Raw genomic sequence first — 57,324 nt, 5'->3', positions numbered from 1 at the left:
GGAACTGCGGACGATGGGAGGGGTCTTCCTCCCGTTTACCCCACAGTGAGATTTAGGTCATTGCCCGATCAAACGACGCAAAAATTCATACAGTCGTTTGAATCTCGAAGGCACACGATGTGAAAAAACCAATCGTTTGTCAATTTGTTTCTGCCGACCGGGCGCCCCCCTGTGAGAATTCGGCCCCCTAAAAGGCTGGCCACATACGCAATTAACTCTTTTATTTCAGATAGATAAGCTACCAACTTCATGTGACTTGCATCAATCGCGACCCACCTGTAACCTTTAACTACACTGCTGGGCCGCGGTCCGCAAACAACGACTTGCACGGCAGCGACGCATCCCTTACCCTCAGACTGCCAATTCAGTCTGCGGAACCTCAAGGGTAAGTTCGCACACCGTCAATAAATATAATAATAAATCCGAAAAACGGAGAGCCCACTCAATGAAAGACGCGCATGTCAAAGCGGGTTGGATGCTTGCAGCCTTACTACTGCTCTTTGCGATCTCTGTTACGACCAGGGCAGACCAGCAACACGCACCAAGATTCCTGGAAAACCTGCACCAATTCCGCATCAACAGTTTCATCGCCCTCGAAAGTTATTACCGGTACAGTGCCAGCGCGGATCAGAGCATTCATTTTGAGATCATCGCGGCCATCAATTCCGCCAGCTCCGCCATCAACGCGCTCACGCTGCCAGACCTGGACCTGACCGGTAATCAGTCGTTGGCCGACCTAAGAAGCAATTTTGAAATCTTCAAAGAGTTGATGCGCAGAAATGTCGACGAAGTCATGCAGCATGGGTATCCGGACCTTCGCCTGGCGGCAGAAATGGCCGAACACACCAACATCCTCAACGCCACCGCCCTTGAACTCCACAGCCTGGCCCTCGACAAAATCGGCAGCGCGGTTCACCCGCGTATTGAAGCGGCCCGCTCGGCGGCGGTGACCATGGCGCAGATGATGGCCATTTACTCAGTGCGCTCGAACATGGCGGTAACACAGACCTTTCAGGGTGACGCCACGGACGACCCGCTGGACGTCAAGGCCCACACTTTTGAGTCCTACCTGGCGGCAGTGGCAGCCGGCGATACCAGCGGCGCTATCGGCGCGGACATGGAAGACATCAGTTCCAAGTGGCAGTTTATTCGCGACTCGTACATCCACTACAACGAAAACAACGTATCCTTCGTCATAGAGCGTTATTCACGGGCCATTATTGAAAAACTGAACAACACCATATCCATATTGCAGAGTAACGCCTGATACCACCATAAATGCGCCAGAGTCCGTGCTTGTTGACGAGCTATGTCCTAACTTAATAGTCAGAAACCGGGTGTTGGTGCACGGATTGAAAAGAGGAACCGGCTATGTACAAAAAAATTCTGGTGGCGATCGACCTTACCGAAGAAGCCCCGCAGGTGCTGGAAAAAGCAGCCCGGTTGCGCGAGGCCCACGAGTCAACCCTGGTTCTTACCCATGTGGTCGAACCGGTGGGTTACGCCTACGGGGGCGACATTCCCATGGACCTGACCGAGCTTCAGGATCAACTGGGCAAGGCCGCCAAGGACCAGTTGGCGGCCTACGGCAATCAGTACAACGTGGCCGCCGATCAACAGATTGTCACCGTTGGCCGGCCCGAGTCGGAAATACACCGATTGGCCAAAGAGCTCGACATCGACCTGATTGTGGTTGGCAGCCACGGCCGCAGCGGCTTCCAGCTATTGCTGGGGTCGACGGCAAATGGCGTATTGCACGGCGCGGTGTGCGACGTTTTGGCGGCACGCATTACCTGACACTCTGTGTCGGGCGCACCGCTGCCCACCCGGCCGCTTCCTCCGCAGCGCCGGATGGAGTCTTCGTGTCAGCTATTGGCCGGCAAGCTCTTCCAGTTCCATCCAGCGCGCTATCGCTTCCTCCAGTTCCTGCTCGCACGCGCTCAAACGCGCCAGCACCCGGGCGACCTCGTCCGCAGGCTGGCTGTAAAAGTCCGGCCCTGACACGGTTTCCTGAACAGCGGCAACCTCGCCCTCTAACTCCTCAATACGGGCCGGCAGCTTCTCCAGCTCGAGCCTGAACTTATAGCTCAGCTTGGCAGCTTTTGGCTTGGCAACCTCGACCGGCTTCTGCACGGCTTTGGGCTTGTCGGTCTTGGCGGGCTCCGCGTCGGCCGGCTTTTCAGACGGGAACATGCCGCCCTGATCGCGCCAGTCGCTGTAGCCCCCCACAAATTCCTGCACCCGGCCCGAACCGTCGAGCACCAGGGTATCGGTGACCACGTTATCCAGAAATTCACGGTCATGACTGATGACGATGACGGTGCCACCAAAATTCACCAGCTGGGACTCCAGCAGCTCCAGAGTCTCTACATCCAGGTCGTTGGTAGGCTCATCAAGCACCAGGATATTGGCAGGCTTGCTGAACAGCTTGGCCAACATGAGCCGGGCCCGCTCCCCGCCGGAAAACACACTGACCGGCGAGCGTGCACGGGCGGGTGAAAACAGAAATTCCTGCAAATACCCCAGCACATGCTTTTGCTGACCGTTAATCTCGATGTACTCCCGGCCCTGAGCCAGATTGTCCAGCGCCGTAGCGGACAGATCCAACTCTCCCCGCAACTGATCGAAATAGGCAACCTCCCGGTTGGTACCCAGACGAATTTTACCTTCGGTGGCCTCAAGGTCACCCAACAGCAGCTTCACCAACGTGGTTTTACCGGTGCCATTCTCGCCCACCAGGCCGATTTTATCCCCCCGCATGATGGTCAGATTCATTTCGTCAATGATAGTCTTACCGTTCGGGTAGGCAAACCCGGCATCCACCGCCTCGACGACCAGACGCCCCGATCGTGCCGCATCCTCCACCGCAAAGCTGGCGGTCCCGCCTCGTTCGCGGCGCATCCGGCGCTCTTCCCGCATGGCTTTTAAGGCGCGTACACGCCCCATGTTGCGGGTTCGGCGGGCCTTGATGCCCTGCCGGATCCAGGCTTCTTCCTGTTTGAGGCGCTTGTCGAACAGCGCGTTCTGACGCTCTTCTTCTTCCAGGGCCTTTTCTTTCAACTCGAGGTATTTATCGTAACTGGCCGCAAAGCTGATCAGCTGCCCCCGGTCGAGCTCCACCACCCGGGTGGCCATTCGCCGGACAAACGCCCGATCGTGGCTGACAAACAGGATGGCGCCGCGAAATTGCCCCAGTGCCTCTTCCAGCCACGCAATAGCGGGTACATCCAGATGGTTGGTCGGCTCATCCAGCATCAATACATCAGGCTCTGCCACCAACGCCTTAGCCAGCAACACCCGCCGCTGCCAGCCGCCGGACAAAGTGTTCAACCGCTGGTCCGGATCCACCCGGTATTGAGCCAGAATACCGCTGACCTTTTGATCCAGACGCCAGCCGTCTACTGCTTCGAGACGCTCCTGCACCTTCATCAGTTTGTTCAGACTGGCTTCATCGGTATGCTGAGACAATTCGTGAAACTCGGCCAGTAATCTGGCGGCTTCTGGGAAGGCTTCCGCCACTACTTCGTAAGCCGTGCGCGTGTCATCACTCGGCAGATTCTGCGGCAGCACGGCGAGGCGGGCACCGTCCTCTAATTGCACCTGACCGCCATCCGGGGTGACGTCACCGCTGATCACCTTCAACAGGGTCGACTTGCCCTCGCCGTTCCGGCCCAACAAACACACCCGTTCGCCCCGTTCGATAATCAGCGAGGCCTTATCCAACAGAGGGTGTACCCCGAACGCCAGGGAAATTTCGTCCAACGATAGCAGTGCCATCTATTCTCAACTCCTTCCAACAACGACGACCTGGTCGCCTGACGCCAGTGACCCTTCTCCCCGGTGAACGGCGTTCATACCGAAAATCACACCGTCCAGAGTACGTCGGAACTGGCCTAATGTTCGCAACGGCTGAGCCCCTGCGCTGTTGATACCGGTATCGGGATCAACCGTTGTCATGATGCAGCGCGAGCAAGGTTTCACCAGATCGAAGGCCAGTCCGCCGATTTGCAGCTCCCGCCACTCATCCTCGTCCCATGCCGGCGCGCCACTCACGACAATATTGGGGCGAAACCGGCGTATGTCCACCGGGTGGTCCAGACGCCGGTTCAGGTCGTCAAGGGATTGCTGGTTCACCACCAGAAACGGAAATCCGTCGGCAAACCCGACTCTGCGGTCGTCCCGCACCCGCCCGGGGTCCACCCGTCGAAACGTCGTGTCCGGCATATACACCAGCTGCAAGGGCGCACCACAATGTTGACTGATGGCCTCGGCCGGACCGGATTCGGCGACCACTGCGTCAACCCAATCTCCCCACACCTTGACCCGGCGCACGCGCTGACCGGGGACCAGCGTCATGGACGGGTGACCGGGAACCTCGATCGCAACAGTTCCCTGCGTCACGGTGGTGGCAATCAACGCCAGCTCGGGTCGGGAGCGCTGGGTAACAAAATGGCCTTCTTCGTCGACGATCATCCAGCGCCGGTCGCCCGACGGCCCAAAATCGTCAAGCGCCAGGGTCGTGACCGGTAACCCCGCCAAGGATTTTACCGGGTAGGTGAACAGCGCCTCGATTCGCAGAACTTGCATAGGGAATACCTGCCTCACTGGACTCAACAGTTGAACAATGCCTGTATTATGATACGCGCACAACGAAAAAACCCAGCCACAGAGGGCTGGGTTTCTAACCGGATACGAGGTGGGTACGAGACAAGCACTGAAACTCTAACCCGTTGATCTAAGTGCTTCTTTTGGCTTCGCGACCGCAATTATTGGACCGGATACTAGCCTTGTTCCCGACCTCTGTCAAGCCACCGCGACCGACGCGGCGCCCTCATTCCTGCTTGATCACGCCACGCTGGATCTGATCCCGCTCGATAGATTCAAACAACGCCTTGAAATTACCTTCGCCGAAACCTTCGTCCTTCTTGCGCTGAATGAATTCGAAGAACACCGGCCCCAGCAGGGTGTTGGAAAATATTTGCAGCAGCAACTTGGGAGACTCTCCTTCGGTGGTGCCGTCCAGCAGAATGCCCCGCGATTGCAGTTCCGCAACCGGCTCGCCGTGCCCCGGCAGGCGCTCTTCAAGCATGTCATAGTATGTCTCGGGGGGCGCCGCCATCAGCGGCACACCGTTAGCGCGCAACCGGTCCACGCAGGCCAGCAGATCGTCGCAACGCAGTGCGATGTGCTGCACCCCTTCACCGTTGAACTGCATCAGAAACTCCTCAATCTGGCCGGTGCCGCTGGACGCCTCTTCATTCAGAGGGATGCGAATCTTGCCGTCCGGCGCGGTCATCGCTTTCGAGGTCAGGCCGGTGTATTCGCCCTTGATGTCAAAGTAACGCAGTTCGCGGAAGTTAAACAATCTCTGGTAATAATCGGCCCAGTACGCCATGCGGCCGCGGTAAACGTTGTGAGTCAGGTGATCGATTTCGTAAAAGCCGCACCCCTGGGGGTGTGGATCAACCCCAGGAATAAATTCAAAATCGATGTCGTAAATCGACGAGCCTTCCTCGAAGCGGTCAATCAGATAGATGGGCGCACCACCAATGCCTTTGATGGCCGGCAATCGCAATTCCATAGGCCCTGTCGGAATATCAATTGGCTGCGCACCCTGATCGAGCACATACTGGTACGCCTGATGGGCGTTGCGGACGCGAAACGCCAGACCACAGGCGGACGGGCCATGCTCCTGAGCGAAGTAGTCCGCCAGGGTTTTCTTTTCGCGGTTGAGGATAAAGTTGATGCCACCCTGCCGGTACAGTTCCACATCTTTGGAACGGTGGCGCGCGACCAGAGTGAAGCCGAGCAGCCGGAACACGTCCGCGACCTTGTCCGGCTCGGGGCCGGCAAACTCGACAAATTCGAAGCCACAGAGGCCGGCGGGGTTTTCAAACAGATCAGTCATATAAAGCCTCCAGAATGAGGATGCCAAGCGGCAATCCAGAGACCCGGCCACCGCCCATGCGCCCTTAACTCACTAATAGAACTGTTGGCATTTGACTGTATCAGGTTATCGAACCCGAAAAGAAGCTGTCAATCCAGCGTGTGAGCCAGGCCACACCTCGTCATGGAAATTAACGATGCGCATTGCCAATGCGTGCATGCCCACGTCTGTAGTACCTGATCTTCGGGGTGATATGATCCGGACTCAGCAGAGACGGGGTTCGCGGAAGAGAAATCCTGGGGGAGCGAATCAATGACTGGAGACTTAAAAAAATGGAGCGGGAAACGAGATTCGAACTCGCGACCCCAACCTTGGCAAGGTTGTGCTCTACCAACTGAGCTATTCCCGCATTTGTTATGAGAGATTGCCTCTCCAACGGCTGCGTATTCTACTGATTTCACGAGGGTCGTCAACTCTTTTCTTGAATTTATCGTCAGTTTGTCCGGCCGACGCTGTTTTCGCCTCTTCCCCCCGCGGCGTCGACCCGGGAGGGAGTGCTACTGCCCGTAGCGTCTCGCCCCATTCGCCAGATAGTTTTGCTCCCGGGGTGTGGATGCCCGCTTCAGGATGTCATTCCGATGGGGGAAACGGCCAAATTCCTGCACCACCGAACAGTGTTCACGGGCCGAATTGAGAAAACTCTGCAGAAAGTCCCGCAACATGCCCTGCGTAGACGCCACCAGCTGCTCATAACACTCCACGGCGAGCTCCTGATCCTCGATGTTTTCTGAATGGGTCAGCGGCAGATACAGAAACGCACGCTGCACCGGCGGCAACCGCATGTCATGCCCCAGGCGCATGGCGTCACCGCACAATTTTCTGGCCAGCCGATCATTACTGAAGGCCAGCTCCGTACCCCGATAGGCGTTGCGGCTGAACTGATCCAACAAAATTATCTCGGCCAGCCGCCCGCCAGGCTCCTGCCGCCAGGTCGTCAATCCGTTTTCGGCGGCAAACAGGATCAACGACAGAAACCGGCGCCGGATCTCCCGATCAAAACCCCGGGTTGCCCGGAACCAGCGATTACGATGATAAGCATCCGGCAGTCCCTCTGCGTCCAATGTGCCGAACCAGTACTCCAGAATGTCCTCCCATCCGAACATAAACGTTAACCCTCTGCTGAGTCGATTAAAGTAGCTGAGACACTGCTAGACTACATGATAGAAGATTCCACCCCTATTAACCGAGGTACAAGCATGCCCTCCCGCAGCCAAGTCATTCTGCTGGCCCATGGCAGCCGCGACAGGCGCTGGTGTGACACCATCGAATGCCTTTCCGCGCAGACCCTGAATGCCATTCCGGGCGCCGCGGTCGCCTATATGGAATTAAGCACTCCCAGTCTGGAGCAAGTTGTAACAGACGCCGCTGCCGCCGGCTGTGAACACGTCATCGTCCTCCCCCTGTTTCTCGCCGCCGGGCGCCACCTGCGGGTGGATGTACCGGCGCAGATCGCCTCCTTGCAGGCGCAACTGAACCTGCGCATTGAGCTGCTACCCGCCGTGGGCGAAAACCCGGTGCTGGGCGACGCCATCTGCGAGGTCGCCCGGCAATCTCTGGAGCGCTGTCATGAGTAAATCCATTTTCGTTACCGGCGGCACCGGCTTTATCGGTCAGAAACTCTGCCACCAACTTACCCAAAATGGCCACAAGGTCGCCGTACTCAGCCGCCAACAGCCCGGCGATGTACAAGCCCTCTGCGGACCGGTGACCCCCTATTCGGAACTGGCCGCCACCAGAAACGGGGAAGGTTTTGATGCGGTCATCAATCTGGCCGGGGAGGGCATAGCCGACAAGCGCTGGAGCGAACAACGCAAGAAGTTGTTGCGCACGAGCCGGATCGATCTCACCGAGGAACTGGTTGCGACCATGGCCACCTGGCAACACCAGCCTTCGGTACTGGTCTCCGGCTCTGCGGTCGGTTTCTATGGTGCCCAAGGCGACACCACCGTAACCGAACAGACACCGCCAGAGGACGAATTTACCCATCACCTGTGTCACGACTGGGAGCAGGCTGCCCTGGCGGCGGAACAGCACGGGGTGCGCGTGTGCTTGTCCCGTACAGGCCTGGTAGTCGGCCCGGGGGGTGGGTTTTTGCAGAAAATGGCCCCCCTGTTCCGGCTCGGCCTGGGCGGCAGGCTTGGCAGCGGTCAGCAATTCATGCCCTGGGTCCACCGGGACGATATGCTGCGGGCGCTGATTTGGATGATGGACACCGACACCGCAGCCGGCCCTTACAACGTGGTCAGCCCGAACCCGGTGACCAACGCTGAGTTCAGCAAACAACTGGGGCAGGCCGTGCGCCGCCCTGCCCTTATTCCCGCCCCGGGCTACGCGTTGAAGTTCGCCCTGGGCGAGATGTCGAGACTGTTGCTCACTGGTCAGCGAGCGGTACCCGCGCGCCTGAGCGAGGCCTCCTTTCGGTTCACCTACCCCGACCTGCTGCCGGCACTGAAGGACGCCCTGCGCGCATGAGCGGTCAATTTTTCATCAGTTTTCAGCAGGTTTGGGGATTTTTAATTTTTTTAAAGAAAATGTTTGACAGTGCGGCCGGGCTTTCTTAATATACGCGCCACCTCGACGAGGCAATGTTTTGAAACGATGCGTCCCCTTCGTCTAGTGGCCTAGGACTCCGCCCTTTCACGGCGGCAACAGGGGTTCGAACCCCCTAGGGGACGCCAATTTCAATCGACCCTCGCAGGTTCTCTTTCAGCCAGCCGGACTCTCAGGTCCGCGCAGGCAAACCTGTCAAGACACACCCTGTCTGCACTTCCCCCAAGCCAGTCTGAACGACGACCCAAGTCCGCATGGCCCACCGCCCCACCGCCGGTTATTACCCCGGATATGCACCAATGGCGATGAGCGCAGGAGGGCGGGATTTTTCCGCAGTCGCTGACTGGTCGACCGACCCATGTGCGGGCTGGCCTCCGGAAGCACCGTTGTTACCGCTTGGTACTTTTCATCCGCTTCTTTTTGGGGCGCGGGCCTTTTTTCAGCTCGTTGTCTTTTTTGACTTTCTGGCGGGGCGTCAAGCGGTCTACCTTGTGGGCATAGGGGTTGTCGCTGGACTTGAACTCAAAGCGTATGGGCGAGCCGGTCACCTTCAGAACCCGGCGGAAGGTGTTTTCCAGATAGCGCTTGTAGTCACCGGGCAATGCGGCGGTCTGATTGCCATGGACCACCACAACCGGCGGGTTGGAGCCACCCTGGTGGGCGTACCTCAGCTTGATGCGGCGACCGTTCACCATCGGCGGCTGATGCTGGGAAATGGCGTCTTCAAGAATTGTGGTTAACCGGTTGGTTTGCCACTTGGCCATTGCAGACTCGTAACAGGCCTCCACCGAGTCATACAGCACCCCCACGCCAGAGCCGTGCAATGCGGATATATAGTGTTTGTCGGCGTAATCAAGAAAATCCAGCCGGCGCTTGACCTGCTCCTTGACGCTGGCCCGGTCTTCAGGGTTCATCCCGTCCCATTTGTTCACCGCAATGATCAGGGAACGCCCCGCATCCAGCACGAAGCCGATCAGGTGCAGATCCTGGTCCACCAACCCGTCACGGGCGTCGATCACCAGAATCACTACGTGGGCGTCTTCGATGGCCTGCAAGGTTTTGATGATCGAAAACTTCTCGACGGCTTCGTTCACGTTCTTGCGACGGCGGATACCTGCAGTATCAATCAGGGTGTATTGCTGGTCTTGCCGCTCGTAGGGGATGTAAATGCTGTCGCGGGTGGTTCCGGGCATGTCGTAGACCACCACCCGCTCTTCCCCGAGCATACGGTTCACCAGGGTGGATTTACCGACGTTTGGACGCCCGACTATGCCAATGCGGATGCCCGGGTAGCGGTCAGCACGGTCCAGCTCATCCAGCTCCTCAACCGATGGCAGCAGCTCTTCCAGCATCGAGCGGATACCCCGGTTGTGGGACGCGGCCGTCAGATAGACGGAATCGAACCCCAGCCTGTAAAAGTCACTGGCGGCCACCTGAGCGTCCTGGCCATCGGTTTTATTGACCACCAGATGCACCTTCTTGCCCATGCGCCGAAGCTGGTTGGCAATTACCTCATCAGCCCCGGTCAAACCGGCGCGGCCGTCGACCACAAACAGAACAATACTGGCCTCTTCAACCGCCAACAAAGACTGACTGGCCATCTCTGCATCGATGCCCTGCTCTCCACCGGTCAGCCCGCCGGTGTCTATGGCGATGAAGCGGCGACCTTCGTAGACGCCTTCCCCGTATTTTCTGTCCCTGGTCAGCCCCGGATAGTCGGCAACTAGGGCATCCCGGGAACGGGTCATCTGATTGAACAATGTGGATTTACCCACATTCGGGCGGCCAACAAGGGCAATTACAGGGGTCATATTAATTCGCTATTAAAAGGCGGCGCACCGTCATTGGCCACCGCCAGGCGCTTAACTGCGCGTTTCAAGTTTAAAAAGGGTCAGTTTGCCGCTGTTGCCATACACCAATACACCGTCATGCAAAGGCTGCATGGGCACACGTAACCCATCGCTGTCGTACTTCAGCTGGCCTTGCAGTGAGCCGTCAGTTAACGACAGAACATGCACAAAACCTTCAAAATCACCCACCAGCAAGTGGTCATCAACCACCAGTGGCTGGGTGGTCTGGCGCCAGGCCAGTTTGTCCTGAGTCCAGACTTTCTCCCGACTTCTGCCGTCGTAGGCCACAATGTCGCCGTTGGCTTCAGACACAAATATGTGCCCCTGACCGATCATTGGCGTGTGCAGACTCGATGACGGCCGGCTCCAGATTTCCCGGCCGCCGCGCAAATCGACCAACGCCAGTTTACCCTGATACCCGGTCACCAAGGCGGCGCCTTCCAGGATCAGCGGCTGACTGGTGACATCCACCAGCCTTTCCAACTCGGTCCGCCCTTTGGGCTCGCCAATACGGTACTGCCACAGGGGTTGCCCGGTTTCGGTTGACAAGGCCAGCAGCCGACCATTGGCGAAGGACGCCAACGTCAGTTCCCGCCCTACCAGAGGAGGGGCGGCGGCCCGCAAGGTGAGCACCGGCACTACCCCGTCATACTGCCAGCGTTTTTCGCCCGTTTGCGCATCAAAACCGAGCACCTTGCCATCGATGGTCTGCGCCACCACGATCGAACCATTGGACTGGGGCGCAACAATGCTTTCATTGGGCAATGCTGCTTCCCACAGCCGTTCGCCAGCGTCCCGGGAGAGCGCCATAAGCCTGGCGTTTTCAGACACCAGGTAGAGTCGCGCCTGATCACCCGAGACACCGGATAAAATACGGGTCTCCAGCTGTTCGCGCCACTTCCGGGTGCCATCGGCGGCGTTCAGGGCGAACAGGACCCCTCGCGACGACACCGCGTAGATGGTATCGTCCGCGACCCAGGGCGCGAGTTGCAGCAAACGGTCGTCGTGACCATCAGCGACAGACGTCGCCCATACTTTTTTCAGCAGGACAGTGCTGACCACCTCAGGCACAGGCGCCGGCTGCTCAAACGTATCCGTTGCGCTACATCCCGCCAGCAGCCACACCAGCAACCCGGCCAGGAACGGGTATCGACTGAGCGGCCAGCGGTGGCAACGCATCAAGCATCCTCCCCGACGCCGAGATCGGCCAGTTTGATCTCCAACAGACCGTTGCCACCGGCCAGACTGTGCTGCCGCGCGACCAGATACGCATCCCGGGCCTGATCCGGCTCACCCTTTGCCAGCAGAATGTCGCCTTTCAATTCTTCAAACAGCGCTCGGAACGCCTCGCTGACCTCTGCTTCACCCAGCGTTGCCAGGGCCTCGTCGAGACGGCCGCCGGCCAGTTGCGCGGTCGCCAGGCGGTGCAGCACAATCAGGTTCAGCGCACTTTTCTTGTCCACGTGACTCCGGGCCCACTGCAGCGATTCAATCGCCGCCGCCACATCGTTCTGCTCAAGCAATTGCTGCTGCGCCAGAATAAGCATTCCGTAAGTTGCGTAGGCGCTGCCGGCAAACTCGGCACGCAGTTCGTCGGCCACGTAGGCCACGGTGTCGGTGCGATTCTCGTCGCTGGTATCGCCGTAGGCGTTCAGTAAGGTCGCAAACTGCGACGCTGCCGCCGCGCGCTGCTGGGACTGATGGTTTTGCCAGGCCTGCCAGCCAAAGATAATGGCGAGCGCCGCCCCGATCCCGATCAACAATGAACTGCCGTTTTTCTTCCACCAGTCTTTGATCGCCTGTATTTGTTCTTCTTCAGTACGCAACTCAGCCATGGTAACTCCCGCAATAAACTTTTATAGAATCTGGTTCAACCGCCCGCAAGATCACTGGCCCATCAAACCGTCCAGTGCGCCCAGCAACTCGTTCTGATTCACCGTCTGCTGTGCACTGTCCGATCGCAGTGGTTTGATGGTTACCAGCCCGGCGTTCACTTCGTTCTCTCCCAACAGCAGCGCCACCTCGGCACCGCTGCGGTCCGCTCTCTTCATCTGGCTTTTAAAACTGCCGCCCCCGCAATGCGTTACGATTGAGCGTCCAGGCAAGTCGGTCCGCAGCTGCTCACTCAGGGTCAGCGCGGTGGTTACGGCCGCATCGCCAAGGGCGGCGACATAAATATCAATATCGCTGTTGACCTTTTGGGGCACCAGCTCAAGGGCCTGCAGCAACAGCACCAGCCGTTCCAGCCCCATTGCAAAGCCCACCGCATAGGTGGGTTTACCTCCCAGCTGTTCCACCAGACCATCGTAGCGGCCACCGGCACAGACGGTGCCCTGTGCCCCCAGGCTGTCGGTGATCCACTCGAACACGGTTTTGCTGTAGTAGTCCAGGCCGCGGACCAGGCGCGGGTTGACCGTATAGGCCACTCCGGCAGCGTCCAGCAGCTCCCGCAAGCGAGCGAAATGTTCGCGGGATTCCGCATCCAGATAATCGTCCAGACAGGGGGCACCATCCAGAATTTTCTGCGTCTGGGCGTTTTTGCTGTCGAGAATACGCAGCGGATTGGTGTCCAGACGGCGCTGACTGTCACTGTCCAGCTGATCCTTATGGCCGGACAAATAGGTGACCAGGGCCGCGCGGTATTCCTGTCGCGCCGCTGCCGTACCGATGGAGTTGATTTCCAGCCGGGTGTGCTCCGCCAAACCCAGCTCACGCCACAACCGGGCGGAGAGCACCAGCAGTTCGGCGTCAATATCCGGCCCGTTCATGCCAAAACACTCTACACCCACCTGATTGAACTGCCGATAACGGCCCTTTTGGGGCCGCTCATGGCGGAACATAGGCCCCATGTACCAGAGACGCTGGGTCTGGTTGAACAACAACCCGTGCTCCTCGGCAGCGCGTACACAGCTGGCCGTCCCTTCAGGGCGCAGCGTGAGGCTGTCCCCGTTCCGGTCGTCGAAGGTGTACATTTCTTTTTCAACGATGTCGGTGACTTCACCAATAGAGCGCCTGAACAGATCGGTCTGTTCAACAATCGGCATGCGGATTTCCTGGTAGCCATAGCTGGCCACGACTTTCCGCACCGTATCTTCAACAAATTGCCATACCGGGGTTTGATCGGGGAGTATGTCGTTCATGCCCCGGATTGCCTGAATTTTAGCCAAACCTTACGCCTTACCTGTTAACCGGCTGCCCATCGAGGTCCAGCCTGATACGTTAATGTTTTTTCCTGATAAATCAGCAACTTTATGGACAAAGTTACTGGTCAGAGCGAGCAATAACGGCCGCTTCCTGCGCTTTGCGGCGGGCAACTTCCTCGCGGATGAGTCGCTCCAGATCGTCGGTGAGGTTGGCGTTGTCCAGCTTCTGGTCAGGCCGCCCTCCCGCGTAGAACAAATTCTTCGGGCTGCCCCCGGTCAACCCCAGATCCGCCACTTTGGCCTCTCCGGGTCCGTTTACGATGCAACCGATGATTGCCACATCCAGCGACGTGTTGACGTCCTCAAGGCGCACCTCAAGATCGTTCATGGTCTGGATGACATCGAAATTCTGGCGGGAGCAACTGGGGCACGCGATGAAGTTGATCCCCCGGCTACGCAGCCGGAGACTCTTGAGGATGTCGTACCCCACCTTGATTTCCTGCACCGGATCCGCAGCCAGGGACACCCGGATGGTGTCGCCGATGCCATCCATCAACAGCAACCCTAACCCCACGGAGGACTTCACCGTGCCGGAGCGGAACCCGCCCGCCTCGGTAATGCCCAAGTGCAAGGGCTGCTCTATCTGGCCGGCGATCTGCCGATAGGCCGCGACGGTCATGAACACTTCGGACGCCTTCAGACTGACCTTGAAGTCCTGGAAGTCGTGCCGGTCGAGAATATCGATGTGCCGCATGGCGGATTCCACCAGCGCCTCGGCGGTGGGTTCGCTGTACTTGCGCAGCAACTCCTTGCCCAGAGAGCCGGCGTTGACGCCGATGCGAATCGGAATGTTGCGGTCGCGGGCCGCGCTGATGACGGCACTTACCCGGTCTTCGCGGCCGATATTACCCGGGTTGATGCGCAGGCAATCCACCCCCAATTCCGCCACCCGGAGGGCGATCTTGTGATCGAAATGAATATCCGCCACCAACGGCACCCCGGACTGTGCGCGGATTTTACCGAAAGCTTCGGCCGCGTCCATACTGGGAACCGACACCCGCACTATATCCGCTCCTGCCTCTTCCAGACTTCTGATCTGGGCAACCGTGGCTTCGACGTCACAGGTATTGGTGTTGGTCATACTCTGCACGGCGATCGGTGCATCGCCGCCGACCGGCACGTCACCTATCATGATTTGCCGTGAAGGTCGTCTTTTAATCGGGGATTCCTGTTTCATAAGCCGGTAACCAATGTTATCTGAATATCTCGTCTGAACCTGCAACTCCGAGCAATCATGCCGGTTAGATGTCCAGGGTAAACTGAGCGCGGTTATTTCTCACCCGGAACGCTGACAGATCAACGACTTCGCCCTGAAAGCTCAGACTGTCCAGAGCGCTCATGGCCCCCACCACAACCTTCAGCGGCGGTGCCCCGGACACCTCAACCGTGTCGCCGGACCGCTTCAGGGACGCCACCAGCCGGCGTCCGTCGGCGTCGGTAATCTGTACCCAGCAGTCCCCCGAAAAAGACGCCCGAAGGCTGGCCGTACCGGCCAGCGATTCGCCGTTGCCCACAACCGCCGGGCGCAGGGGCTCCGGCGGCGGCGCGACCGTCTCGGCCGCGGTTACCTCGGCAGCAACCTCCGCTCCCGGCGCGAAGACGTCAGCCGCGCCAGCCCCGGCGGTTTCTGTCGCTGAAAGCTCCGGATCGACGGTGGTCGCGGGTGACTCCGGATCGGCGGTGGTCACCACCGGTTCTGGTTCCTGTCCCTGTTCCGGCACCGGTTCCGGATCTTCGGCTGAGATGCTGCTTTCCTCCGCAGGCTCGGGTGCGGGTGCCGGAGAGGAATCCTGCTGCACCTGTGGCTCAGGTACGGGTTGCTCGGACTCGTCTTCAGAAAAAACCAGCTCCAGCCCAATCACCACCGCCGCCACCAGGGCGATCAGGATCAACGACATCCGGGCGATACGGCGTTTCCTGCGCTTGCGGCGCTCAATGGTCACCAGTGGGTTGGTTTCCTGTTCTTCTTCCTTTTCTTTGCGCAGAGGTACCAGTTCGCGGTCCAGTGAGCGGATAATGGCGTCGCCATCCAGCCCGACATGAGTCGCGTAAGCGCGTATGTAACCCTTTAAAAAGAGCTCACTGCCGATGACATCGTAGCGCCCTTCTTCAATAGCGGTGATAATCGACGGCCGGAGATACTGAGCGTCGGCGACCTGCTTGACGGTCAGGCCGCGCTGCTGCCGGGCCGCCTGCAACATCACGCCAACCGTCTGTGCCCGTTCAGGTCCCTGAGTCGATTCATTGGCCATGGGAGGTCAGCACCTTATACTGTTTATACTGATCGGAATCGGGGAACCGGTCCCGCAGAAGCAAGGCCAGACTGGATACCCGGTTATAATCGTCGTAGTGGCGGGCTATTTTGATGCCGACCAGCAGACTGTCAGCGCTGTGGCTCATACTGGGGTCACGTTGCATCCTGTCCAGCAACCGCTGATAGTAGCGGGCTGCCAGTTCATATTCTTCGTTGTCAATTGAGACGCGCGCCAGCGCCAGCAGGGAAGCCGGATCGCCACGACTCAGCTCCACCGAACGGCGATAGGCCACCGCCGCCGCGGGGCTGTTGTGCAGCTGTTCTTCGGTCAGGCCGAGGTTATAAAACACGGAGGCCCGATCTTTGTAACCGGTATCCCGGGCAGCAACGGCAAACGCATCCCGAGCTTCAGCAAAGCGACCCTGTCCGTACAGCAAGGCACCGTAAAACACCCGCCCACGGGTGTAGCCGGGGTCCAGCCTCAGGGATCTCGCTAACGCGGCTTCCGCCAGTTCCGGCTCACGTTCGTACTGATAAATAAGCCCCATGGCGGCGTGGGCGCCGGCGTTGCGCGGATCCAGCTCCATCGCCCGGTCGAGGTGATCCCGGGCGCGCTCGACATTACCCTGACCGACATAAGCGGTGGCCAGCTGCACATAGTTGGCCACCGCCTTGTCTTTGTCCGCCTCTTTGGCAAAGCGACTGTTTGTGGTGGTTACACACCCGGCCAGTATCGCGACTACCAGATACCCGAACAGCAATCGTACAACGTTATTGACCAGTGTTCTCTTCAAAGCGATGTTTCCTTGTTGATCAGTATGTGAGCCTCAAGGGGTGACCTGATGAACAGGGATATACCTCTGACTGCGGCGGGTCCGATCTTCAAAGTTGCCCACCAGCTGCCCACAAGCGGCGTCGATGTCGTCGCCACGGGGGGTTCGTATGGTGGCCACATAACCCGCTTCGTTCAATATCTTCTGGAAATGGCGGGTTGCGTTCATGGCCGGGCGCCGGAAATCGCTTTCCGGGAACGGATTGAACGGAATCAGGTTGATTTTGCAGGGCAACCCGCGCAGCAGCCCCGCCAACTCGCGGGCGTGCTGCGGCTTATCGTTCATTCCCTCAATCACCGTGTACTCGATGGTGGCCTTGCGCTTGTCCGGCAGCCGGCTCAAATAGCGCTTGGTGGCTGCCAGCAACTCGGCGATCGGATACTTTTTATTCAACGGCACCAACTGGGTACGCAGCTCATCATTGGGTGCGTGCAACGAGATTGCCAATGAAACATCGGTAACTTCACCCAGCCGGTCGATCGCGGGGACCACACCCGAGGTACTCAGGGTCACCCGGCGCTTGGAAATGCCGTAGGCCAGATCTTCCATCATCAGGTTCATGGCGTCGACCACGTTGTCAAAGTTGAGCAGGGGCTCGCCCATACCCATCATCACCACGTTGGTAATCGGCCGCTCGGGACCCGGCTCGAAGGGCATGAACGCTTTGCGGGCCACCCACACCTGACCAATGATTTCCGCCGCCGTCAGATTACGGTTGAACCCCCGTTTACCGGTGGAACAAAAGGTACAATCAAGACTGCAGCCGATCTGTGAGGAAACACACAAAGTACCACGTTCGCCGTCGGGAATGAGCACGGTTTCGACACTGTTGCCGTTGTCCATGCGCATTACCCACTTGCGGGTGCCGTCCTTCGACAACTCGTCGAGCACAACTTCCGGGCCGCGGATTTCGGCAATCTCACTCAGCTTTTCCCGCAACACACGGCTCATGTTGGTCATTTGATCGAAGTCGTCCACACCCCGCTGATGAATCCACTGCAGAATCTGGGTGGCACGAAATTTTTTTTCACCCAAAGACTCGAAAAACGCCTCGAGTTTGGCCTTCGGCATCCCCAGTAAATTGACCTTTTCAGTGGCACTTGTCATCAGAAAACCTCGATCGAATAACCAACGGAAGCAGAACGGCCAGACCGTCCTGCTCCGCTTGACGAATCAGCCGCGCGGGCAGATTTCGTTGTCATTAAAAAAATAAGCAATCTCGCGGGCAGCAGACTCAGCCGAGTCAGAACCGTGAACCGCGTTCGCGTCAATGGAAGTAGCAAAGTCAGCACGGATGGTGCCTTCGGCCGCTTCTTTCGGGTTGGTCGCACCCATCAGGTCACGATTCTTCAGAACCGCACCTTCGCCTTCCAGAACCTGGACAACCACCGGGCCGGACGTCATGAACGCCACCAGATCGGCATAGAAAGGACGCTCTTTGTGCTCAGCGTAAAAACCACCCGCTTGCTCTTCGCTCAGGTGCATCATTTTGGCGGCGACAATCTTCAGGCCGGCATCTTCAAAGCGGCTGTAGATTTGGCCAATGACGTTTTTGGCAACGGCGTCTGGCTTGATGATGGACAGGGTGCGTTCGTTTGACATGGTGTTTCTCCAGTAATGTTCGGGTGAAATTTCAGGGCTGCGATTATACGCAGTCTGGGGGCCACTGCCTACCGGACTGAACGCAGTCGGGTCACAACATCCCTCACCTGGGACGAGGCAAAGTCAATTTCTTCAGCGGTGGTAAAGCGTCCCATCGAAAACCGCAACGCCTGATGGGCCTGTTTGTCGTCCAGCCCGATACCCCGCAACACATAGGAGGGCTCCAGGGTGGCCGACGCACAGGCCGACCCGGACGACAACGCCAGTTCACGGAGCCCCAGCATCAGGGATTCCGCATCCACCCCTGCAAACGACAAGTTCACAATGCCCGGTACCCGGTGGGTTTCGCTGCCATTGAAACGCACGCCTTCCAGCCCGTCCAGTGCCGTCAAGAAACGCGTGCGCAAGCCTTCGAGACGCTCGTGCTCATCGTCCAGAACATCATTGGCAAGCGCAAACGCTTTGCCCATGCCCACAATCTGATGGGTCGGCAGCGTGCCGGAGCGCATTTCACGCTCATGCCCCCCACCATGAATCTGCGCACCGACATGCACATCGGGAGAGCGTCGTACATAGAGCGCACCCACCCCTTTGGGGCCGTAAACCTTGTGCCCGGAGAGCGACAGCAGATCGACGGACAGTGCGGTAACATCCACCGGTATTTTGCCGGCAGCCTGAGCGGCATCCACATGAAACAGGATCTTGCGACTGCGCAGCATGTTGCCGATTTCAGCGGTGTCCGAAATGGTACCGAGCTCGTTATTCACCAGCATCAAACTGACCAGTGCGGTGGTATCGCGAATGGCCTCGGCCACCTGATCCGCACTGATCCGCCCGGTACTGTCCGGCGTCAGCCAGGTCACTTCGCAACCCCGGGCTTCCAGATGCCGGATGGGATCCAGCACCGCCTTGTGTTCGATCACCGACGTGACGATGTGGGGCGCAGTCCGGCCTTCAAGCACACCCTTGATGGCCAGATTGTTGGATTCGGTGGCACCGGAGGTCCAGACAATTTCCCGGGGGTCGGCATGAATGAGGTCGGCAACCTGACGCCGGGCACCTTCGACTGCAGCTTCGGCCTGCCAGCCATAACCGTGGGAACGGGAGGCCGGATTGCCAAATACGCCGTCAAAGGTGAGGTACTTCATCATTTCTTCGGCAACGGCATTATCTACGGGAGTCGTGGCCGCATAATCCAAATACACTGGTTTTTTCATAAGTAAGAGACTGAGTTCAGGCCGGCGCCTGGTTGGAGAGGCGCTCGGTGTTAATGGTCTGGGATTCCGTTTTCCCCTGCAGACGATTCTGACGCGCGGCAACCACCTGTATTTCCCGGTTTTCCATTAACTGGGCGAGACTGATACCACTCAAAAACTGGTGGATCTGTTCGCTGAGGTCTGACCAGAGGTGATGAGTAAGGCACTTTTCACCCGCTTGGCAATCCCCCTTGTTTCCGCACCTTGTGGTGTCCAGGGATTCGTCGACGGCATCAACAACGTCGGATATGAAAATCATATCGGTTTGTCGGCTCAGCCGATAGCCACCGCCAGGACCGCGGACGCTCTCCACCAGGCTGTGGCGCCGCAGGCGAGAGAATAACTGCTCAAGATACGACAGCGAAATATCCTGGCGGGCTGAAATCTCTGCGAGGCTCACCGGGTCCTTACCATCGTGCAGAGCGAGGTCTAGCATCGCAGTAACGGCATACCGGCCCTTAGTGGTCAGACGCATAGCATTCGGCCCTGATATCGCAAGCGAGAAGAATTGGGAAAACTCAGTATGAATTGACCGACTATTTCAGTCAAGTATTCAGCCGGTCTTGCTGTGGTCATCGCGCACACAGTCAAAATCTTCTTCGTCCAGCTCGGGCAAGGTGCCGTTCTGGTACTCCGTGGTCACCTTCTGGAGTGCCTTGCACATGATTTCCAGACGATCGTCCACGGCATGCATATGATCCAGCAAACTGCGCATGGCCCGGGCAATCGGGTCAGGCATTTCCTCGGTGACACCGTAGGCGTCAAAGCCCATTCGCTCTTCCATCTCCCGGCGGCGCGGATCAGATTCCTCGGCGCGGCGCACAATGACCCGCCCGGGAATACCGACCACCGTGGCATCGGCAGGCACTGCTTTGGTCACCACCGAGTTGGAGCCAACCTTGGCGTTGTCCCCCACTTCAAAGGGGCCGAGTATTTTTGCTCCGGCGCCCACTACCACGCCGTTACCCAGGGTGGGGTGGCGCTTGCCTTTGTTCCAGGTGGTACCGCCGAGGGTCACCCCCTGGTACAGGGTCACATCGTCACCGATCACTGTGGTTTCGCCGATGACTACGCCCATGCCATGGTCGATAAAAAAGCGGCGACCTATGGTGGCACCGGGGTGGATCTCGATACCGGTCAGCCAGCGCGCAATGGTCGACAAGGTGCGTCCCAGCCATTTCAGATTCCGTTGCCATAGCCAGTGCGCAAGCCGGTGCATCAGCAAGGCATGCAACCCCGGATAGTTGGTTAATACTTCAAAGGTATTGCGAGCCGCAGGATCGCGGTGAAATACGCTTTGAATATCTTCTTTTATACCTTTAAACATGATGCGCACCCTGTGTGCCTGTGGTCTTTTTGCTTTTGTCTGTGGCTTTTGATGCGCCGCCGGCAGCGGCGGTTTTTTGCACGGCGCTTAACACCCCACGGAGAATGTTGACCTCCATCTGGTCCAGTTGCGCCCGCTGAAACAACCGGCGAAGCCGTGTCATCAAATGGCGTGGCTTATCTTGCCGATGAAAGTCAATCACTTCCAGAGTGGACTCCAGATGCTGGATGAACCCTTCGACATCGTGAACATTGGCCAGAGGCACATCCCAGCCTTCATCCGCCGGAGAGGTCATCGCACTCAGGCACGGACTGGCACCCTCGCCGGCAAGGGTCTGCAAGTAGTGCATGCGCAGTTCGTAGGTGACCACCTGCACCGCCATCGACAGATTCAGCGAACTGTAATCCGGATTGGACGGAATATGAATATGGAAGTGGCAACGATGGAGTTCATCATTGCTCAAACCGTGGTTTTCACGACCAAACACCACCGCTACCGGGCCGTGACTGACATACTCCGCAACCTTCCCCGCAGCCTGGGGCGGCGCCATCACCGGCCAGGGTACTTTGCGGCCCCGGGCACTGGTGCCCATGACCAGGGCGCAGTCATCGATGGCGTCCGCCAGACTGGTCACCACCCGGGCCTGATCCAGAATGTCGGCGGCGCCGGCGGCGCGGGCGTAAGAGGTTTCATCCGGAAACGAAGCCGGATTCACCAGCCACAAATTAGCGAAGCCCATGTTTTTCATGGCCCGGGCGACGGCGCCGATATTGCCCGAGTGCGAGGTTTCAACCAGAACAACGCGCACCTGATTCTTGAAAGACGGGGACGCGTCGCCGGGGAGCGCTGGCTTGTGCATAGGGCAAAGTCTCTGTGAAAAACCGTATTACGCCAATTATACCAGAGTGCGGGTGGCTCCCGCTTCCCCGAAGAACCCGAAACGGACAATCTGCCGGCGGCCTGTCGGTCCAGCCCGGCCCGCCCCCCTTGCGACAACCCTTGGCACTGCCGGGCAGTACCGAGCCGGGAAAACCACCAAAACCGGCCTGTTCGCAGCCCATTAACGGTAAGTCCGACACACAGCTTGACAAGGCGGAGTCAAAAAACGTACAAGGGCCCGCATCATTTTGATATGATACGCGACCCTCCATACATCCAGGTATCGAACAGTCTAATGCAACCAGCAATTAAAATGGCTCTGCGCGTCGCGCGCCAGGGCTCTGACTATTTAAAAGCTCATTTTGAACGCCAGGAACCCGCTAACAAAGGGAGTGACGAGCAACGGCAACAACTTGATCGTGCTGAGCTGTCCATTTATGAGAGCTTTGCTGAGCAACTGCAAAAGGCCTACCGGGACCATGTTGTGGCCCCCATGAATGAAGTCGATGCGGGCACCGCAGAAAAGAGCTGGCACATTTTCCCCCTTCTGGGACGCGACAATTTTGTCAATGGCATTCCGGACTTCGCGGTGGCGCTGATCCAAAAACGGGACAACCGTACCGAGAACCTGCTGCTCACCAACCCGATTACCGGTGAAGAGTACGCGGCGAGCCGCGGTCAGGGTGCCATTTTGAACAGCCGCCGCGGACGCACCAGCAACGTCCGCCAGCTTGATCAGGCCGCCATCGTCACCAACGTACTCGACCAGTGCAAACTCGCCGACGACCCGCTCACCTGGGCCGAAGTGGCATCAACCCTCGCGCGCTCCAGCGGCTCGCTGCGCACTTCCGGCTGCACCGCTCTGGACATCGCCCGGGTGGCGACCGGCTTTCTGGACGCTGCCGTGGTGGTGCGGCCACAAGCAGAAGACCTCACCATTGCGCTGGCCATTGCCCAGGAATCCGGCGCCCTGACCGGTGATTTTGTCGGCAACCCGTCCAGCCTGCAGTCCAAACAGCTGGTGGTCGCCAACCCCAGACTGTTCAAGGAGATCCTGCGGGAGCTGCAATTGTTCCGCGGACGCCTCCCCAACTGAGGCACCTCCGCGCAATCGCAGCCAGTAAAAAAGCCGCGCCCCTGACGACAAGGGCGCGGCTTTTTTGTGCCGGTCATGGCTGGCATACCAGCGATGCTACATGCGGTTCAACCATTCCGGCGGCTGCTCTTCCTCTTCGCCGTCGCCTGCGCCTTCTTTCACCGGCAGCAACAGGTCCTCGCGACTGACCCCCAGCACGATCAACAGATTCGCCGAGACATAAATCGAGGAGTAGGTTCCCACCACCACACCGATGATCAGCGCAATGGCGAAGTTGTTGATTGCCTCGCCACCCAGAAAGTACAGAGCCAGCAACACCACCAAGGTGGTACCGGACGTATTGATGGTACGACTGAGGGTCTGATTGATGGACGCGTTAATTACATGATTGCTGTCGCCCTCCCGCATCCGGCGAAAGTTCTCGCGAATCCGGTCCATTACTACGATGGTGTCGTTCAGCGAGTAACCGATCACCGCCAGCAGGGCCGCCAGCACCGTCAGATCAAAGGTCCACTGGAACAGGGCAAACACCCCTAGAATGATGATCACGTCATGGGCCAGCGGAATAACCGAAGCGATCCCGAATTTCAGCTGGAAACGCATACCCACGTAAATCAGCACCACGGCAAGGGCAATCAGCAGACCCAGACCACTGTCTTCCTTCAGCTCCTTACCCACCTGGGAGCCCACAAACTCGGAACTGACCAGCTCCAGTGTGTCGCCACCGGCGCCCAGCACGGCCGCCACCTCATTGGCCATCTCCGGGTTACCGGACTCGGCCATACGGATCAGGATTTCCGTGTCGGCACCGAAATTCTGCACCACAAACTGCTCATAACCGGCCGCACTCAGGTCGTCGCGAATGGCATCCAGCGACGGCGCTTCCTGATACGCCAGCTCAACCGAGGTGCCCCCGGTAAAATCCAGGCCGAAGTTGAGCCCGCGCACGGCCAGCGACACCACGGACATCACGATCAATACTGCCGACAGGGCGAACGCAAGCTTCCGCCAGCCCATGAAGTCGAAAGGTTTTCTTCCCGTATTAGACATTGGCCAACTTGCCCCCGATCGATAACTTTTCAACCTTCCGGCCGCCATACACCGCATTCACAATACCCCGGCTGACCACCAAACCCGTGAACATGGAGGTCAGAATACCGATGCTCAGAGTTACCGCGAACCCTTTGACCGGCCCCGAACCCATGGCAAACAGAATAACAGCCACCAGCAAGGTGGTAATATTGGCGTCAAAGATCGATACGAACGCGCGCGAATAACCCGCGTGAATGGCGGATTGCGGCGGCACCCCGCCCCTCAGTTCTTCCCGGATGCGTTCAAATATCAGCACGTTGGCATCAACCGCCATACCGACCGTCAGCACGATACCGGCAATGCCTGGCAAGGTCAGAGTCGCCGACAGGATCGACATGCAGGCGATCAGCAGCATCAGGTTCAGGGTCAGCGCGGCACAGGCAATGGCGCCGAAACCACGGTAGTACACCAACATATACAGCAGCACCAGGGCAAAGCCGAGCACCACCGACATCAATCCCGCATCAATGTTTTTCTGCCCCAGGCTGGGGCCAATGGTGCGTTCCTGGACAAAATACATGGGCGCTGCCAGCGAACCTGCCCGCAGCAACAACGCCAGCTCAGACGCCTCGGGAATCGAGTCCAGTCCGGTGATGCGGAAACTGCTGCCCAGCGCTGACTGAATGGTGGCCAGACTGATAATGCTGCGCTCTTCAATTCGCTTGTCGACGGACTGCAACTCACCATCGACCATCTTTTCTTCTGTTTCGGTACGGAATTCGATAAACAGAACCGCCATGCGGCGCTTGATGGCGTTACGGGTGGCCCGGTTCATCAGATCACCGCCCACGGCGTCCATGGTGATGTTGACCTGCGGCTGACCGTTTTCGTCAAACGCCTGCTGGGCGTTGGCAACATTGTTACCAGTCGCGATTATTTCCCGCTCCAGCCGCGCTTCACGGTTCGGATTGTCGCGGAACCCGTAAGATTCGGTAGAGCTGACCGGCGCATCCGGACGCGCCTCGAGTCGAAACTCCAGATTGGCGGTTGCACCGAGCACCCGTTTGGCCTGCGCCGTATCCTGAACGCCGGGCAATTCCACGATAATGCGGTCTGCACCCTGACGCTGCACCAGCGGTTCCGCCACCCCCAGCTCGTTGACCCGGTTGCGGATGGTGGTGAGGTTCTGCTCAAGGGCATAATTCTGTATGTTTTTGATTTCAGCTTCCGAGAGCGTCAGGGAAATCAGGAACTCATCGCCCTGGGTCTGCTCGCGCATCAGGAACTGAGAATGCTGGCGTCTGATCAGGTTGAACGCCCGCTGGCGGGACTCGGTGTCGCGGAAACTCAGCACAATACCCCGCGCCCCATCCACATCACCGCCACGGTAGCGAATCCGCTCTTCCCGCAACTCCCGTTTGATCTGGCTCGAGAACGCCTCAAGGCGCTGTTCCAGCGCGGTGTCCATGTCCACTTCCAGCAGGAAGTGGACCCCGCCGCGCAGATCCAGCCCCAGCTTCATCGGCCCCGCCCCCAGACTGCGCAACCACCCTGGCGTGGATGGCGCCATGTTCAGGGCCACCAGGTAATCCCGCCCCAGCATGTTCTGGACAATCGGCCGGGCCCGTAACTGCGCTTCTGCGTCGTTCAGGCGGATCAGGCCGTTCCGCTCCTGCAGACTGCTGGACTTGATGGCGATACCCGCCCCTTCCAGGGCCGTCGTCGCTCTCTTGAGGACGGCTTCGCTGACGTCGGTACTGCTGCGTGCGCCGGTGATCTGCACGGCGTAATCGTCCGGGTACAGATTCGGCAGTGCATAGACAAACCCGATCAGCAAGGCGACCAGGATGACCAGATTTTTCCAGAGCGGGTACTTGTTTAGCATGGGGTCCCTTAGTTAACCAGCAGTCGCATTCGGAGTTTCTATATCAGAATCAGCCGATGGTTCAGATATCCTTCAGGGTTCCTTTGGGCAATGCCGTGGCGACCGCCACTTTCTGCACCTTCAGCTCCACGTTGTCGGCCACTTCCACCAGGATAAAATCATCGGCCACGCGGGTAATCCGACCGGCGATACCACCGGAAGTCACCACTTCGTCACCCTTGTTCAGCCCACTCATCAGGGCCTTGTGCTCTTTGGCACGCTTGGACTGGGGACGCCAGATCAGGAAATAGAAAATCAGGATGAAACCGGCAAAGAAAATCACCTGCCCCATGACGCCCATGCTGCCGGCACCAGGGTCTTGCGCCATCGCCAGACCGGGAACGAGTGCCGCCAGAGTGGCCAGAAGCAACGTAAAGGTTTTCATGCAATATCTCCGTTAGTCAGATCCATAATTCACAATTGGACAGTCGGCTCCGTTGCCAGAACAGACCTGGTTAAGTTTCAGTCAACGGGGGCACGGTTTGACCGCGACGCTCGTAGAAGTCTTCAACAAAGTCGGACAATGTACCTGCTTCAATAGCCTCGCGCAATCCACGCATCAGGATCTGATAATACCTAAGGTTATGAATGGTATTCAGTTGCGAGCCGAGCATTTCCTTACACTTCTCAAGATGGTGCAGATAGCTCAGGGAAAAATTCTCACAGGTGTAGCAATCGCACTGCTCATCCAGCCGGCCAGTGTCGTGCCGATGGCGGGCATTACGGATCTTGACCGTGCCCGTGGAGGTGAACAGGTGGCCGTTACGGGCGTTGCGGGTCGGCATGACGCAATCGAACATATCCACCCCGCGGCGCACCCCTTCCACCAGGTCTTCCGGCCGCCCCACGCCCATCAGATAACGGGGCTTGTCCGCCGGCATCCGGTGGGCCAGATGGTCGAGTACCCGCACCATGTCTTCGTGAGGCTCGCCCACGGACAGGCCGCCAATGGCGTAGCCATCGAACCCGATGTCGGTCAGCCCTGCGAGGGAACGGTCACGCAGGTGGGTATACATCCCCCCCTGCACAATTCCAAACAAGGCTGCCGGGTTGTCACCGTGGGCTTTGCGGCTGCGCGCTGCCCAACGCAAAGACAACTCCATGGATTGCTCGGCTTCTTGCTCCGTTGCCGGGTAAGGCGTGCACTCATCAAAGATCATCACCACATCCGACCCCAGGTCACGCTGCACCTGCATGGCGATTTCCGGATTAAGCTCAACCGGATCGCCATTGACGGGCGAACGGAAGGTCACTCCCTCCTCGGTAATCTTGCGCATGGCACCGAGGCTGAACACCTGAAACCCACCGGAATCGGTCAGAATCGGACCCTGCCACTGGGTGAAGTCATGCAGGCTGCCATGGGCCTTGACCACCTCGGTGCCCGGGCGCAGCATCAAGTGGAAGGTGTTGCCCAGAATGATGTGCGCCCCGGTAGCTTCAATGTCCCGGGGCAACATGCCCTTTACCGTACCGTAGGTACCCACCGGCATAAACGCCGGCGTTTCAACCACGCCCCGCGGAAAGGTCAGCCTGCCACGACGCGCCTTGCCGTCTTCGGCCAGCTTCTCGAACGCCATATAACTGTTACTGCTCACTGCTTTCTCCCGAATCCGGCTGGATTAACAGGGACCCCAAACTGGGTTCCTGTCCGGTGACAAACATGGCGTCACCGTAACTGAAAAAACGATAACGTTCCCGGACCGCCTCGGCGTAAGCCGCCATCACATGATTGTAACCGGCAAACGCACTCACCAGCATGATCAGGGTGGATTCCGGCAGATGGAAGTTGGTCACCATCGCATCCACGGTCTGGAAGCGGTACCCGGGGTAGATAAAGATATCGGTTTCGCCATGGAACGCCCGCAACACACCGCCCCGACTGGCTGATTCGAGCGACCTCACCGAGGTGGTACCCACTGCGATGACCCGCCCGCCCCGCGCCCGGGCGCGCGCGACCGCGGCCACAGTTTCTTCCGGCACCTGGGCAATCTCGCTGTGCATTACGTGATCTTCAAGGCGCTCCACCCGGACCGGCTGAAAGGTACCGGCCCCCACGTGCAGGGTTACGGTGGCAGTTTCCACGCCCATGGCCGCCAGCCGGTCAAACACCGCCTGGTCAAAATGCAGCCCCGCGGTGGGTGCCGCCACCGCGCCGGCCTGGGCGGCGTATACGGTCTGATAACGCTCCCGGTCCGCCAGCTCATCCTCCCGCTCCATATAGGGCGGCAGCGGCATGTGACCGATCCTGTCGAGAATATCGAGAATGGGGCTGCCGGTTTCGGTCACCAGCCGGAAGAGAGCCTCCTGCCGTTCAACCATGGTTAGCGCATAACCGCCCTCAAACAGCAGGCGCTGACCGGGTTTGGGGGCTTTTGAGGCGCGCACATGAGCCAGAATCTCATGCTCACCGACCACGCGCTCCACCAGTACTTCGACCCGCCCACCGGTTTCCTTGCGCCCCAGCAGGCGCGCCGGGATCACTTTGGTGTTGTTGATCACCAACAGGTCATCCGGGTGCAACTGGTCTGCGAGGGCACTGAAACTGGAATGAGTGGTGTTGCCGGTGAGTCCGTCCAGGACCAGCAAGCGGGAAGCGCTGCGCTGCTCCAGCGGGTAGCGGGCAATCAGCTCATCGGGAAGTTCAAACTGAAAATCGGAAACGTTCATTAACAGGAGTGCTCAAGCGCATCGCAGGGGCGATCTGTAAATGATCCGGAACAGGGGTATGAAGACAGAGGTGTTCCGGCATACGCATACTGCAAAAAATGGTACCAGCGGGCGGACTCGAACCGCCAAGCCCGTGAAGGCGGGGGATTTTGAATCCCCTGTGTCTACCAATTTCACCACGCTGGCCTTGGAGAGGTTGTGAATTATACTGACGCCGGTACCGAAATCAACAGCTGGGTGTGGTTTTATCTCGACACCGGCGCAGGCTTACAACCGGTCGAACAACGACAGCCGGGAAACTTGTGCAAAAGACAGCTGCGCCGCTTCCAGCACAAAACTCTGAAAACTCAGTGTACTGATGGCTTCTGCATAATCCAGATCCTGAAGTTGCGACCGTATCTCTTTTGTGTACAACGCGGAATCCTCCAGAAACTTTTGCGTGGTTTCGATGTTGTTCATCCGCCCGCCGATTTTGGTCTGGGTGCCCACGATGCTTTCCTGGGCGTTGTCCAGGTTGGTCAGGGAGTTGGCGATGAGATCATCGTAGGCCCTCTGACCGCTGGCGAAACTGGCTGAGGCGTTGCCTGCTCCGGTCGTTATGTCAATATCGTCGAACTTTGCACCGGTGATCTTCAGATTGCCAGCCCACGGGTCCGTCGCAGGGTTATTTCCCGCCGCACGAATATCCAGATCCTGCCCTACAGATTCTATGCGCAGGTTGCCGCCACTTATGGTGGCGGTTACGCCCTGCTTGTTCAATTCGGCATTGCCGTTGATCATATCCCGGAGATCGGTAAGCGTTTCGCCACCACCAAACGACAGTTCCTCCCCATTCACAACTAATTTGTCATTGGCAGCAGGCACAAAGCTCGCATCGCTAACCGTCGCTACTGCGGGCGCTTTCGCCTGATTCTCCAGCCCGTAGATCAGTTTTTCAATGCTGGTGAAGATCGATTGTTTGTCGCTGGTTTTCAGAGTAAAGGTATCGCCCGCAGCCGCACCGGTGATTTCAACCTGCGTACCGGCCACACGGATGGGCTCTCCCGATTGGTAGGCCCCACCTGCAATTGGCGTCGCCGGGTCTGAACGCAGTGCGGCACTGAAAGCGTCAGCGCCCGCGTTAATCGTGATGACAATGTCGTCCGGGTACACCGCATTAAACAACGCCTGATCCAGCACCATCCCCGTACTGATGCGGGCCCCGGATTGGTTACTGGCACCGGCTTCCGCAAAGAAATCCGGGTTGGCGGCAGGCACGTTCACAAACACGTCTTTGCCGTTGTCGCTGATGGCCACTTTTACGCCATCATCGATTTCCAGCATCCGCTGGCCCTCATCCCCCTGATACACCCAGTCGCCGGAGATGTTTTGTCCGAAGGCCGGGGTATTGCCCTGAAACCCGCTGAAAATGTACTCCCCCGAAGCATCCCGGGTGTTGGCCAGAGCGCTCAGCTGCCCCAGCCGCTCCTTGAGTTCGGCGGCAATGGCCTTGCGGTCGTCGGGAGACAGGGAGCCATTGCCCGCCTGCACCGTCAGCTCCCGGACCCGTTGCACCACGTCCACCATACTCCCCAAGGCACCCTCTTCCTGGCTGAGCCGGTTATTGGCCAGGTCGGCATTACGCTGGTACTGATCAATGCGGCCCATCTCCTGGTTCAGCTTGAGAATGCGCGCCGCCGCCACCGGGTCATCCGATGGCCGGTTAACCCGTTTACCGGTGCTGATCTGCTCAGACGTTTTGTTGATATCAACGTTCAGCTCCTGCAGCCGGTTAATACCGCCGGAGAACACCTGATGTGAAGAAATCCGGATCATGTCTATCTACCTTTTATCCGTTACCGGAATGTTGATAACAGGGTATCGAACAGGTTCTGGGCCACGTTCATCACCTTTGCCGAGGCGTTGTAGGCGGCCTGATACTGGATCAGGCGCCCGGCTTCCTCGTCCAGATTAACGCCGGACACGGACTCGCGCTGATTGAACGATTGCTCCAGCAGTGCCTGACCGGCGTCTTTGTCGAGCTGGCTCTGGCGGGTTTTCACCCCCACGGTTTCCACCAGCCCGGCGTAGCCTTCGGTAAAGCTCTGGGTGCCGCCGTTCATGGTATTGGCAGTGGCCAGCCCGGCCATCAGTTCTGCGTTGCGGTTATCGGACACCCCGCCGGTGTTGTAGCCGATGGTAAAGCGGTCCCCCGGTGCGGGCTTGCCGCTGATCCGGAACTGAAAACCGACGTACTGAGGATCCCTTGGGTCGTCACTGAACAGGGTATTGCTGACCCCCTCCTGAAAATCCTGAGCAGCAAACACCGTCACCGCAGGATTATTGGCATCCACGACCGTATATTGCAGCCGGCCCGTACCGCCGTCCTCACTGAAAACAATTTCCAGCGGTGGGTCCAGCTTCCCCTGGCTGCTGAACCCCGGCAGCAGGCTGTTGGTCAAGGGGTTGCGCACATTCAGCATGACCCCCTGATCAATCTTGCCGGTACCGCGGTTACCCGCGTCGGTTTCTGCCCGCACCGGGCTCGCGAAGGCCAGCTCTTCTTCCCGGTCCACCTTGAGCTCCAGACTGCTCGCGGCATGCCGGGTAGGCTGTATCAGATAGCTGTCACCGGCGTTCAGGACCGCGCCACTGATCTGGATGTTAAAGCCGGGCATGGATATTTCAGCCGGCAGGGGTGACGGCAGGCGACCCGTTTGCACGACCTTGCCGCTGACTTGGTCCAGCAACTCGAAATCGTGCCCGTCACCGCTGAATTTCAGGCTCCAGGTTCCGGCTTTCAATGCGCCGCTGTCAGTGATCTGCACCCCCAGCGCCGCCTCAACAGGAGTCTGGTTGTTGGCGTTGGCGATGACCCGGCCCGCCTGTGCCGCCGGGGCATTGATCTCGGTGAAGAAGGTGCCCCCGAGATCCCCCTCCAGATCCATACCTATCTGGTGCTGATGGTTGAGATTATCGGCGAGGGCAATGGCAATCCGCCCCAGCTCATCGAACGCCGGTTGCAGAGACTCTTTCTCAAACCGTTTCAGCCCCCCCGAACCGGCCGCCGGTAATCTGCTGGTCAATCACCAGTTCGCGCCCACCGGCGTTCAGGGTGAACTCCAGTGCCGCCGGGTCTTCCGGACTGGTGCGCGTCCCCAGGCGTGCGGCTTCACCCCCGGTGATCAGCGCCTGGCCATTGTTGAGCAGCACGTTAACCTGGCCGCCCTCCGCCGGCACCACCCGGACAGACACGAGTCCGGACAACTCCCGCAACAGATCATCACGTTTGTCGAGCAACCCATTAGGCTCGCGCCCCTGGGCCAGTCCCGGTGTATTGGAAATCGCCAGATTCACTTCAGCGATGCTGTTGATCAGCGCGTTGGCGTCTTCCACCCCCTGCGACATCTGGGTTTTGACCTGCTCCCGCTGCTGGATAAACTCCTGCTGCATGGCCTGGAAACGGTTGACCACGCCCTGGGCTTCGCTCAGGACCATTTGCCGTTGCGGCAGGGACGCGGGGTCTTCGGCGGCACTTTGCATACTGGCAAAAAAGTTGTTCAGGGCCTTGTTGATGCCTGTTGCTTCGCTGCCCAGCAGATTGTCGAGCCGGGACAGCTCGGTATTCAGGGTTTGCTGTTCGCTGTGCAAGGCGGTGTCTGAACGGATCTGGTCCACCAGAAACTCGTTGGCCAGGCGGCGCACATTGGAGATGTTAACGCCGGTCCCCAAATTGCCGGCACCCGTTGGCTTGCCGGGCTGGGTGTCAAACACCACTTCTTGCCGACTGTACCCCGGCGTGTTGACATTGGCGATGTTATTGCCGGTGGTGTTCAGCGCCGTCTGATGGCCCAGCACGCCGGTCAGACCAATCTTGATCAATCCTGCCATAACCGTTACTCCCCAACCCTCGGTGACACTCCAACCGCGCCCTCACCGGCCCGTGCAAACTGCTTGCCGCTCATGATGCGGCTGATTTTCGCGGCGTATTCCGGATCGGTCGCGTAGCCGGCGGACTGCAGTTTGCGGGCAAACACCTGCGGATCATCCGCATTAGCCAACACCTCACGATAACGCGGGTTGGCGTGCAGAAAGCTGACGTAATCGCGGAAGCTGGATTCGTAATCATCGTAGGCACGGAAATCGGCCCGCTCCTGCAACCTGACACCTTCCCGGAATTCAGAGGTGGTGATGTTAACGGCCTCCCCCGACCAACGGCGGTCTGCCTTGATGCCAAACAGGTTGTAACTGGGTTCGCCATTGGCGCCTGTGATCATGTGTTTCCCCCACCCGGTCTCCAGCGCAGCCTGGGCCACCATCAGCCGCGGGTTCAGACCGCTGTCGGCGGCGACGCGCTCGGCCAGGGGCAGCAGCTGGCGGACAAACTCCCGGGGTGAGGTAAACTCGGCCGGCAGGTCCTCTCTTGCCGGCTCGCTCTCAGGCACGGGGCGGGCCATGGTTTCCGCCACCTGCTCCACTTCTCTCAGCCGCGCCGGCAGCTCAATCGACAGGGCCGGCAAGCTGCGGTCGTAATCCTGAATGCTGGTGCGGTGCCCGGCCAGCCGCTCGCCCTGCGCGTTCATACCCGGAATCTGCCGGCTGAGCTGCTGCACCAAGGTGTGTGCCAGCCCCATCCCCTCGTTCCGGGACAGGGACAGGCTCAGCTGGCTGTCGAACATATCCCGGTAAAACTCGGATTGTTCGCTGTTCAGGTAATTGCCTTCCGCCAGGACATCCCCCGCCTGGCGCATGGACTTGAGCATTTCCGCCATAAACAGACTTTCAAACTGGCGGGCCACCTCTTCCAGCGCGGCCTGTTTGTCGGTGCGCGCCTGGGTTTTGAGTGCGTTGAGCCCGCCAAATTCGGTAAACACCCGTGCCTGTTGCAACCGTGCGTCCTGCATCACCCCACCTATATAACAATCAGTTCGGCGCGCAACGCACCGGCTTGTTTCAGCGCTTCCAGCACCGCCATCACATCACCCGGGGCGGCCCCCACCTGATTCACCGCCTGCACGATATCGTTAAGCGTGGTGGCCGGTCCGAACTGGAACATCCGGGCAGGGTCCTGAGTGGCGACAATCTGTGAATTCGGGGTCACCACCGTTTGCCCGTCGGAAAAAGGATCGGGCTGACTGACCTGCGGGTTTTCCTGAATGGTGACCGTGAGGTTGCCATGGGTCACCGCTGCAGCGCTGACGTGCACATTCTGGCCAACCACGATGGTGCCGGTCCGGCTGTTAATGACCACTTTTGCGGCTTCCTGCGCCGGCTCCACGTCCAGGTTTTCGAGGATCGACAGAAAACTGACGCGCTGGGACGGGTCCCGGGGGGCCTTCACCGATACGGACGTGGCATCGTGGGCATAGGCCATTTCCGGCCCCAGCAACCCGTTGATTGCTTCCACCACCCGCCGGGCGGTGGTGAAATCCGGGCGCAGCAGGTTGAAGGTGATGGTGTCACCAAGGCCGAACGGCGACAGCACTTCCCGTTCAATGGTGGCACCGTTGGGTATGCGGCCAACACTGGGTACGTTAACGGTGATCCGTGAGCCGTCCGAACCGGACGCACCAAACCCGCCCACCACCAGACTGCCCTGGGCCAGGGCATAGGTCTGCCCGTCGGCCCCCTTGAGGGTGGTCATCAGCAGACTGCCCCCGCGCAGACTGCTGGCGTTGCCAATGGAGGAAACGGTGATATCCAGCTCCTGCCCGGGTTTGGCGAACGGCGGCAAGGTTGCGTGTACGGTGACAGCCGCCACGTTTTTCAGGTTGGGGTTAACCCCTTCCGGCAGGGTAATGCCGAACTGGTTCATCATGTTGCGGAAGGTCTGATTGGTGAAGGGCGCCCGGTCGCCGGTGCCATCCAGGCCCACCACCAGACCGTAACCGATCAACTGGTTGTTGCGCACCCCTTTGATGCGCGCCAGATCTTTCAACCGGTCCGCCATCACCGGTGACACCACCAGCAACAGACACAGCGCGATCAAAACTGGTTTCAGCCGGCTCATAAGGGCCACCACTCACTGTTGAAAAAGCGTGCCAGCCAGCCCATCTGGTTGGCCTGGTCGAAATCTCCGGTGCCGCCATAGGCGATGCGGGCATCGGCGATGCGATTGGAAGCCACGGTGTTGTCGGGGGCTATATCCTGGGGGCGCACCAGCCCGGTCAGCCGGATGTATTCGTCTCCGTTGGTCAGCGACAACCACTTCTCACCGCGAATCCGCAGCACGCCATTGGGCAACACGTCGGTGACGGTGACCGTAATGCTGCCCGCCAGCCGGTTACTCTGGTCGGCCCCGGCCTGGCCTTCGAAATCCCGCTTGCTGTTCAGCCGGGCAGACAGCCCACCGATGCTTTTACCGAACAAGCTGGGTTCGGCCAGATTGATGTCGGTGTCTTTGCTGATGCTGCTTTCGGCCGTTTTGCTGGCTTCCGTTCGTTCCTGCAGGGAGACGGTCAGAATGTCACCGACATTGAGCGCCACGGTATCGCCGTAAATATTGTAACTGCGGGAATTTTGATAGATGGACCCTGTGTGAGGGTCACGCTGCATCATTGCCTGGGCGCGCACCGGTGCGAAGGCCGGATCATCCGGCATGGCCCGCGGGCGACTCACTGCGGTGCACCCCTGCAACAGAATCAACAGGGCAACCACCGCCAGGGTCAGGCTGTTACGAGCCCTGGCTTCACCACTCAACCCACTCATGGCACGCCTCCTCGAAACAAAACTCGCCATCACTCAACCAATGTTGTTGGTAATAAATTGCAGCATCTGATCCGTCGTCGACACCACTTTGGAGTTCATTTCATAGGCCCGCTGGGTGGTGATCATGTTGACCAGTTCTTCCACCACCTCCACGTTGGAGGCCTCGGTCATGCCCTGCTCGATGGTGCCCAACCCGGCAATACCTGCTTCGCCTTCGGCGGGGTCACCGCTGGCGTTGGTCGCCCGGTAGAGGTTGTTACCCATGGCCTGCAGCCCTTGCGGGTTGATGAAATTCACCAGGGTGATTTCCCCCAGGTTGGCGGGCGCTGCGTCGTTGTTAATGACGGCGGTCACCGTGCCGTCGCGGCCGATGGTGATGGAGGTGGCGTCCTCGGGTATGGTGATGTTCGGCTCCAGCAGATAACCGTCGGGGGTCACCACGTCCCCATTGGAGTTGAGCTGGAACTGGCCATCCCGGGTGTAGGCCATGGTGCCGTCCGGCAGCAGGACCTGAAAGAAGCCCCGCCCGTTCACGGCAATGTCCAGCGGCTGTTCGGTAACCTGGAGATTGCCCTGGGAAAACTGCTTGGTGGTGCCCACCACCCGCACCCCGGTGCCCAACTGGACCCCGGAGGGCAGCTCGGAGTTTTGGCTGCTGAGCCCACCCGGTTGCCGGTTGACCTGATACAACAGGTCCTGAAAAACCGCGTGATCACGCTTGAATCCGGTGGTATTCACGTTCGCCAGGTTATTGGAAATGGTGGACATATTGGTGTCCTGTGCGCTTAACCCGGTCTTGCTCACCCACAGTGCTGGATGCATGTTGTACTCCTCGTTTATAACCCGTACAGCGGAAAACATTTGCCGCTTTCAGGCCTCAAGGCCTGGTGAAGAGGGCTTGATTAAAGGTTCTGCAACAGTCGTGCCGCCGCCTCGGCGTTCTCGTCTGCGGTGCGCATGACCTTGACCTGCATTTCGTACTGGCGGGCCAGTTGCAGGTTGGCAATCATTTCTTCCACCGCGTTTACATTCGAACTTTCCAGAAAGCCGGACACCACCCGCAGGTTGCCATCAGCCGGCTCACCACCGTCCAGGGCGGCGTCGGGCCGGCGGCGCACAAAGCCGTCCTCCCCTTTTTCCAGGACATTGCCCGGTGGGCTGACCAGTTTCAGGCGATCCACTTCAACCAGCTGATCCGCCGGACCACCCACCGGCACAATGGACAGGGTGCCGTCTGCGCCAATATGCAGATTGTCGAACGGCGGCAGCGCGATGGGACCGCCGTTGCCCAGCACCAGTTCGCCACTGGCGCTGCGCAGCAGCCCGTTGGTGTCGATTTGCAGGCTGCCGGAGCGGGTAAACACCTCCTGCCCCTGCTGGTTCTGGATGGCCAGCCAACCCTCCCCGTCCACCGCCACGTCGAGCTGGCGACCGGTATCCATCAGCGCACCCGCGGACAAATCCGTGCCCGGGCGCTCGGTCATGGCGTAGGCCCGGGTGGGCAGCGATTCGCCAAACACCGGCATACTGCGGGCCTGGGCAAAATCACGCTTGAACCCGCTGGTGTTGACGTTGGCCAGGTTATTGGCGTGGGCCCGCTGGGCCAGCATGTTTTGCTTGGCCCCGGACATACCGATGTAAAGGGACTTATCCATGGGAACACTCCTGCCGGAATCTTGACTGTGTACAGACAAGATGCAGGAGTTATGCCAACAACTGACTTGCGGGCAGATGAGATGGGAAAGCCCCGCACCAGAAAGTGACGGGGCCTGAATTTATGCGCGCACCGGGCCCGGTTAACGCAGATTGATGATGGTCTGGGTCACCGCGTCCGAGGTCTCTATGGTTTTCGCATTGGCCTGGTAGTTGCGCTGCGCGATGATCAGGTTAACCAGCTCCGCCGACAAATCCACGTTGGACTCCTCCACCGAACTGGATTTGATCGCCCCCAGGGTACCGGTGCCGGGCTGGCCGATAATCGCCTGGCCCGAGGCAAAGGTTTCCACCCAGGAGGTATCGCCAATGGGCGACAGACCGTCAACATTGTTGAAACTGGCCAGGGCTACCTGCCCCAGCGCCTGGGACTGGCCGTTGGTGTAGCGGGCAAACAGCACCCCCTCATCGGACACATCCAGCCCGGACAGGCGACCGGTGGTGTAGCCGTTCTGGCGCTGATCGTTCACCCCGAAGGAACTGCCGTACTGGGTGGTTTCCCCCAGATTGATGACAAACGCCGAACTGACCGGGGGATCGGGAATGGGCGTCACCACCGCCACCCCGGCCGGCGGCGGACCGTCGGCACCATTGGGCATACCGGCCGGGTCTTTCGGAGTCCAGTCGCCGATCACAATCTCCCCATTGACGTCGCCATTCACCGACTGCAAGCTGCCGTCCTGATTGAACCGGGCCACCTGCGGGGTCTGCCCGGTATTGCCCACATACTCGCCATCCACCTGCAGATACACCGACCACTGACTGACCCCAACACCGTTCCCCGGCGCTTCGTTTTTTACGAAATACTGGGTCAGTACATGGGGGTTACCCAGACTGTCGTAGATGGTCGTGGAGGTGGCGTGGTTGTAGGTGCGCTGATCCTGGGGGTTGAACTGGTTGGCGACCTGCAAGGTGCCGTCATCCCAGGCGGCCTGGAACAAACCTGCACCGGCAGTACTTGGATCCGGATTAACCCCCTGATACGACGCAAAACCGGTTACCTCGCTGGTGGTTTGTACCCGCACGGTGCCTACCTGGGTTTCAGTTTGCGCGGTGCTGGGATCAGTATCATAAAACTCGACTTCAAGCGTGTGCCCACGGTTATCAACCACCCGCAACTGATTCGATACCACCGAGGCAGACACCGAGGTTGAACTGGAGTTGTTGATCGCATCGGCCAGGGAGGACAAATCATTCACCCCGCTGGTGTCAACGGGCACCGTGACACCCTCAACCCTAAGCTCAAAGGAGAACCCCGCTGCCTGGACAAACGCATCATTCAACCCCCCCGGCATGGTCATCTCGGTGGTGGCCGAGGCGCTCACCCCCTTGCCCTGGCCCAACTGGGCCACCACATCGGCCGCCGAAGAGTTTGCGTTTATTTGCACCTGAGCGGTCGAGCCATCGCCGTAATTGAGGAACACCATTTCTGCATTGAACGCGGTTGCCCCTGCGCCAATCTCAGTTTGCCCCACTTCCCCCAGCACGAAAGTACGCCGCTCCAGCACCTGCTCGCGGGAATCCAGATTCAGGTCACTGGTCAGATTAGTGGTGCGCTGCGGCGCCAGGTTTGAGGAGTCAATTTGCAGGTCGCCGCGAACCCCCGACAGATTGCCGTCGTTGTCCGCCTGATAACCCTGCACCCGCATATTCTGGTTGTTGACCACAAAGCCGTCTTTGTTGATGCCAAACTGGCCGGCCCGGCTGTAGCGGACTTCGCCGCCGTTGTTGAGCATGAAAAAGCCGTTGCCGTTGATGGCCAGATCCAGCCCGTTATCGGTGAAACTGATGTTGCCCTGACCGAAGCCCTGCTTGACCCCCAGCACGTTCACCCCGTCACCGACCGGATTGCTGCCGCCACCAAGGAAACCGCTGGCGTAGAGATCACCAAACTGTACCCGGCTGCCTTTGAATCCGACCGTGCTGGCGTTGGCGATGTTGTTGCCGGTGACATCCAGATCGACTGAAGCCGCCCGAAGCCCACTAAGCCCTGTATTGAATGACATGTTAAACCTCGAATATCAGTGTCTGGATTAATTGATCTGGTGCACGTCCGCCAGGGGAATCGAGCCCATGCCTGCCAGGTTCAGGGTGATGTTGCCACGACCGCCCAGGGACACACTGTCGACGTTGGCGCTGATCAGTGTTCCCAGCTGCTCCTGCCCCGAGGGGTAAGCCCCTTCGGCAACCACTTCGTACTTCCCGGGCGGCGATTCTTCGCCGCTGGCGTCCTTACCGTCCCAGGTAAAGGCGTGGTAACCGGGCTGGGCGCTGCCGGCATCAATCCGGCGAACCAGCTCGCCGGCTTCGTTCTTGATGGTGATCTGCAGGCTCGCAGTGGTCGCCGGCACCGCCACACTGCCCCTGATATCGCCGCCCGCCACCAGCTCACCTGCGGTACCCGGCACCAGTACCGAGCGCCCCACCATGGCCGACGCCTGCAGCGCCTGGGTGGAGCGGAACTCGCCAACCACATTGTCCACCGAGCTCGACAGCTTCTGGACTTCTTCCAGCGAGCTGAACTGGGCCAGCTGGGAAATAAACTCACCGTTATCCTGGGGCTCAAGGGGGTTCTGGTTCTTGAGCTGGGCAATCATCAGCTCCATGAACTCGTTTTTGCCCAGATCGCCCTTACCGCCCGCCTTGCCCTGCTGGAGCTGGTAACCGGCCAGGGCGTCTGCGCCCGTTGCACCATTGATCGCGCTCATCTGTCTGTCCTCTCCGGTTACTGCTGCCCAAGGGTGAGAATGCGTTGCATCATTGATTTGGCGGTGTTCATGATCTCCACGTTCATCTGAAAGCTGCGGGACGCGGACATCATGTCGGCCATTTCTTCCACCACATTGACGTTGGGGTAAAACACATAGCCGTCTTCGTTGGCCGCCGGGTGCTCCGGCTGATATCGCATTTGCAGTTCCGCGGTGCTCTCCACCACACCCTCCACCCGCACTCCCGCACCGGTTCCGGAGTCGCTGGCAAAGCCGGTTTTCGACGCAGCCGGATTCAGCAGCTCCTGCTGGATGGCGGCAAACACCGGTTTGCGGGCCCGGTAGGTGTGCTCGGTGCTGGAACTGGCGGTCTCCGCGTTGGCAATGTTTGACGCGGTGGTGTTCAAACGCAACGATTGGGCGGTCATGCCGGAGCCGGCAATATCAAAAATACTACCAAGTGACATAATCAGTCTCCTGTACAAGGTGGCGGTCAGGCATGGCGTTAATCACCTTTGATGGCTTTGGACAGACCCATGAACTTGCTGTTCAGAAACTGAAAGCTGGCCTGATAATCCATGGCATTGCGCATAAAGCGGCTCTGTTCCTGCTGGGCGTCCACCGTGTTGCCGTCAATAGAAGGTTGATGGGGGGTGCGGTAGAGCAGGTCATTCGGGCCAGCCGCACCGGGGGCAGTGGCACCGTCGCCGATATGGCCGCGGTGGGTTGTGGCCATGCTCACACCGCTGGCCTGGTTCCGGGCCTGCTTCATCACCGCCTGAAAATCGATATCCCGGGCCTTGAAGCCGGGTGTGTCGGCATTGGCCAGATTGTGGGCCAACACTTCCGCACGCTGCACCCGCGCCTGCAGGGCGTGCTGATGAATCCCCAGTGCCTTGTCGAATGAAATTGCCATGCTGCCTCCGCAAATCCACACCGGCTGTCCAAAACCAAAAGTTGCCGGTTTCAGGTGTATGCAGGGATTAAAGCAATCACAATGCCAACATTGAAATTCTGCCCGAAAACAGGCGATTTCAGGCCAAAACCCTCGGAATGCGCCCGGTACAGGGCGCCCCAAGGCAGACGAACACCGGCCGTCGCGCCTCTGCCAAGGGGCAAACGGTCAAAAGCGGCAAGGCACTGCCTGCCACCCGGCCCTTTCCAACGGGCCTGGCGATCGCTGACTGTGTCACGGGGCACTGTTCCTGTCGGCAGAAACCCATAGTATGGTCATGGTCAGACCCATCAGGAGCCTACGCATGTCGCTGGACCCCACATCTTTGCGTCTGTTTGTTCGTGTGCTGGAGGCCGGCACCATCGCTGCAGTCGCTGAACAGGAGTTCATTGCCGCTTCAGCCGTCAGCAAGCGCATCAGTGAACTGGAAACCTGCCTGAACACCCAGTTACTGGTGCGCACCAACCGGGGGGTGGAGGGAACCCAGGCCGGTAAAGCTCTGGCGCAGCTCTCACGGGGAGTGCTGCACCAGCTGGATCAGGTGCACGCCCGGATGCACGAATACTCCCGGGGGGTGCGGGGCGAAGTACGCATCGTCGCCAACATCTCGGCCATCACCCAGTTCCTGCCGGCACAGCTGAAGGCCTTTCTGGACCAGCATCCCTTTATCCAGATTCGCCTGGAAGAGCGCATCAGTGCGGACATTGTGGACGCCGTGGCCCAGAACAGGGCCGACATCGGTATTTTTACCGAAGTGTCTGGCACCACCGAGGGTCTGACCATTCACCCCTACCGGTCCGACCGGCTGGTCCTGATTACCGCCAGCCAACACCCGCTCAGTCAGGCGCACAGCCTGAGCTTCAGCGACACTCTGGATTACAACTACGTGGGTCTGCACACCGGCAGTGCCATCAACAACCGATTGTTACAAGCCGCGGCCGCCGCCGAAAAAACCTTTCGCATGCGCATCCAGGTCACCAGTTACGAAGCCCTGCTGCGCATGGTGGAGCAGGATCTGGGTATCGGCATCATGCCCCAGGAGATCGCGGGCCCTTACGTGAATACCCACCGCATCAAGGCCGTTCCCCTGACCGACCGCTGGGCACACCGTAACCTGAAGCTGTGCACCAGCAACCAGCACCCCTTGTCGCAGGCGACGGTGCGCCTGCTCGAACACCTGACCGCCGGTGATTGATTCCTGCCATCGCCGTTGGCGATGGCAGCCTCACATTTAACCATTTTGGCATTTGCCGGTTCCAGCTCATGATTTAAGCCAACCATCTGACACCAATGCGCTAACAAGGTGAGCTGAACATGACCAAGGAATCGACCAGCCAGGGGGATCAACAACCGCCGCAGCCCCTGCAAGGCGTTCGCGTCCTCGAACTGGGGTCCCTGATTGCCGGGCCCTACGCCGCCAGCATTCTGGCCCAGTTCGGGGCCGACGTGATCAAGGTTGAACCGCCGGGCACCGGCGACCCGCTGCGGCGCTGGCGCAAAATGCACAAGGACACCTCGCTGTGGTGGTACTCTCAGAGCCGCAACAAGAAATCCCTGACCCTGAATCTGAAAGACCCGGACGCCCAGACCATCATTCACAAGCTGGTCAAAGAGTGTGACATAGTGATCGAAAATTTCCGTCCCGGCACGCTGGAGAAGTGGAATCTGGGCTGGGACCAGCTGTCGGCCATCAATCCCGCACTGATCATGATCCGGGTATCGGGCTACGGTCAGGACGGTCCCTACGCCTCCCGCCCGGGGTTTGCCGCCATCGCCGAATCGATCGGTGGCATGCGCTACCTGGCCGGTTACCCGGACCGGCCACCGGTACGCGCCGGCATCAGCATCGGCGACACCCTGGCCTCCCTGTACGGCGTAATCGGTGCGATGATGGCGATGCACCACCTGAAGGTAAATGGCGGCAAGGGCCAGTTCGTAGACGTGGCCCTGTATGAAGCCGTGTTCGGGGTGATGGAAAGCCTGATTCCCGAATACGGCATGTTCGGCTTCGTGCGCGAACGCACCGGCGCCAGCATGCCCGGCATTGCCCCCTCCAGCACCTACCGCAGCGGCGACAACCGTTACATAGTCATTGCCGCCAACAGCGACAGTATATTCAAGCGCCTGATGAGCGCCATCGGCCGCGCGGATCTGGCGGAAGATCCAGACCTGGCTCATAACGATGGCCGCGCAAGGCGCAGCGACGAGCTGGACGAGGCCATTGAAGCCTGGACGTCACAGCGTAATCTGGTGGACGCCCTGGCGGTTCTGGAACAGGCGGCCGTGCCGGCCAGCGGAATCAACACCGCCGCCGACATTTTTGACGACCCACACTTCCGGGCCCGCGACATGATCGTGGAACAACCGCTGCCCGGCGGCGGTGAGATCTCCTTACCGGGCATCGTACCAAAACTGAGCGCCACCCCCGGTACCACCCGCTGGCTGGGCCCCGATCTGGGCGAACACAACGACGAAATCCTCGCCAGCCTGGGCTACTCCGCCGCCGACATTCAGGCCCTGAAAGACAAGGACGTGATCTGATGTTTACCGAACTTCCCCAACGGATACGGGTCAACGAAGTGGTCACCCGGGACGGCTTTCAGAGCGAGCCGGAGTTTGTTCCCACGACCACCAAAGTGGAACTGATTAACGCCCTGGCCGGCCTGGGTCTAAATAAAATCGAGGTCACCTCCTTTGTGTCGCCCCGGGCGGTTCCCAATCTCCGTGACGCCGCAGAGGTGTTTGCGGCCATCACCAGAGACACCCCGACCCGCTATGTGGCGCTGGTGCCCAACCAGCAGGGCTGTGCTCGCGCGCTGGAGCTGGGCGTGGAAGAGATCAATCTGGTAATGTCAGTCAGCGAAAGCCATAACCTGGCCAATATGCGTATGACCTGCGAGCAGTCGTTGCAGCAATTCGGACAGATTGCCGATATGACCGCAGGCACCGGTATGCGCCTGAATGGCTCGCTGGCCACCAGTTTTGGCTGTCCCTTTGAAGGCCAGCCAACACAGGAGCGGATACTGGGTCTGGTCGACGCCTATCTTGAGCGTGGCTTGCACAGTCTGACGCTGGCGGACACCACCGGCATGGCGGCGCCCAATCAGGTACAGTCACTGTGCCAGGCGGTACGCGCACGCTGGCCGGAGCTGGAACTGACCCTGCATTTTCACAACACCCGCGGGCTCGGGCTTGCCAACGTACTGGCGGCCCTGGCTGCCGGTGTTGACCAGTTTGACGCCTCTCTGGGCGGGCTGGGCGGCTGCCCCTTTGCCCCGGGCGCTACCGGCAACATATGCACCGAAGACCTGGTTCATATGCTGACGGAAATGGGTCTGCAGACCGGCGTGGATCTCGACGGCCTGCTGTTGCAATCCGAGCGCCTTGCCGGGATCGTCAATCACGACCTGCCGGGACAGGTCCGCAAAGCCGGCCCGCGCCGCCAGACCCGGCCGCTGCCGCACTCGGTTAAGCAGTTGATGCAAGACGGCCGAACCTGAAAGGCCACCCCAATAAAACCAAAAATAAGGACTCACCATGAAACTGAAAACACTTTTGTGCACCGGCCTGCTGATGTCTGCCCTCGGGGCCCTGCCTGCCCAGGCAAGCACCACCCTGAAGGTAACTCTGCAGCTGCCGCTGACCCACCATCTGGGCCAGAATCTGGTCGATTTCAAAAACGAAGTGGAAACCACCAGCAACGGCGATCTGAAAATTCAGATTTTCCCCGCGGCCCAGCTGTACAAGGACAAAGAAGTCCATAACGCCGTCCGTTCCGGTGCCATCGAAATGGGCGTACTGAGTGTGACCCAGCTGGCGGGCACCATCCCCGCGATCGACGTGTTCTATGTCCCCTTCATGTTTCCCAGCAACGACAAGGTGGTCAAGGCGACCGAGCCCGGCAGCCCGGTGCGCACCCTGCTGGACGATGAAATCATAAAAACCGGTGCCCGCCCCTTGTGGTGGCAGGCTTACGGGGGGGTTGCGCTGCTGTCCAAGCGGAAACCCATCCACCACCCGGAAGATATGGAAGGCATGAAAGTGCGTGTGTTCGGCAAAACCCTGGGTGAGTTTGCCCGTTCAGTGGGTGCCGCTCCCACGGTCATGGCGGGGTCGGAACAGTTTCTCGCCTATCAGCGTGGCACAGTCGATGCGGGCATGACCGGCGTTACCGCAGTGGGCCCCCGCAAGCTGTACCAGGTGATGGATCATCTGACCCTGACCAACCACGCCAACATCGAGTTCATGACCATCATTAATGAGAAAGTCTGGCAGGGTTTGTCGGACCGTGAACGGACCATTCTGCAAAACGCGGCGGTGAAAGTTGAAAAGCAGTTGCGCGACAAGATCCAGTCCCTGGAATCCGACGCCATTGCCAACGCCAAAAACGAAATGAACGTGATTGAACTCAGCCCGGAAGACATTGCCAGGTGGCAGCAAGCAACCAGCCCGGTGCTCAACAGCTTTATCGACAACGCCGGCCCGCTGGGACAGCAAGTGATTGACGCTGCACGCGCACTCTGATTCCAGCCACACCCTCCCGTGAACGGTCGCCTGCCTGGCGGGCGACCGTTTTGGTTCGTTCTTTGCAGTCGGGATCAATCATGTCGGATGTGAACACTTCACCAACAGACCCACAGGCGTGGCGCGCCCATCACCCCTCTTTATGGGTGCGCACCAACCACGCCCTGGTCACCCTGTGCGGGCGGTTGGCGGCTGCCCTGTTTGCGGTAGTCGCCGCCATGATCACCTACGAGGTGGTCGCCCGGTACGTCTTTCTGTCACCCACCATCTGGGTGGAAGACCTGACCCTGTTGTGCCAGATATGGGCCACCTGCCTGGGCGCCAGCTGGTTGCTGCAACATCAGGCGCTGATCCGCATTGATATGCTGATCGGCCGTTTCGGGCCGCGCCTGCGGGCGGTCGCAGAGCTGTGGTCGCTGCTGGTGATCGCGCTCTTCTCAGCCTGGGTCACCTGGTACGGAGCCGATATCGTCAGCGACGGCATCGCCATCAACGCCGCCTCGGCCTCGATGCTGGGCCTGCCCATGTGGGTCACCAAAAGCGCCATTCCACTGGGGTTTGGCCTGCTGTGCATTCAATGTCTGACCGAAGCCGCGCTGGTGCTGGCGGGTCACCTCCAGTCCGCCGAAGAGGTTAACGTCTGATGATTGTTGCGTTGATTATATTTGCCCTGCTGATGCTGCTGCTGTCCGGGGTACCCGTGGCGTTTGTGCTGGGCGGCCTCGGCCTGGCCATGTTGTTGCTGGCGGACATGTCGCCGCTGATGGTACCCATGGCACTGCACGCCTCCTTCGACAGCTTTATCCTGCTGTCTGTGCCGCTGTTTCTGTTGATGTCCAACATCCTGTTGCAGGGGGGCGTCGGCAAAGATCTGTTCAACGCGGTGCAGTCCTGGGTGGGTCATTGGCCGGGTGGCCTGGGCATCGCCACCATTGCATCCTGCACCATCTTCTCAGCCATTTCGGGGTCGTCTGTGGCCACCGCCGCCACCATTGGCAGCGTCGCCATCAAGGAAATGACCGACCGGGGCTACCATCGGCCGTTTGTATTGGGGCTGATTGCTGCGGGCGGCACCCTGGGCATTCTGATTCCGCCGTCGATTCCCATGATCGTCTACGGGGTGATCACCGAAGAGTCCATTGTCGACCTGTTTCTGGCGGGCATAGGGCCGGGGCTGATCATGGCCGGTGGTTTCATTGCCTTCAGCTTTCTGTACGCCACCTTCGGCAAAGCCTGCACGCCGGTGCCCAAGGCGTCCAGCCGCGAGCGCAATGCGGCCACCTTGCGCGCCTTGCCCATTGTCCTGTTGGCGGTGGTCATCATTGGCGGTATTTATGCGGGCATCTTCACCCCCACGGAATCCGCTGCCATTGGCGTGGCTCTATCCTTACTGCTGGTACTGGCCCTGAAAACCTTCAGCTGGGACGGCTTCAAAGTGGCGTGCATGGCCACCATGAAAACCACGATCACCATCTTCCTGATCATGGCCGGTGCCAAAGTGTTCGGCAAAGCCATCACCCTCTATCAGATTCCGCAGGAAATCTCGATGTTCGTCAGCCTGCACATAGGCTCCACCGGGCTGTTCATCCTGGCGGTGTGCCTGATCCTGCTGCTGATGGGTTTCTTCCTGGAATCCATATCCATGTTGCTGATCATGATGCCGGTGCTGTACCCCTCGCTGGCTCCGCTGGGGATTGACCCTATCTGGTTCGGGATCATTTTCGTGATCATGATCGAGTGCGCCCTGATTACCCCACCCGTGGGGCTTAATCTGTTCGTCATCCAGGCCGTGGCCGGGGGCAAGGTGGTGGAAGTTGTGCGCGGCGTGTGGCCGTTCATCCTGTTGATGCTTGGCTGCCTGCTGATCGTCTACTTCTTCCCCATCGTGGCGCTTTACCTGCCCTTCTACCTGTAACAAAACGCCGGGGCGTGCCCCGGGTATTGACCTGGTGTATCAGAATCCGGACGGGTCAAGCCGATAAGAGGAACCAGCGGAAAATTTTGCTGGCCCCTCTTATTCTGATTGACGGAATAACAATAATCTCAGGCTGGGACATCTGCCTGGGCGATGGGAAAAACCCCGCGCTAGGATCAACTACTCAAGAAACACGACTTCTACAATAATCACATCCTGGTAATCGCCTGCCAGCTTATTCGTATGGGGTTCTATACGCGCCGACAGTCTATGGGGTCTGGAGCGCTGAATAGCGGTCATGCCGTTTGCCCTGACCCGTGCCGGTGCGGAAAGGGTAAGGCGCTCATTGTCGAGCCAGGCAGCGTATGGAATACGGGCTTGCCCACCGATTTCTTGTCGATGGACCAGATGCCCTTGATTTTCGGAACTAATATTGAGCGCGTACGACACGTTGGATCGCACAAACAGAAAAGCAGATCTCTCTTTGCCCGGCAATAATGCGCCAAAGTTCATGCCACCTCCCCCTTTGGCGGAATACCCATGGCTGGCCTGTCCCGTCAAGCTGATGTCCGCTTCAGGGCGGACATGAATGGCGAGCGGCAGCTCAATCTCTGCGATGGCCGAATTGCCGTCCCACGCTTTCAGATTGACCCGATCGGTATAGCGCCCAGGACTTGAAAAACGTCCCGGTGCAACAAAGGCGCGCAACCCGAGGGCCTGATTTTGTCTATCCGTTATCAACAATTGTCCCGGTACGGCAGAGATGCCATTAACCTCAATGTTTCGCCCTGAAGACCCCTTGAGCTGGTAGGGCAAGGTGCCACCCGGTCCGACCAGGGCATTGTTGTTGGTGCTATCAAAGGTGAAGCTGAGGTTAGGACAGTCGCTAGTCTCCACGTTTACCGTTAACGCAATGACGCTGACGCCAGGGCCGAGCATGCTGTAGGGGCGCTGGTTATCTTGGCGAACGCCCTTGAATGAGACCTCACAGGCCGCCTCAACCGCAGACGCTGACAACCCCGCGATCACTGCCAGGGCGGTTGTCATGGCTATCAAATAGCTTCTCATTGCTCATCGTCCTGAATGATAGTCCCTAAGTCCATGTAACCAACCTGGTCGGCAGGAATCGAAAATTGCGCCTTCCGACCCGATCCAAAATCTATTTCGTAAGTCCCCGGCTCAAGCTTTTGCACCACAAAGCGACCGTTGCGATTGGTAAAGGTTTGTCGGTCTGGAAAGTCCCGCCCATCGGTGGGACGAACGATCCCAGCCTTCAACGCCATATTCGCAGCTGACGCAACGGTGCCGATTGCAACAACGTTGGCTCCGGAGCCCGCCGTGAAATGGGAGCCTGATTTATAGGTGGCGACCACGTGGTGGTTAGTGTTGCCCAGATCGTAGCCAGATGGCAGGTTGTCAGCTCGCCAGCTGATTTCTTGTTTTCGATAACTCGATATAGAGGGTATGACCGCCGAACCAAAGTTGTTCGCTATGGCAGTAGGCCCTGCCAGTGTTTCGTTCACCAGTATTTTCGTATCGGACAGGGTTTGATGGCGTGTTACCAGTACAAATGCATCGTATACGGGCCTTGAGAGGGCTGCGTGACCATCCGTTATCACGAATGCCCCACTGAACTCGAGCAGTGTCCGCTCTTCAGTTTCACCTTCAAAAAAGCCTTCTTGAGCATAGTCATGGGTTGCACCGGCAACAAAGCGATTGGCGGTATAGCTTAGGGATCCGGATGCACGATGCTCCTCTTCGTTTTGAGTAACCCTCACAATCTCCGCTGATCCGGACCAGTCACCAACGACGTTGACGGGAAAATCGCTGTAATTCAGGCCTGTCGTTTTGCGAAGGCGATCATAACGGCCTCTTAACTGCCGTCCGTTACCCAAAGGGACACTGATGCCTGCAAAAATGCTTGTCTCATCCTCGTCGGATTCAACATGGTCGATAAAAACATTGGAAGTGAACCACCGAAATCTTCTGGACAGAGAGATGCTGACACCCTTTTCATCCGCCCCTCTATGTTGGTGAGCCTGCGCTTTTCGAACCGCAAGCCCGATAAAAACATCGCCTGGCAATGCCCCGGAAACCCTCGCTTGATGTTGGTATCGATACGTGGAGTTTGGATCATCCTGACCAAGCGACATGTAATTGCGCTCATTGAATATTGATGCAAACTGAACCGAGACGGCGCGTATAGATCCGCTATCCGGCAGGGCTGTTTTCCATCTCGCAGCGCCAGCAGATGCTCTACCGCTGGTTTCGGATTCACTGCTACTTGCGGTTACTCCAAATGTGCCGATAGGAGTACCAACAAGGGTTTCAATGCCATAGATTTTAAGGTCTTGTTCCCCCTGTATCTGGACCCCAGCCGTCAGATTGTTGGTAATTCCATAGCGATAGAACCCCGAAGCCGCGGGCCTGTCAAAATCGTAGGCGATTTTTTGCTGAAATCCCTCTTGTCGCCGATACCCCGCGTTCAGTGAAAACTCACTGATTCCACGCTTGAGAAGACTGCTGTCAAGGAAGAGAGAATATGAGATTTTTTCAACACGGCCGAGGTCATCTGTAACGAGCAGCTCAATGTCATTCAATCCCTCAGCAAAAGAGAAGTCGCTCAGATTGTAGCGTCCCGGGGTTAGTCTTTGGGTTGACTGAAGAATTCCGTTTACAAAAACTTCAACACGCGAGGCTTTATCGACCGTGAATGTCTGCTGTCCGGTTGCTGTGATGTTATTGAACGGCTGAAGTGTCTGATAAAGCCGTTCAATGGACATGCCCAAAAGGTTTGGTGCACCCTGAAACTCTCCACTTTGATATGAAACATCGCCGAATGCATACCGTATGGCGTTGCTTTGGTCATCAATGATCAACCGAGTTTCATCACGAGCCCAGGACACCTCTTCCTCTTCATCGTATACAGCTGCCCACTCCAGGGTGACGGGCCCTAAAAAGCCGAAGTTGAGGGCACCATCCAGAAACCCCCTGAGAGGCTGTGCGCCTTTTTCTGAAAGGCCACTTTGGTGAACATAGCCCTGATTGATATTGTAATTCATGTAGGCGGATATATTAGCCAGGGAGTCAGCAGCGAAAGCGGTGGACCGCCTGGCTGAGCTTACACTTTTCAACTTACGCTGGGCTTCTGTTGGACGTATGGCAACTTTCAATGTGGCCTGGTTAAAATCTATTCCAAGGCCAGCCTTTTCGAAACCCTCAACTGATATGTCACCGCCTTCATCGCTTTCCGCCAATATCGCGGCAAGGAAAGCCGGCTCAAGATGATTTTCCACTACCCGTACGAAGGACGCGCCATCCACAAACATGAGATTCATGCCCTTCAACCCTACGGTAACTGCTCCAACTTCAAATTCATCGATCACCAGAGGCAAATCCATTACAAACCGGGCTTCGTCTGCGTACGCGCAGAAGGACAGAAAACACAACAAGCTGAACGCCAGCCTCATTGCTATTCCTCCACATTCGAAGGAATAGAACGTGCCCTTACCCGGACTCCTTGATATTCAGTATCTGGACCCAACGCTGCTGATGGATCAAAAATGAGCGATTCACCGGGTAACAGGGCATCCGATTTAAGTCGTTTGGCCAGAGTTTCCCCTTTAACATGCCTCCATCCATGGCGAGTTCTGAGCTGGAGGTCAAATGTGCTATACAGCACCGCGCCGGTATCGACGTTGGCGATGACAATATGCTTCCGGGAATACAGATCGGCCTTTATATTTTTATAAGTACCGGGATTGATATGAACCGGTACCAGTAACCTGAAGGAAAAAGCAACCTGATGGTTGCTCGATTGAGACCTGCCGGTAATATTCAGCGATTCCACTACAAGATAAAAAGAGCCAGTCTGGCAATCTGAATCGCTCCCCTTGTGCTTTATTATGACGGTTACAGACGTTCTGGGTACAATGTAAGCTTGAGGAAGAGAGAGAGTGATGCATTCATTTTTCAATAATGCATCTTCTTCTGTATCGGGACGTCTTTGACGTATTGACATCTCAATAGCCAAAGGGGATGAACTATCCCCCATTATCCTGATTTCTTGAAATGTATCAGTAGCACTGTCAAAAACGATCTGTGTGGGAGTCACACCCAGCGCCCAAACTGGAGCTATCCAGATGAACAAGAATACTGACGAACACCTTGCTATCATTATTTTGCTATCGACACCCTTGGCCTGCCTTTTTCGTTAGGTATGACTATAGTTCTCTTTCCTGAAGGAGTAAGCAATGTCCGGCCAGCAATGTTAGCTAGTTCGCTACCAGTGTATGTTTTGGTCTCAAAGTGGATCCTGACATCATTGAGATAAATAAAGCGATTCCCTGAATTCCCCAGTGTCAAGCGAACACCTTCTGTGGATTCAGCAACCTTTAAAATTGATACCTCAGGCTTTGCCTGGGACGAGACAACGTGAACAGACGCTCCCATTCGCAACAGAGTCTGCAACATAGATTCATCTTTTCCGGTCAGTTCAACTGGAATCTCTTTGGCAAACAAAGTGAAGGATCTTGAGGCTTCTGGAGCCTGATCCACCCACTGAACACGAACGGCCTGTGCCTCTCCCGACTTAATAATTGCTTGCGGGGGAAATATCAGAAACAGATCATCTGCAGCAGTGAACGTTTCTGCTCCATCCTCGCTGACAGTGCGCTCAACAATCTCAAACTCGACAGGCAAGGTAACTTTTCTGGGGTTTTTCAAATTAAGGGTGATGCCACTGGCATCTGCTGGGAGGTTTATGACTGAAACTGTGGGCGTAAGTTGAAACGCAAACGTATTGTTTGCAATGACGAGTCCCGCAACCACAATCAGCAGATAAGCCGTCCCCGCTACTACGAAATTGCCACTTTTCAGCATGGTAAACCTCTTTGCGCAAATGTATCGGCCCGAGCCATACAGGCTCGGACCAACCTCACATCAAATCGGGTGATAGTCAGTTAGGAACGACTGTTGCAGTAATCGTGTCGGTGTAGTCACCCGCAACGACTGCAGGCATATCAAGCTGAACTTTCAGTGAACGAGTCTGGACAGCATTAGTGACCGCTGGCCAGCCAGCCCAGGTCTGGGGGCTTGCCAGAGACACACCTGTCGAGAATGGTGATCCCGAAATAAGCAATTTGTAGGGCACTTCATTGCCATCGCTAACCATTTTGCCAAGATTTGCGGATTCAAAAGTGACAGACGCAGAACCGCCGTAATTACAGGTTACGCTCATTGACTCAGACCCCTGAACATCTGTGTCCGTCATATCAAGGGCATCAAATGGACCGTCCAGGAATGCTGTTACGCCGCACGCTTTGGGCAAGGTGCCACTTAGTGGGACTTCAACAGACGTGTTCGCATTTGCAAAGCCAACGGCAGTTGCGAGTAACGCGACGGAGGTTAAAGTTCTCAGTTTCATAGCCAGTATCCTTACCGTTAGGTTTTTGAAATCGCATCTTCAGAATGAAAGCTGCGAGCCCGGAACGATAAGGCACATTCACGGCCACCTTCAGAAAAACTATTTAATAACAGATAGATACCAGTAGAGACTTTAATCTGCGCTCATATTTATGCCGAGCCATGTATAATTTATGGACATAAAAACAGAAATATTTGTCGAAAAACGGCATAAACCCAATTATTCGGCAAACTATATGTAAACTTTACCGACACATAGAGACCGTGAAAACGACCACCTCTCACTTGTCGAATGCTTCCAGAACGCAGGTGTGGTCGTGGTTAATAAGTTTTAAAATCAGATAGATAGATGTGTAAATGGGTGTAAAGTTTTCCGACACAAATCCTTATTTAACTTGTTTTTCTGCGTAGGGGGAGCACCCTATCTGTCGGGATGGGTAGCCATTTCTGCCGCATTGGCTCCCTTCAGAAAGCGGTTGTCAGTTCCCTTATTTCTTGACAGGACTGAGCCATAACCGTTATGCGTTGGAGTTCACCGGCCTTCGGCCTGGGTGCTCTATCAGGTGAGGATTTGCGGGCTGGACGCGGCTGGCAGGATGTGTATCCCGGTTAAGGAAGCACCTAAGCGGTCTGATTCCACAGTATCGCAGGTGCTTCCAACAGGTTCATCAGCTAATCCGGCCACGCACCCGCAAACAGGTGCAAGCGCGTGCCCCGGCTGTGTTCGTATGGCATAGTCTCCGCGGCGCAAACCTTACTGGTCGGTGTGCGGCCAGCGGCTCACCTTGTCGGCCACTTCCGGGCGGGGCACCCTGGGTTTTGCCCGTTCGACCGTGCCGACGTACAAAAAGCCGGAGATTTTCTCATGGTCGGCGAGCCCGAGTCCCTGTTCCACCACGTCGCTGTGGGCAGGGCTGCCGGTGCGCCACATGGCTCCATAACCGGCTGCGTCCAACGCCAGCGCCAGATACCCCATGCCAACGGCGGCTGACATGGCCTGCTCCACCGGGGGCACTTTGGGGTGTTCCCGATAAGAGGTGATACCAACAATAATCATGGGAGCACGCAACGGGCTCTGACGCACCCGGGCACAGCGTTCAGCGTGATTCGGGTCGTTTGCGTCCAGCGAGTCGGCAAACAGCTCGCCCAGCGCATGCAGCCCTTCCCCTTCGATCACCAGGTAGCGCCAGGGGCGCAACAGCGCATGATCCGGTGCGGTGAAGGCACATTGAAAGGCCGCGTCCAATGTGGCCTGGTCGGGTGCCGGGGCGGTCAGCCGTGGCTCGGAAGCGCGATTCAGTATCGCGCAGATCACATCATTCATACTCACAAACTCCCAAACGAATGAACCGCAACGCCAACAAAATTGTTAGCGTTCAAATATACTGTTAATCTTTTGTCATAATTGCTTGACCATAACAACGATAATGAGCCGGATGATCATGGACAACCAAAGGGAATTCAACAACTTTGCCGAATTTTATCCCCACTATCTGGAAGAACACCGCAACCGCACCTGCAGACGGCTGCACTTCACCGGCAGTGCTCTGGTTTTAGTCGTCGCCACTTACGCCCTCTTGTCCGGAAAGCTCATGCTCTTATGGTTGCTGCCGATCATTGGTTATGGTTTTGCCTGGGCCGGTCATTTCTGGTTTGAACGCAACCGGCCCGCGACTTTCAAACACCCGCTGTACAGCCTGATGGGAGACTGGGTGATGTTCAAGGACATGCTGCTCGGGAAAATCCGCTTCTGATATGAACGAAACCCACTCTATACCCGTAAAAATCCCGGTGCTCGAACTCGAGGACCAGTCCATCAACCCGGATCATACTCTTCGGGTGCTGGCCTACGGCGCTGCCGGCTCCATCATGGCCGCAGGCATTTACGACGGCATCTTCGAGCCCTGGATCTGGGCGCTGATTGCCATGACCCTCATCTGGCCCCACGTTGCGTACTACCTCTCTCGCCGGACCCCGGCGATAAAATCCTCCGCCCTCCGGCAACGGCTGCTGATGGCCGATTGCGTGATTGGCGGCCTGGTGATCGGCCTTCCGGGGCTTGTCGCCGTGCCCTCGCTGGCGCTGTTGCTGATGGTGTGTTTCAGCTGCCTGATCGCGGGGGGGGTCAGGCGGTGCCTGTTGGGGCTGACGCTGCTGATCCCCACCATTTTGCTGGGGGTGGCCATTACCGGTGTTGACACCTTGAGCCACTCCCCGCTGCTGACCAGCACCGTGGCCTTGCTCACCACCGGCCTGTACATCTGCTTCACCGCCTATTACTCACACCAGCAAGCCCGTGTGCTGATGCTCGCCAAAACCCAGATCAAGAACCAGCGGGAGCAATCCATCGCCCTGTCCCACAAACTGTCCAAATACCTGTCGCCCCAGGTGTGGCAGTCGATCTTTACCGGCGAACGGGATGTGCGCCTGGAAACCCAGCGGAAAAAACTGGCGATTTTTTTCTCGGACATCAAGGGCTTTACCGAACTGGCCGAGGAAATGGAACCCGAGGCCCTGACCGAACTGCTCAACCACTACTTCAACGAAATGTCCCAGCTGGCGCTGCGCCACGGCGGCACCATCGACAAATTTGTGGGTGACTCCATCCTCGTATTTTTTGGCGACCCCACCAGCAAGGGCCAACGGGACGACGCCATCGCCTGCGTGTCCATGGCCATCGACATGCGCAAGCACATGAAAATCCTGCGGCAAAAATGGCAGAGCATGGGCATCAAAACGCCCCTGCAAATTCGCATGGGTATCAGCACCGGCTACACCACGGTAGGTAACTTTGGCGCAGAAAACCGCATGGATTACACCATCATCGGCAAGGAGGTGAACCTGGCCAGCCGGCTTGAGTCCCTGGCCGATCCGGGCGAAATTCTGGTGTCCCACGAGACTTTCTCACTGATCAAAGACACCATCATGTGCCGGGACAAGGGCGAAATCACCGTACGCGGGTTCAGTCGCCCGATTCCCATTTATGAAGTGGTGGATTTTCGCCGTAACATGGGCCCCAACCGCAGTTTTCTGGAGCACGAACACAACGGTTTCGCCATGTATATGGATTCCGAAAAAATCACCAGCAAAGAACGGGTCGCCATCCTGTCTGCCCTGGAGAACGCCGCCAAACACCTGCGCCAGCAGCAGAACTGACTGCGAGCGCTATTGCCTTACCAGCCGCACCAGCGGTGCCGATCCCGGCTGGGTGCTGCGCCAGGGGTTGATGTCCAGTCCCCCGCGCCGGGTGTAGCGGGCGCACACGGTTAACTGCTCCGGCTGGCAGCGCGCCATGATATCGGTGAACACGGTTTCCACGCAGTGCTCGTGAAAATCCTGCTGTTGCCGGAAGCCCACTACATATTGCAGCAATTGCGGGCGGGCGATCTGCGGCCCGGTGTACTCAATCAACAAGGAACCCCAATCGGGCTGACCGGTCACCGGGCAGTTGCTTTTGAGCAGATGGGAGCAGAGTTGTTCGGTGACCCGCGGACCGGTGGCCTGCAGCAGCTCCGGCCGGTACTGGTAGTCCACCGAGGTCACCGGCTCACCGTCAATCAGCTGGTAGCCCTCGGGACGGCCGACTGCGGCCACCGCCTCGTCCACGCTGTACAAATCAACCGTGACCGCCGCCCCCACCAGACTGGACAGATCCCGGCTGATCAGCTCGCGCACCTGGTCGGTGGTGGAGAACACCGTCTGGTTGAGCGAGTTCAGGTAGAGCTTCAAGGATTTGGATTCAATCAATGAAGCCGAGGCGGCCGGCACCCGGATAACCCCCCAGACAACCGCCGGTACACCGTTGGGTTGCAACCAGGAAATTTCCCAGGCCTGCCATAAATCTTCCCCGAACCAGGGCCAGCGACCGTCCGCAAGCGCGATCCGCCGACGGTTGTCGTCCCGGGGCACCGGAAACAACAAGTCCGGGCTGTATTTATCGGGGTATTCACTGTGCTTCCCCAGCGGAGCCTTATCAAGAGCCATAACCTATCCTTTCAACCATTCTCGGCGTCAGTGGCGAATGCCTTTACCTTTTTTCAACATCCGCAACGCAATGCAGGAGAGCGCTGCGATGAATAACACGATCATTCCGAGCGAGACGTACACATTCACATCGGACACCCCCAGAATGCCGTACCGGAACGCATTGACCATATACAGAATGGGGTTGGCCATGGACACCATGTACCAGAAGTCGGACAACAGATCGACGGAATAGAATACCCCGCCCAGATAGGTTAATGGAGTCAGTACAAAAACGGGTACGATGGACACGTCATCAAACTTGGTGGCCAGCATGGCATTGATGAACCCGCCAATCGAGAACAGCGCCGAGGTCAGCACCACGGTGACAATCACCAGCCACAGGTTATTGATGTTCAGGTCGGTGAACCCCAGCGACAGCAGGGTAACAATCACCCCGATGCTCAGCCCCCGGGCCATGCCACCGCACACGTAACCCGCCAGAATGATCCAGTCAGGGATGGGCGACACCAGCAACTCTTCCACACTGCGCTGAAACTTCATGGAAAAAAACGACGACACCACGTTGGAGTAGGAGTTGGTGATCACCGCCATCATGATCAGGCCCGGCACAATAAACGCCATGTAATCGAACCCGCCCATCTCCCCGATGCGCGGTCCGATCAGATTGCCGAAGATAATAAAGTACAGGGTCATGGTAACCGCCGGGGGCAGCAGCGTCTGCGGCCAGATCCGGGTGAACCGGCGAATTTCCCGAATCAGAATGGTTTGAAACGCTGTTATTCTGGCCTGTGCGTTCACTCCGAAACCTCCATTTGTGCTGCGTTTTCTTCAACCATTTTGACGAACAGCTCTTCCAGCCGGTTGGCCTTGGTACGCATGCTCAACACCCGCACCCCGAGCTGTTCCAGTTGCAGAAACACCGGGTTGAGCCCCTGCCCTTTTTTCCACCTCTACTTCCAGGGCGCCGTCGTCTGTCAGGCGTGCCTTGAAG

The 57,324-nt window shown here is 58.2% G+C and carries 55 protein-coding genes, 3 tRNA genes and 1 pseudogene; 14 read left to right on the top strand and 45 right to left on the bottom strand.

The window, feature by feature from the left end:
* Positions 1-445 precede the first annotated feature (445 nt).
* Positions 446-1,267, top strand: coding sequence for a hypothetical protein (locus BG841_RS13715; RefSeq protein WP_070058161.1), 822 nt, complete (start codon positions 446-448; stop codon positions 1,265-1,267).
* Between the two features lie 104 nt (positions 1,268-1,371).
* A complete protein-coding gene (locus BG841_RS13710) occupies positions 1,372-1,797 on the top strand; it encodes a universal stress protein (RefSeq protein ID WP_070058160.1) in 426 nt (141 codons plus the stop codon).
* A gap of 72 nt (positions 1,798-1,869) precedes the next feature.
* On the opposite strand, the gene BG841_RS13705 is transcribed toward BG841_RS13710, so the two are convergent.
* The 5 genes from BG841_RS13705 to BG841_RS13685 form a co-directional block, all read right to left on the bottom strand.
* Entirely contained in the window at positions 1,870-3,777 is a 1,908-nt protein-coding gene (locus tag BG841_RS13705; RefSeq protein WP_070058159.1) for an ATP-binding cassette domain-containing protein, read from the bottom strand.
* 6 nt (positions 3,778-3,783) lie between these two features.
* Complete coding sequence (locus tag BG841_RS13700) at positions 3,784-4,587, bottom strand: MOSC domain-containing protein (protein WP_070058158.1); 804 nt, start codon at positions 4,585-4,587, stop codon at positions 3,784-3,786.
* Between the two features lie 244 nt (positions 4,588-4,831).
* Entirely contained in the window at positions 4,832-5,908 is a 1,077-nt protein-coding gene (gene hppD / locus BG841_RS13695) for a 4-hydroxyphenylpyruvate dioxygenase (protein WP_070058157.1), read from the bottom strand.
* A gap of 312 nt (positions 5,909-6,220) precedes the next feature.
* Positions 6,221-6,296: transfer RNA gene (locus BG841_RS13690), tRNA-Gly, on the bottom strand.
* 148 nt (positions 6,297-6,444) lie between these two features.
* Positions 6,445-7,050, bottom strand: a complete 606-nt coding sequence (locus BG841_RS13685) for a DUF924 family protein (RefSeq protein WP_070058156.1) — start codon at positions 7,048-7,050, stop codon at positions 6,445-6,447.
* Positions 7,051-7,143: 93 nt separating this feature from the next.
* Between BG841_RS13685 and BG841_RS13680 the strand changes: the two genes are divergently transcribed.
* From BG841_RS13680 to BG841_RS13670, 3 genes are all read left to right on the top strand, one after another.
* Positions 7,144-7,521 carry a sirohydrochlorin chelatase gene (locus tag BG841_RS13680; protein ID WP_070058155.1) on the top strand — a complete coding sequence of 126 codons (378 nt, stop codon included), beginning with the start codon at positions 7,144-7,146 and terminating at the stop codon, positions 7,519-7,521.
* Positions 7,514-8,419, top strand: a complete 906-nt coding sequence (locus BG841_RS13675; RefSeq protein ID WP_070058154.1) for a TIGR01777 family oxidoreductase — start codon at positions 7,514-7,516, stop codon at positions 8,417-8,419. Before BG841_RS13680 ends, BG841_RS13675 begins: the two co-directional genes overlap by 8 nt.
* A gap of 130 nt (positions 8,420-8,549) precedes the next feature.
* Positions 8,550-8,625: transfer RNA gene (locus BG841_RS13670), tRNA-Glu, on the top strand.
* Positions 8,626-8,886: 261 nt separating this feature from the next.
* Here the strand turns inward: BG841_RS13670 and der are convergent.
* From der to trmJ, 13 genes are all read right to left on the bottom strand, one after another.
* Positions 8,887-10,308, bottom strand: coding sequence for a ribosome biogenesis GTPase Der (gene der / locus BG841_RS13665; RefSeq protein WP_070058153.1), 1,422 nt, complete (start codon positions 10,306-10,308; stop codon positions 8,887-8,889).
* 51 nt (positions 10,309-10,359) lie between these two features.
* Entirely contained in the window at positions 10,360-11,526 is a 1,167-nt protein-coding gene (gene bamB, locus BG841_RS13660) for an outer membrane protein assembly factor BamB (RefSeq protein WP_070058152.1), read from the bottom strand.
* Entirely contained in the window at positions 11,526-12,182 is a 657-nt protein-coding gene (locus BG841_RS13655) for a YfgM family protein (RefSeq protein ID WP_070058151.1), read from the bottom strand. The genes bamB and BG841_RS13655 overlap by 1 nt, the downstream gene beginning before the upstream one ends.
* 51 nt (positions 12,183-12,233) lie before the next feature.
* Positions 12,234-13,514 carry a histidine--tRNA ligase gene (gene hisS, locus BG841_RS13650; protein WP_074454359.1) on the bottom strand — a complete coding sequence of 427 codons (1,281 nt, stop codon included), beginning with the start codon at positions 13,512-13,514 and terminating at the stop codon, positions 12,234-12,236.
* Between the two features lie 94 nt (positions 13,515-13,608).
* Positions 13,609-14,727, bottom strand: a complete 1,119-nt coding sequence (ispG, locus tag BG841_RS13645) for a flavodoxin-dependent (E)-4-hydroxy-3-methylbut-2-enyl-diphosphate synthase (RefSeq protein ID WP_070058149.1) — start codon at positions 14,725-14,727, stop codon at positions 13,609-13,611.
* A 64-nt stretch (positions 14,728-14,791) separates the two neighbouring features.
* Complete coding sequence (locus BG841_RS13640) at positions 14,792-15,802, bottom strand: RodZ domain-containing protein (protein WP_070058148.1); 1,011 nt, start codon at positions 15,800-15,802, stop codon at positions 14,792-14,794.
* Positions 15,792-16,598 carry a type IV pilus biogenesis/stability protein PilW gene (pilW, locus tag BG841_RS13635; RefSeq protein WP_228141665.1) on the bottom strand — a complete coding sequence of 269 codons (807 nt, stop codon included), beginning with the start codon at positions 16,596-16,598 and terminating at the stop codon, positions 15,792-15,794. The genes BG841_RS13640 and pilW overlap by 11 nt, the downstream gene beginning before the upstream one ends.
* 33 nt (positions 16,599-16,631) lie before the next feature.
* Positions 16,632-17,744, bottom strand: a complete 1,113-nt coding sequence (rlmN, locus tag BG841_RS13630; protein ID WP_070058147.1) for a 23S rRNA (adenine(2503)-C(2))-methyltransferase RlmN — start codon at positions 17,742-17,744, stop codon at positions 16,632-16,634.
* 66 nt (positions 17,745-17,810) lie between these two features.
* The gene (gene ndk, locus BG841_RS13625) at positions 17,811-18,239 is read right to left on the bottom strand and encodes a nucleoside-diphosphate kinase (RefSeq protein ID WP_070058146.1); all 429 of its coding nucleotides are present in this window, start codon (positions 18,237-18,239) and stop codon (positions 17,811-17,813) included.
* A 68-nt stretch (positions 18,240-18,307) separates the two neighbouring features.
* The gene (locus BG841_RS13620; RefSeq protein WP_070058145.1) at positions 18,308-19,456 is read right to left on the bottom strand and encodes an IscS subfamily cysteine desulfurase; all 1,149 of its coding nucleotides are present in this window, start codon (positions 19,454-19,456) and stop codon (positions 18,308-18,310) included.
* 16 nt (positions 19,457-19,472) lie between these two features.
* Positions 19,473-19,970: a Fe-S cluster assembly transcriptional regulator IscR gene (iscR, locus tag BG841_RS13615; protein ID WP_070058144.1), complete on the bottom strand. Its 498-nt coding sequence runs from the start codon at positions 19,968-19,970 to the stop codon at positions 19,473-19,475.
* 78 nt (positions 19,971-20,048) lie between these two features.
* Complete coding sequence (cysE, locus tag BG841_RS13610) at positions 20,049-20,822, bottom strand: serine O-acetyltransferase (protein WP_070058143.1); 774 nt, start codon at positions 20,820-20,822, stop codon at positions 20,049-20,051.
* Positions 20,815-21,681, bottom strand: a complete 867-nt coding sequence (gene trmJ, locus BG841_RS13605; protein ID WP_070058142.1) for a tRNA (cytosine(32)/uridine(32)-2'-O)-methyltransferase TrmJ — start codon at positions 21,679-21,681, stop codon at positions 20,815-20,817. Before trmJ ends, cysE begins: the two co-directional genes overlap by 8 nt.
* A 315-nt stretch (positions 21,682-21,996) precedes the next feature.
* Here trmJ and BG841_RS13600 point away from each other — a divergent pair, with 315 nt between their 5' ends.
* Positions 21,997-22,797, top strand: coding sequence for an inositol monophosphatase family protein (locus BG841_RS13600; protein ID WP_070058141.1), 801 nt, complete (start codon positions 21,997-21,999; stop codon positions 22,795-22,797).
* Between the two features lie 96 nt (positions 22,798-22,893).
* On the opposite strand, the gene secF is transcribed toward BG841_RS13600, so the two are convergent.
* The 18 genes from secF to flgB form a co-directional block, all read right to left on the bottom strand.
* Complete coding sequence (gene secF / locus BG841_RS13595) at positions 22,894-23,847, bottom strand: protein translocase subunit SecF (protein ID WP_070058140.1); 954 nt, start codon at positions 23,845-23,847, stop codon at positions 22,894-22,896.
* Complete coding sequence (gene secD, locus BG841_RS13590) at positions 23,840-25,714, bottom strand: protein translocase subunit SecD (RefSeq protein WP_070058139.1); 1,875 nt, start codon at positions 25,712-25,714, stop codon at positions 23,840-23,842. Before secD ends, secF begins: the two co-directional genes overlap by 8 nt.
* Positions 25,715-25,775: 61 nt before the next feature.
* Positions 25,776-26,138, bottom strand: a complete 363-nt coding sequence (gene yajC / locus BG841_RS13585; RefSeq protein ID WP_070058138.1) for a preprotein translocase subunit YajC — start codon at positions 26,136-26,138, stop codon at positions 25,776-25,778.
* A 70-nt stretch (positions 26,139-26,208) separates the two neighbouring features.
* On the bottom strand, positions 26,209-27,330 hold the full coding sequence (tgt, locus tag BG841_RS13580) for a tRNA guanosine(34) transglycosylase Tgt (RefSeq protein ID WP_070058844.1): 1,122 nt from the start codon (positions 27,328-27,330) through the stop codon (positions 26,209-26,211).
* Positions 27,331-27,337: 7 nt separating this feature from the next.
* Entirely contained in the window at positions 27,338-28,420 is a 1,083-nt protein-coding gene (gene queA, locus BG841_RS13575) for a tRNA preQ1(34) S-adenosylmethionine ribosyltransferase-isomerase QueA (RefSeq protein ID WP_070058137.1), read from the bottom strand.
* Positions 28,421-28,519: 99 nt separating this feature from the next.
* Positions 28,520-28,606: transfer RNA gene (locus BG841_RS13570), tRNA-Leu, on the bottom strand.
* An 81-nt stretch (positions 28,607-28,687) separates the two neighbouring features.
* The gene (gene flgL / locus BG841_RS13565; RefSeq protein ID WP_070058136.1) at positions 28,688-30,235 is read right to left on the bottom strand and encodes a flagellar hook-associated protein FlgL; all 1,548 of its coding nucleotides are present in this window, start codon (positions 30,233-30,235) and stop codon (positions 28,688-28,690) included.
* 20 nt (positions 30,236-30,255) lie between these two features.
* Positions 30,256-31,485, bottom strand: a complete 1,230-nt coding sequence (locus tag BG841_RS17640) for a FlgK family flagellar hook-associated protein (protein ID WP_322853375.1) — start codon at positions 31,483-31,485, stop codon at positions 30,256-30,258.
* Entirely contained in the window at positions 31,436-32,290 is an 855-nt protein-coding gene (flgK, locus tag BG841_RS17635) for a flagellar hook-associated protein FlgK (protein WP_322853374.1), read from the bottom strand. The genes BG841_RS17640 and flgK overlap by 50 nt, the downstream gene beginning before the upstream one ends.
* A 5-nt stretch (positions 32,291-32,295) precedes the next feature.
* Positions 32,296-33,303, bottom strand: coding sequence for a flagellar assembly peptidoglycan hydrolase FlgJ (flgJ, locus tag BG841_RS13555; protein WP_070058135.1), 1,008 nt, complete (start codon positions 33,301-33,303; stop codon positions 32,296-32,298).
* An 8-nt stretch (positions 33,304-33,311) separates the two neighbouring features.
* A complete protein-coding gene (locus BG841_RS13550; protein WP_070058134.1) occupies positions 33,312-34,409 on the bottom strand; it encodes a flagellar basal body P-ring protein FlgI in 1,098 nt (365 codons plus the stop codon).
* Positions 34,406-35,107, bottom strand: coding sequence for a flagellar basal body L-ring protein FlgH (gene flgH, locus BG841_RS13545; protein WP_070058133.1), 702 nt, complete (start codon positions 35,105-35,107; stop codon positions 34,406-34,408). Before flgH ends, BG841_RS13550 begins: the two co-directional genes overlap by 4 nt.
* A 33-nt stretch (positions 35,108-35,140) precedes the next feature.
* On the bottom strand, positions 35,141-35,929 hold the full coding sequence (gene flgG / locus BG841_RS13540) for a flagellar basal-body rod protein FlgG (protein WP_070058843.1): 789 nt from the start codon (positions 35,927-35,929) through the stop codon (positions 35,141-35,143).
* Between the two features lie 80 nt (positions 35,930-36,009).
* Complete coding sequence (locus BG841_RS13535) at positions 36,010-36,762, bottom strand: flagellar basal body rod protein FlgF (RefSeq protein WP_070058132.1); 753 nt, start codon at positions 36,760-36,762, stop codon at positions 36,010-36,012.
* 141 nt (positions 36,763-36,903) lie between these two features.
* Positions 36,904-38,826 (bottom strand): flagellar hook protein FlgE, encoded by a 1,923-nt coding sequence (locus BG841_RS13530; RefSeq protein WP_070058131.1) that lies wholly within the window; start codon positions 38,824-38,826, stop codon positions 36,904-36,906.
* A gap of 27 nt (positions 38,827-38,853) precedes the next feature.
* Positions 38,854-39,528, bottom strand: coding sequence for a flagellar hook assembly protein FlgD (locus tag BG841_RS13525; RefSeq protein WP_070058130.1), 675 nt, complete (start codon positions 39,526-39,528; stop codon positions 38,854-38,856).
* Positions 39,529-39,545: 17 nt separating this feature from the next.
* Positions 39,546-39,995 (bottom strand): flagellar basal body rod protein FlgC, encoded by a 450-nt coding sequence (gene flgC / locus BG841_RS13520; protein WP_070058129.1) that lies wholly within the window; start codon positions 39,993-39,995, stop codon positions 39,546-39,548.
* Positions 39,996-40,033: 38 nt separating this feature from the next.
* Complete coding sequence (flgB, locus tag BG841_RS13515) at positions 40,034-40,444, bottom strand: flagellar basal body rod protein FlgB (protein WP_070058128.1); 411 nt, start codon at positions 40,442-40,444, stop codon at positions 40,034-40,036.
* 343 nt (positions 40,445-40,787) lie between these two features.
* On the opposite strand from flgB, the gene BG841_RS13510 reads away from it, so the two are divergent.
* The 6 genes from BG841_RS13510 to BG841_RS13485 all read left to right on the top strand — a co-directional run bounded on the left by BG841_RS13510 (position 40,788) and on the right by BG841_RS13485 (position 46,922).
* A complete protein-coding gene (locus BG841_RS13510; protein WP_070058127.1) occupies positions 40,788-41,678 on the top strand; it encodes a LysR substrate-binding domain-containing protein in 891 nt (296 codons plus the stop codon).
* A 119-nt stretch (positions 41,679-41,797) separates the two neighbouring features.
* Positions 41,798-43,024 carry a CaiB/BaiF CoA transferase family protein gene (locus tag BG841_RS13505; protein WP_070058126.1) on the top strand — a complete coding sequence of 409 codons (1,227 nt, stop codon included), beginning with the start codon at positions 41,798-41,800 and terminating at the stop codon, positions 43,022-43,024.
* Complete coding sequence (locus BG841_RS13500; protein ID WP_070058125.1) at positions 43,024-43,983, top strand: hydroxymethylglutaryl-CoA lyase; 960 nt, start codon at positions 43,024-43,026, stop codon at positions 43,981-43,983. Before BG841_RS13505 ends, BG841_RS13500 begins: the two co-directional genes overlap by 1 nt.
* A 37-nt stretch (positions 43,984-44,020) precedes the next feature.
* Complete coding sequence (gene dctP, locus BG841_RS13495) at positions 44,021-45,007, top strand: TRAP transporter substrate-binding protein DctP (RefSeq protein ID WP_070058124.1); 987 nt, start codon at positions 44,021-44,023, stop codon at positions 45,005-45,007.
* 80 nt (positions 45,008-45,087) lie between these two features.
* Entirely contained in the window at positions 45,088-45,651 is a 564-nt protein-coding gene (locus tag BG841_RS13490; RefSeq protein ID WP_070058123.1) for a TRAP transporter small permease, read from the top strand.
* Positions 45,651-46,922: a TRAP transporter large permease gene (locus BG841_RS13485; protein WP_070058122.1), complete on the top strand. Its 1,272-nt coding sequence runs from the start codon at positions 45,651-45,653 to the stop codon at positions 46,920-46,922. Before BG841_RS13490 ends, BG841_RS13485 begins: the two co-directional genes overlap by 1 nt.
* Positions 46,923-47,102: 180 nt before the next feature.
* On the opposite strand, the gene BG841_RS13480 is transcribed toward BG841_RS13485, so the two are convergent.
* From BG841_RS13480 to BG841_RS13465, 6 genes are all read right to left on the bottom strand, one after another.
* Positions 47,103-47,990 (bottom strand): hypothetical protein, encoded by an 888-nt coding sequence (locus BG841_RS13480; protein WP_070058121.1) that lies wholly within the window; start codon positions 47,988-47,990, stop codon positions 47,103-47,105.
* Positions 47,987-50,308 carry a fimbria/pilus outer membrane usher protein gene (locus tag BG841_RS13475; protein ID WP_158007616.1) on the bottom strand — a complete coding sequence of 774 codons (2,322 nt, stop codon included), beginning with the start codon at positions 50,306-50,308 and terminating at the stop codon, positions 47,987-47,989. Before BG841_RS13475 ends, BG841_RS13480 begins: the two co-directional genes overlap by 4 nt.
* A gap of 86 nt (positions 50,309-50,394) precedes the next feature.
* A complete protein-coding gene (locus BG841_RS16930; RefSeq protein WP_141737103.1) occupies positions 50,395-51,072 on the bottom strand; it encodes a hypothetical protein in 678 nt (225 codons plus the stop codon).
* A 26-nt stretch (positions 51,073-51,098) separates the two neighbouring features.
* Positions 51,099-51,803 carry a fimbria/pilus periplasmic chaperone gene (locus BG841_RS13470; protein ID WP_070058119.1) on the bottom strand — a complete coding sequence of 235 codons (705 nt, stop codon included), beginning with the start codon at positions 51,801-51,803 and terminating at the stop codon, positions 51,099-51,101.
* A gap of 76 nt (positions 51,804-51,879) precedes the next feature.
* Entirely contained in the window at positions 51,880-52,347 is a 468-nt protein-coding gene (locus tag BG841_RS16925) for a spore coat protein U domain-containing protein (RefSeq protein ID WP_074454357.1), read from the bottom strand.
* 753 nt (positions 52,348-53,100) lie between these two features.
* A complete protein-coding gene (locus BG841_RS13465; protein WP_070058118.1) occupies positions 53,101-53,670 on the bottom strand; it encodes a nitroreductase family protein in 570 nt (189 codons plus the stop codon).
* Positions 53,671-53,788: 118 nt separating this feature from the next.
* Here BG841_RS13465 and BG841_RS13460 point away from each other — a divergent pair, with 118 nt between their 5' ends.
* Positions 53,789-54,100, top strand: a complete 312-nt coding sequence (locus BG841_RS13460) for a DUF962 domain-containing protein (RefSeq protein ID WP_070058841.1) — start codon at positions 53,789-53,791, stop codon at positions 54,098-54,100.
* Between the two features lies 1 nt (position 54,101).
* A complete protein-coding gene (locus tag BG841_RS13455; protein ID WP_083260267.1) occupies positions 54,102-55,502 on the top strand; it encodes an adenylate/guanylate cyclase domain-containing protein in 1,401 nt (466 codons plus the stop codon).
* Positions 55,503-55,511: 9 nt separating this feature from the next.
* On the opposite strand, the gene queF is transcribed toward BG841_RS13455, so the two are convergent.
* From queF to BG841_RS17460, 3 genes and pseudogenes are all read right to left on the bottom strand, one after another.
* A complete protein-coding gene (gene queF / locus BG841_RS13450; protein WP_070058117.1) occupies positions 55,512-56,330 on the bottom strand; it encodes an NADPH-dependent 7-cyano-7-deazaguanine reductase QueF in 819 nt (272 codons plus the stop codon).
* A 27-nt stretch (positions 56,331-56,357) separates the two neighbouring features.
* Positions 56,358-57,131: an ABC transporter permease gene (locus BG841_RS13445; protein WP_070058116.1), complete on the bottom strand. Its 774-nt coding sequence runs from the start codon at positions 57,129-57,131 to the stop codon at positions 56,358-56,360.
* Positions 57,128-57,324 (bottom strand): annotated as a pseudogene (locus BG841_RS17460) (ABC transporter ATP-binding protein); the annotation flags it as partial. The gene BG841_RS13445 and the pseudogene BG841_RS17460, both read right to left, overlap by 4 nt.

The sequence above is a fragment of the Marinobacter sp. X15-166B genome, from assembly GCF_001752365.1.
Taxonomy (GTDB): Bacteria; Pseudomonadota; Gammaproteobacteria; order Pseudomonadales; family Oleiphilaceae; genus Marinobacter.
This window is presented reverse-complemented; position numbering and strand designations above follow the sequence as displayed.

What these genes read in the sequence shown, in the direction of transcription:
- BG841_RS13715 (WP_070058161.1), top strand. Translation starts at nt 446, where the DNA reads ATGAAAGACGCGCATGTCAAAGCGGGTTGGATGCTTGCAGCCTTACTA.
- BG841_RS13710 (WP_070058160.1), top strand. Translation starts at nt 1,372, where the DNA reads ATGTACAAAAAAATTCTGGTGGCGATCGACCTTACCGAAGAAGCCCCG.
- BG841_RS13705 (WP_070058159.1), bottom strand. Translation starts at nt 3,777, where the DNA reads ATGGCACTGCTATCGTTGGACGAAATTTCCCTGGCGTTCGGGGTACAC.
- BG841_RS13700 (WP_070058158.1), bottom strand. Translation starts at nt 4,587, where the DNA reads ATGCAAGTTCTGCGAATCGAGGCGCTGTTCACCTACCCGGTAAAATCC.
- hppD (WP_070058157.1), bottom strand. Translation starts at nt 5,908, where the DNA reads ATGACTGATCTGTTTGAAAACCCCGCCGGCCTCTGTGGCTTCGAATTT.
- BG841_RS13685 (WP_070058156.1), bottom strand. Translation starts at nt 7,050, where the DNA reads ATGTTCGGATGGGAGGACATTCTGGAGTACTGGTTCGGCACATTGGAC.
- BG841_RS13680 (WP_070058155.1), top strand. Translation starts at nt 7,144, where the DNA reads ATGCCCTCCCGCAGCCAAGTCATTCTGCTGGCCCATGGCAGCCGCGAC.
- BG841_RS13675 (WP_070058154.1), top strand. Translation starts at nt 7,514, where the DNA reads ATGAGTAAATCCATTTTCGTTACCGGCGGCACCGGCTTTATCGGTCAG.
- der (WP_070058153.1), bottom strand. Translation starts at nt 10,308, where the DNA reads ATGACCCCTGTAATTGCCCTTGTTGGCCGCCCGAATGTGGGTAAATCC.
- bamB (WP_070058152.1), bottom strand. Translation starts at nt 11,526, where the DNA reads ATGCGTTGCCACCGCTGGCCGCTCAGTCGATACCCGTTCCTGGCCGGG.
- BG841_RS13655 (WP_070058151.1), bottom strand. Translation starts at nt 12,182, where the DNA reads ATGGCTGAGTTGCGTACTGAAGAAGAACAAATACAGGCGATCAAAGAC.
- ispG (WP_070058149.1), bottom strand. Translation starts at nt 14,727, where the DNA reads ATGAAACAGGAATCCCCGATTAAAAGACGACCTTCACGGCAAATCATG.
- BG841_RS13640 (WP_070058148.1), bottom strand. Translation starts at nt 15,802, where the DNA reads ATGGCCAATGAATCGACTCAGGGACCTGAACGGGCACAGACGGTTGGC.
- rlmN (WP_070058147.1), bottom strand. Translation starts at nt 17,744, where the DNA reads ATGACAAGTGCCACTGAAAAGGTCAATTTACTGGGGATGCCGAAGGCC.
- ndk (WP_070058146.1), bottom strand. Translation starts at nt 18,239, where the DNA reads ATGTCAAACGAACGCACCCTGTCCATCATCAAGCCAGACGCCGTTGCC.
- BG841_RS13620 (WP_070058145.1), bottom strand. Translation starts at nt 19,456, where the DNA reads ATGAAAAAACCAGTGTATTTGGATTATGCGGCCACGACTCCCGTAGAT.
- iscR (WP_070058144.1), bottom strand. Translation starts at nt 19,970, where the DNA reads ATGCGTCTGACCACTAAGGGCCGGTATGCCGTTACTGCGATGCTAGAC.
- cysE (WP_070058143.1), bottom strand. Translation starts at nt 20,822, where the DNA reads ATGTTTAAAGGTATAAAAGAAGATATTCAAAGCGTATTTCACCGCGAT.
- trmJ (WP_070058142.1), bottom strand. Translation starts at nt 21,681, where the DNA reads ATGCACAAGCCAGCGCTCCCCGGCGACGCGTCCCCGTCTTTCAAGAAT.
- BG841_RS13600 (WP_070058141.1), top strand. Translation starts at nt 21,997, where the DNA reads ATGCAACCAGCAATTAAAATGGCTCTGCGCGTCGCGCGCCAGGGCTCT.
- secF (WP_070058140.1), bottom strand. Translation starts at nt 23,847, where the DNA reads ATGTCTAATACGGGAAGAAAACCTTTCGACTTCATGGGCTGGCGGAAG.
- secD (WP_070058139.1), bottom strand. Translation starts at nt 25,714, where the DNA reads ATGCTAAACAAGTACCCGCTCTGGAAAAATCTGGTCATCCTGGTCGCC.
- yajC (WP_070058138.1), bottom strand. Translation starts at nt 26,138, where the DNA reads ATGAAAACCTTTACGTTGCTTCTGGCCACTCTGGCGGCACTCGTTCCC.
- tgt (WP_070058844.1), bottom strand. Translation starts at nt 27,330, where the DNA reads ATGGCGTTCGAGAAGCTGGCCGAAGACGGCAAGGCGCGTCGTGGCAGG.
- queA (WP_070058137.1), bottom strand. Translation starts at nt 28,420, where the DNA reads ATGAACGTTTCCGATTTTCAGTTTGAACTTCCCGATGAGCTGATTGCC.
- flgL (WP_070058136.1), bottom strand. Translation starts at nt 30,235, where the DNA reads ATGATCCGGATTTCTTCACATCAGGTGTTCTCCGGCGGTATTAACCGG.
- flgK (WP_322853374.1), bottom strand. Translation starts at nt 32,290, where the DNA reads ATGGCAGGATTGATCAAGATTGGTCTGACCGGCGTGCTGGGCCATCAG.
- flgJ (WP_070058135.1), bottom strand. Translation starts at nt 33,303, where the DNA reads ATGCAGGACGCACGGTTGCAACAGGCACGGGTGTTTACCGAATTTGGC.
- BG841_RS13550 (WP_070058134.1), bottom strand. Translation starts at nt 34,409, where the DNA reads ATGAGCCGGCTGAAACCAGTTTTGATCGCGCTGTGTCTGTTGCTGGTG.
- flgH (WP_070058133.1), bottom strand. Translation starts at nt 35,107, where the DNA reads ATGAGTGGGTTGAGTGGTGAAGCCAGGGCTCGTAACAGCCTGACCCTG.
- flgG (WP_070058843.1), bottom strand. Translation starts at nt 35,929, where the DNA reads ATGCATCCAGCACTGTGGGTGAGCAAGACCGGGTTAAGCGCACAGGAC.
- BG841_RS13535 (WP_070058132.1), bottom strand. Translation starts at nt 36,762, where the DNA reads ATGGATAAGTCCCTTTACATCGGTATGTCCGGGGCCAAGCAAAACATG.
- BG841_RS13530 (WP_070058131.1), bottom strand. Translation starts at nt 38,826, where the DNA reads ATGTCATTCAATACAGGGCTTAGTGGGCTTCGGGCGGCTTCAGTCGAT.
- BG841_RS13525 (WP_070058130.1), bottom strand. Translation starts at nt 39,528, where the DNA reads ATGAGCGCGATCAATGGTGCAACGGGCGCAGACGCCCTGGCCGGTTAC.
- flgC (WP_070058129.1), bottom strand. Translation starts at nt 39,995, where the DNA reads ATGTCACTTGGTAGTATTTTTGATATTGCCGGCTCCGGCATGACCGCC.
- flgB (WP_070058128.1), bottom strand. Translation starts at nt 40,444, where the DNA reads ATGGCAATTTCATTCGACAAGGCACTGGGGATTCATCAGCACGCCCTG.
- BG841_RS13510 (WP_070058127.1), top strand. Translation starts at nt 40,788, where the DNA reads ATGTCGCTGGACCCCACATCTTTGCGTCTGTTTGTTCGTGTGCTGGAG.
- BG841_RS13505 (WP_070058126.1), top strand. Translation starts at nt 41,798, where the DNA reads ATGACCAAGGAATCGACCAGCCAGGGGGATCAACAACCGCCGCAGCCC.
- BG841_RS13500 (WP_070058125.1), top strand. Translation starts at nt 43,024, where the DNA reads ATGTTTACCGAACTTCCCCAACGGATACGGGTCAACGAAGTGGTCACC.
- dctP (WP_070058124.1), top strand. Translation starts at nt 44,021, where the DNA reads ATGAAACTGAAAACACTTTTGTGCACCGGCCTGCTGATGTCTGCCCTC.
- BG841_RS13490 (WP_070058123.1), top strand. Translation starts at nt 45,088, where the DNA reads ATGTCGGATGTGAACACTTCACCAACAGACCCACAGGCGTGGCGCGCC.
- BG841_RS13485 (WP_070058122.1), top strand. Translation starts at nt 45,651, where the DNA reads ATGATTGTTGCGTTGATTATATTTGCCCTGCTGATGCTGCTGCTGTCC.
- BG841_RS13480 (WP_070058121.1), bottom strand. Translation starts at nt 47,990, where the DNA reads ATGAGAAGCTATTTGATAGCCATGACAACCGCCCTGGCAGTGATCGCG.
- BG841_RS13470 (WP_070058119.1), bottom strand. Translation starts at nt 51,803, where the DNA reads ATGCTGAAAAGTGGCAATTTCGTAGTAGCGGGGACGGCTTATCTGCTG.
- BG841_RS16925 (WP_074454357.1), bottom strand. Translation starts at nt 52,347, where the DNA reads ATGAAACTGAGAACTTTAACCTCCGTCGCGTTACTCGCAACTGCCGTT.
- BG841_RS13465 (WP_070058118.1), bottom strand. Translation starts at nt 53,670, where the DNA reads ATGAATGATGTGATCTGCGCGATACTGAATCGCGCTTCCGAGCCACGG.
- BG841_RS13460 (WP_070058841.1), top strand. Translation starts at nt 53,789, where the DNA reads ATGGACAACCAAAGGGAATTCAACAACTTTGCCGAATTTTATCCCCAC.
- BG841_RS13455 (WP_083260267.1), top strand. Translation starts at nt 54,102, where the DNA reads ATGAACGAAACCCACTCTATACCCGTAAAAATCCCGGTGCTCGAACTC.
- queF (WP_070058117.1), bottom strand. Translation starts at nt 56,330, where the DNA reads ATGGCTCTTGATAAGGCTCCGCTGGGGAAGCACAGTGAATACCCCGAT.